Source organism: Olsenella sp. An293, from assembly GCF_002159495.1.
In the GTDB taxonomy this organism is placed as follows: Bacteria; Actinomycetota; Coriobacteriia; order Coriobacteriales; family Atopobiaceae; genus Thermophilibacter.
In genome coordinates this window covers 1-56,743 of sequence record NZ_NFIT01000003.1, presented here as the reverse complement: position 1 = coordinate 56,743, position 56,743 = coordinate 1, and the positions used below count along the sequence as shown (strand labels likewise).

The window sequence follows — 56,743 nt, the reverse complement described above, 5'->3', positions numbered from 1 at the left end:
AGCACATCGACCACGCGCACGCTCTGCACGTTGTGGAAAAACCAGCGGCCGGTGCGGGCGTGGAAGACGTCGTTCAGGAAGCGCTCGCCGGCGTGGCCGAAGGGCGTGTGGCCCAGGTCGTGCGCCAGCGCGATGGCCTCGATGAGGTCGAGGTTGAGCCCCAGAGCGCGGCCGATGTCGCGGGCGACGCGCGCCACGAGCTGCACGTGCAGGCCGCGGCGGCACAGGTCGTCGTTGGCGCGGAACGAGAAGACCTGGGTCTTGCCCGCCAGGCGGTTGTAGGCCGGCAGGTGCATGATCTTCTCGGCATCGCGCACGAAGGCGGGCCGCATGGCGGTGTCGCGGTCGCGCTCGCAGGGGTCGCGGCGGATGGCCGAGGCCGCGCGGCAGGCAAACGGAGAGAGCGTCCCGGAGGCGAGGCGCTCGGCCACGGCCTCCGAGGCCCCCTCGGAGAGGCGCCCGGTGAGCCCGGGCGCCAGCCTGTTCACGACCGCCGACATCGGGGCGCTACTCGTTCACGACCAGGCAGCCCAGGTCGAAGTGCTCGCCCCAGGCGCCCATGACGGACTCGTGCCCGCAGCGCGCGTAGACGCCGCGGAAGGCTCCGCGGCACAGGAACAGGCCGAGCATGTTGCCGACCTCGATGGGCTCGGAGCCGCCCTCGCCGCCCACGACGATCTGGGAGCGGTAGGCGGGGTCGCAGCGCTCGATCACGGCGCCCTCCTCGCAGCCGGCGAGCAGGACGCGCCACCACTCGTCGCGGTCCATGCGGTCGACGCCCGCCACGGCCTCGGAGGCACGGTAGCCGCCGGCCGGGCGGACGATCCAGCCGTCCTGCTCGGCGAGGTAGGGCGTGAGGTCGCACCCACGCTCGAGGAAGTGGGCCTCGGGGACGTGGGCGCGCACGAAGGCGAGCTCGTCGGAGGTGAGGACAGCCTCGGTCTCGGGTGCGTGGAGCACGGCGAAGATGGCGTTGGTGGCCACCGGCGCGGCGCAGAAGCCGCCGATCAGGCAGGCCAAGCCGCGGCGGGCGGCCTCGACGAGCGCCTCGGCGCCCGCGCAGGGCTTCTCGAGCATCTCGCCCAGGGGGGCGCGGCGGTAGACGCAGACGACGGGGCCCTCGGAGTCAACGAGGCGACGCTGGCCGGCGGCCTCCTCGATGCGCAGGTCGCGAATGTCCACGAAGCGCGCGAAGACGCCCTCCTCGGCGAGGCGCTCGATGAGGTCGGCAAACTCCACGGCCGAGGCGCTCTCCGGGTAGTCCACGATGCCCACGACCGGGCGCTCGGGGTGATGGGTGCCGGCGTCGGCGTTGGCCCAGGAGGTGTAGGTCTCGCGCAGGGCCTCGATCACGCCGCCCACCGGGTCGAGGGCGTGGATGCCCTCGTGGCGCTCGGAGAAGCGACGGTAGGCCTCGGTGAGGCACACGGCGCGCGTGACGTCGATGGCCGAGGTCATGCCCGCGCTCGTGGTCGCCACGCCGCAGAAGCGGAAGGCACCCGTCTCTTGGTCGAAGAGGGTGTCGAGGCGCATGAAGGGGATCAGCTGGTCATAGCCGGTGGGGATGAGGGTCTGCTGCTCGAACTCCTCCGGAAGGCGGAAGAGCGCCCGGTAGTCGGCGTCGTCGAGGTAGTGGGCCGTGACCTTCTCGAGGATGCGGCCGAAGGTCTCTGCGCCGTCGCGCAGGATGCCCAGCTCGGCGGGACCAAGGATCTTGGGCGTGACGGCCCAGTCGGGCACCCCGCGGCCGCCCCGCACGGGGTGGGACGCGGCGAGGAAGGCGTCGCCGGCGGCCTTGCCCTCGGCGTCACCCCCCAGCTCGTTCACGATGGCGCAGAACTCGGACTCGAGCGCGCGGCTCTGAAGATTGCTCATGGGTGACTCCCTTGGGGTCAGCTTTGGCGTGTTTGCGCTGGGGTTTTACCGTTGCGCGGCGTGCATTGTAGGTGTTGGCGCCCATGCGCGCGAAAAGCCGACAAAATATATAGATATGTGGACGCTTGGTGTAGACGCGCTGCTCAGAGGCTACGAGATGTACCAGAGGCCCTCGGCGGGCGCCACCTCGAACCCCATCGAGCGCTCGAGCGAAAGCGACGCCTCGTTGTCCGGCCAGACGGCGGCCCAGGGCGTGTCGCCGCGGGCGATCGTCTGGGCGAGCTTGGCGGCAGCGAGCGTGCTCCCCCACCCCTTGCGTCGCGACCCCTCGAAGACCTCGAGCATGCCCATCGAGCCGTCCGGGTGTTCCCCGACAAAGCCCACGATGCGGCCGTCCTCGAAGCCGCCGAGAAACGCCCCCGCCTCGAGCAGCTCCTCGAGCTCGCCGGGGGCGAGGTACTCGGGATGGGCGTAGTGCTCGAGGATGACGCCGGCATAGGCCGTCGTGAGCGGGCGCACGTCACGCGTCGCGTCGATCTTGGGCGCCTCGCCGCGCCACGTCACCAGGTGGCAGGGGCGCGGGGAGCCGCCGACGGCGCGGGCGGCGTCGCGGGCCGTCCGGCGATCGCCGCACAGGCACACCACGCCGCGCGAGCCCAGGCAGGTGAGCGCCCGGCGCAGGGTGGCCCGACCCGTCGCCCACGCGAGGGTCTCGCCCCCCGGAAGCCCGAGCACGACGGCGCCCTTGTCGGCGAGAAGGACCTCGCCCAGGCCGCGGCGCAGCGCCTCGACGACGGGCAGGGCGCCCTCGCCGGCCCGCCGGGCGATGGCCAGGGCGAGCGTCCGGCGCTGCTCGGGGCGCACGGCGGTGGCGTCCACGACAAACGAGAGCCGCTCCGCGAGCATCCGCTGCCCCTCGGGGCCCGGATGGTCGGAGCCGTCCGCGAGCAGCTCCGGCAGCGCCTCGGCGTCGAGCAGCGCCGCGCCGTCGACGAGCCGCATCTGCGGGTGGCGGCGCACGGCCGTCTCGATGAGAGCGTCCACCTCGCCGGCGCAGCTGCGCGGGTGCGTGGGATAGAGCTCCTCGGCGTGCGGCAGCGGCGTGAGCACCCACGTCGGGACCTCGGGCCAGGCTTCGGAGACCTCGTAGAGGTAGGCGAGGATCTCACGCCCCACGCGCGAGGCCTGACAGGGCTCGTAGCGGTAGTTCTCGCCAAGCTCCACGACGATCGCCTCGGGACGCGCGACCTCGGAGAGGCCCGCGAGCGAGCCGGGCTGGAAGACCTGTCCGCCCACGCCCTGGTTGAGGAGGTCGAGGTCGAGATGGGCGGCGAGCCGGGCGGTCCAGGAGCGCCCGGGGTCGCACGAGACGAAGCCCTGCGCGATCGAGTCGCCGAGCACGAGCAGCTGCCCGCGCTCCGGTACGGGCTCGAGGTAGGTGCCGTCGGCGCGGACCTCGCGCACGGCGCAGGAGGAGAGGCAGGGCAGCCAGACGCGCACGCGATGGGGCTCCCCCATGCCGGGAAGCGGGATGCGCACGAGCCCCGGCTCCGGGGCGGCGTCCGGGTCGTCGAGGGCAAACTCGACGAGGTCGTTCTCGTCCGGTGTCATGAGCGGGAGGTGACGGCCGTCGACGTCTGCCGAGACGCCGTCGAAGGGCGGCGTGGGGCCGCCCTCGTGGCGCGCCGCGTCGTCGAGCACAGCCTGCGCGCCCTTGGGGACCGCATCCACGCGCACCTCGACGGCCACGCGCGTGGCGTCGGTCGAGAACTCGAGGCAGACGCCCGAGGTGCAGGCCGCCATGCTCCGATAGAGCCCGGGATGCCACGCGCGGACGCTCCCGAGTGCCCTGAGCTGGTCGACGGTGAATCTGATCGGACGGACCCAGCCGCCCTTCTCGGCGGCGGTGTCGATGGCGCCGTGCAGCAGGTCCGCGGCACGCGCGCTGATGGCGAGGTTCATATGGTCCCTCTGCGTCTAGAGTGCGTTTCTGGCCAGAACATTGTACACATGCCGGCCGCAACGGGTGAGCTCGGCGCTCACTCCCCCTCGCGCACGGGCTCGTAGAACGCCTTGGCGTCGTCGAGGCGCAGCACGAGCACCTGCCCGAGCCCGGCCCCGCCCGCGGCGCAGCAGTCGATGTCCCAGCGGTCGCCCCCCACGCGCACCATGCGCGCCAGGCCGTCCTCGCCGATCGGGTCGCGGTCGAGGTCGTGCGCCATGCGCTCGAGATAGGGCGTCGGCGTGTGGCCCGCCACGATCACCGGTCCGTCGCCGCGCTCGCCGGCGAGGCCGGTGGGCGCCCCCCAGAACTCCTCGCGAATCCAGGTGAGGTCCTCGGGGTCCTGGGCGGAGAGATACTCCGCCGCGCTTCGCTCGTCCCAGAGCTCCGGCACGGGCGCGGAGAGCCGCACCCCCGCGTGGACGAGCAGGTAGCGACGGTCCCTCACGACCGTCTGGGCCCAGCGCGACAGGGAGCGCACCCATGCCACGAGCTCGTCCGCCTCGTCGTCGGTCAGCTCCGCGAGCCCCGACGAGGTCTTGGCGCCCCCGTTGATCCCCCAGTTCATGGTCGCGAGCGGGTCGCCGGGACTGTCCAGGCACGAAATCATGAGGTCCTCGTGGTTGCCCATGAGCGCGCACACGTTGGGGAGCTCCCGGCACACGCGCAGGACGCCCACCGGGTCCGGGCCTCGATCGATCATATCCCCCAGGCAGAAGAAGCGGTCCTCACTCGAGGGCGAGACGCGCATGAGCGCGCGCTCGAGCGTCGCGCGGTGGCCGTGCACGTCCGAGAAGACGTATGTGGACATCTGCGACCCTCCCTCGCTCCTCGCGTCGCGCCCCCTTGCGGGCGCACCGTCCTTCTCAGCCTAGCACCTCGCCGCGAGGCACGCCGCCCCGGCACGGGCGAGCGGCGCCTGCGGGCCACGAGACGGTCTATCCGCGCCGCGCGCGCCGGCCCGCGCGCAGCCGGCGCAGCCGCCAGGCGCCCTGCGAGCCGATCTCGACCACGTGCCCCGGGAGGCGCTCCTCCCCCGCCCGGCGCACCACGTCCACGATCTGGTCCATGGTCTTCTCGAGGCGCGCCTTCTTGAGCCGACACTCCCACACCACGACGACGGTCCAGCCCTCGGCGACGAGCTCGGCGCGCACGCGGGCGTCCCGCGCGCGGTTGCGCTCGAACTTTGCCTCCCAGAACTCCGCGTGCGTCTTGGGCCTCGAGGGGGAGCAGAAGGGGCAGCGGTGCCAGAAGCACCCGTTGATCAGGATGGCCACGCGCCGGCCGGGAAAGCACACGTCCGGGCGGCCGGGGATCTTCCAGTGGAGCCGGTAGCCCGTCAGCCCCGCCTCGCGCAGCGCGGCGCGGACCTTGAGCTCGGGTCCCGTGTTCTTGCTCCTGTTGGCCTGCATGACGTGGCGCGTCGCCTCCGACGAGGCGGCGGGGGTCCCCGGGCGCGGGGACGCTACCACGCGGGGGCCTCGTCCGGCTCGGTCGGCGCGCCCTCGAAGTTGAGGTCGCGCGTGAGCTCGCGGGAGGCGGCCAGGTCAAAGCCGTCCGAGAAGAGCTCGTCGATGGTCGGCAGGACGCGGGCGCGGGCGGCGTCGAAGAGGTCCCAGAAGCCCGCCGTGGAGACCTGGCCCGTGAAGGGGTTGGCCCAGGGCGCGTGCCCCCGGTTGTCGAAGTCCGAGACGTCCTCCGGGCGGGCGCGGTGCGACATGCAGCTCACCAGCGAGTAGGGGCTTCTCGTCACCGCGCGCTCGAGGGTCGCCAGGACGGAGCGCTTGCGACCCGAGGGAGAGTCAAAGACGCGCTGGGCGAGGCGGAACTCGACGACGCCCGTGGAGAAGGTGCGAGGGTCGATCGCCCGCCCGAAGACCCACAGCGCCACGTAGAAGTAGACCTTGTCGACGGCGGCGAGCACGTCGCGCGACGCCTGGAGCACGCGCTCGTGGGGACGCCAGCGCTCGACGGTCTTGTCCGTGAGCGCGTGCAGCGCCATCTCGTCGAAGTCGCGCTCGATCTCCATGTGGACGCTCGACGCGGCATCCTCGTCGAGGCCGGGCACGCCGGCCGAGGTGAGGCCGTTTTGCCAGTAGTAGACGAAGGGGTGCATCGTGGAGTCGAGCAGCCAGTGGCAGGCAAATCCCGCCACGTAGGCGCGTGCGAGCTGGCGCTCGTGGCCCTCCAGGCGCAGCGCCGCCTCGCGCATGGCAACGAGAAGCGCCGCCGAGCTGCACTCGTGCAGGGCGCCGCCCAAAGGCGACCACTTGCGCATCAGCGGGTCGACTCTCAGATAGAAGAGCGGGTCAGGGCCCTGGTTTCCCAGCAGGAACGCGTCGCGCTCGCCCACGGAGCGCAGGCCGAGCAGGTCGGTGACGTCCTCGAGGACGCCTCGTCCAAAGAGGTCGTGCGTGAGAATCGCAGGCATGGCGTTCCCTTCGTCGTTGGCTTCCCCGATTATGCCACTGAGCGTGCCGGTGGGAGCCGGTTGATTGGCCGCGGCCCCCGACGAGGCGCCCTTCTCGCCTCCCGTTGCACGTTTACCCACTTCTTACCGCTGAGCGACCCCGCGCTCGCCTACCATAGACACGTTGCGTCACCGCGGAAAGGAACCACATGGCACATCAGAAGATGACAAAGGCCGAGAAGAGCTGGATCGTCTATGACGTGGGCAACTCCGCGCTCGTCCTTCTCGCCACGAGCGTCATTCCCATCTACTTCTCGTCGCTTGCGCCCGAGGGCGGGGTGGTCGTGGCCTGGAGCTACGCCGAGACCGTCGCCTCGCTGATCATCGCGCTGCTCATGCCCATCCTGGGCTCGATCGCCGACATGCAGGGCATGAAGAAGAAGTTCATCGTGGGCTGCGTGGGCACGGGCGTGGTGGCCACCGTGGCCATGGGCTTTGTCACCGCGGCGATGGCGTTTCTCGTGGTCTACGTGATCTCGTCGGTGGCGCTCAACTCCTCGATGGTCTTCTACGACGCGCTGCTCGTGGACACCACCACCGACGAGCGCATGGACGAGATCTCATCGGCGGGCTACGCCTGGGGCTACATCGGCAGCTGCGTGCCGTTCATCGCGTGCCTGGGCGTAGTCTTGGGCTATGAGAGCCTGGGCATCACGCTGCAGACGGCCATGCAGATCGCGTTTGTCATCACCGCGGCGTGGTGGGCGGTCTTCACCGTGCCGCTGCTCAAGAACGTGCAGCAGCTCCACTTCAAGCCGCGCGAGCCGCACGCCGTCTCCCGCGCCGTGTCCGGCCTGGCCGGTACCCTGCGCGAGATTTGGGCCAACAAGGCCATCCGCTACTACATGATCGCGTACTTCTTCTACATCGACGGCGTGCACACCATCATCAAGCTCTCGACGAGCTACGGCACCGACCTCGGCATCGACTCCACGCAGCTCGTGTTGGCGCTTCTGGTGACGCAGTTCGTGGCCTTCCCGTCCGCGATCATCTACGGGCGCCTCTCCTCCAAGTACGGCACGCGCCGAATGCTTCTGATCGCGATCGCCGCCTACTTTGGCATCACCCTGTTCGCGGCGTTCTTCCTGCGCTCGGCCGTGGAGTTCTGGTTCCTCGCCATCCTGGTGGGCATGTTCCAGGGCGGCATCCAGGCGCTCTCGCGCAGCGAGTTTGGCAAGCTCTGTCCCAAGGAGCGTGCCAACGAGTACTTTGGCTTCTTCGACATCTTTGGCAAGTACGCCGCCATCCTGGGCACCTTCCTCGTGGGCACGTTCACGGCGCTCACCGGAAACTCCAGCATCGGCGTGCTCTCCATCGCGGTGCTGTTTGTCGTGGGCTTCCTCGTGATGACCAAGGTCCCGGAGCGCGCGGCGTAGGCACGTCCGACAATCCGTCCGGAACCCGCACGTTGTCCAAACAGGTGCGGCGTCCGGACGTTTTTCGTGTCCAGACCGTCCGGAACCCGCACGTTCCCAGAATGGGTGCGGCGTCCGGACGGTTCTCACCACCAGACCGTCCGGAACCCGCACGTTCCTGAAACAAGTGTGGCGTCCGGACGTTTTTCGTGTCCAGACCGTCCGGAACCCGCACGTTCTTCTCGACAGATCTAGACGTTGCTCCTGTGCAGCGCGTCCCAGTCGGGAATCATTCTCGTTCCCTCAGGCAGCGCAATCGCCGACCCCCTCTTGGGGACTCCATACTCGTCGAGCAAGGCGGCAAACTCCATCGGGCGCCCCGTCAAACCAAAGCTAAACCTCACCAGGGAAACGTCGTAGAGCGTAAAGCGAGAGCCGCGGATGTTTTCGTCGGAGAGGACCTCGTCGATGTCCCGGCCGCCCATGAGCTCCTCCTCAACGTATTTCCCCCTTCCGTCGAGCTCGCCAAGGATGACGCGGCCGTCAGCACGCACCCAGCAGAAATCGGCGCGATAGGGCTCCCCCGCCTCGACGACGCGCGGAACCTCGACCTGCAGCTCCGGGCGCACGTATCCGAGCAGGAGCATCCGCCCGCGCGCAATGGACTCTCCCCCGTTCTCGCTGCGCGGGTCCGCCCAGGCGAGGTCCGAGAGAGCGCGCTCCACGTTGCGCCGACGAGCCATCATCGACTGCGCATAGTCCTCGAACGCGTCCTTACCGACCAATCCCGTCCTAAGCGCGGAATCGATGATGCCCAGGCCACGAGGAAAGTCGGTCCACCTCAGACAGTCGAGGACCGTCTGTTGCGGAGAGGTCACCCTCAGCCCGCCCACCTCCTCGACGCCCTCGCGCGGATCGAGCACCGGATGGCGCGCCACCGCCCCGCCGTCCGACCCGCACTGCTTTGGAAGTGTCGCCACATGGGTGCGCCCCACCAGCGTGTCGGAGACGTCCACGCCATAGGCGAGCGCGGCGGGCGGCCCGCAAAAGGTCCACGTTGGGTGCGCGACCTGCAGCCCCCGTGCAATCCACAGAGCCCGCTCGGAAGACGCGAGGCTCGACCATTCCCGCGCATCGGCAAAGAGCCCGCGGACGGGAGACACCGCCGCACCGGAGGACACCCTACGCGAGAGGGCCCGTCGGACGGCGTCGACGTCATCGCCCCGCGGCACGTAGCAGACGCCCTTATCCGCCGCCCCCTCCAGCAGGTCGGTAATCCTCGCGTCCACGGCACGACTCATGAGATTCCCTTCGACGTAACGTTTGTGGGAACGCATTGTCGCGGAAAGCCAGTGGCGATGTTGTATCACATATATAACTGTTTTATAAGTGATGAATATTATTGCGGAGAGAGTTAATTTCCCAAGCTTGCCGCCCCATGGGGCTTGCCGTCAGCGAACGGTATGTCCTGCGTAACCTTCGCAAACGGTAGTTTGACCCGGTGAGCGGCAGGCGGGCGAGAAGAACCTGTGGGAGCCGCGGCCCCCGCGGAAAGGTGCGGCGTCCGGACGGTTTTGGTTCCCAGAACGTCCGAAACCCGCACGTTGTTTGAGTGGGTGCGGCGTCCGGACGGTTCTCGTGTCCAGACCGTCCGGAACCCGCACGTTGTTTGAGTGGGTGCGGCGTCCGGACGGTTTTGGTTCCCAGAACGTCCGGACGCCGCACGCAAGAACAAAGGACCAGCCGAGAAGAACGGCAGCCCCGCGACCTACGCCAGGCGGTCGAGGATCTTCTCGAGGCGGTCGCAGGCCTCGTCGACCTCCTCGCGGGTGATCACGAGCGGCGGCAGGAAGCGCAGGATGGAGTCGCCGATGTGGTTCATGACCAGGCCCTCGGCCAGGCCCTCCTCGACGGCTCGCTCCGCGACGGGCGCGTCGAGCTGGGCGCCGCGCATGAGGCCGTGGCCGCGGCACTCCTCGACATGGTGCATCGCGGTGAGGCGGTGGCGCAGGTGGCGCCCGACGGAGAGCACGTGCTCGCCGATCTCGCGGTCGACGAGCTCCTTGACCGTGGCGAGGCCCGCGGCGCACGCGAGGTTGTTCCCGCCGAACGTGGAACCGTGGTCGCCGGGGGCAAACAGGTCAGCCACCTCGGAGCGGGCGGCGAAGGCGCCCATGGGGAAGCCGTCGGCGATGCCCTTTGCCATGGTCACGATGTCCGGCTCGATCTCGGAGCGCTGGTAGCAGAAGGGCGAGCCGCAGCGATAGAAGCCCGTCTGGACCTCGTCGCAGATCATGAGAATGCCCTTCTCGCGGCAGAGATCACGAACGTCGCGCAGGTAGTCGTAGTTGGCGTTCCAGACGCCGCCCTCGCCCTGCACGCACTCGAGCATGACCGCGCAGACGCTGCCGCGCTCGACGCGCTCGCGCAGCGCGTAGATGTCGTTCAGGGGCAGCGCGACAAAGCCCTCCGGCAGCGGTCGGAAGCTGCGGTGGAACTTGTCCTGCCCGGTGGCCGCGAGCGTCGCGAGCGTGCGGCCGTGGAAGCTCTGTCGGGCAGTCACGATGACCGCGGCGCCGTCGAGGTTGACCTCGCCCCAGCGGCGCGCGAGCTTGATCGCGCCCTCGTTGGCCTCGGCGCCGGAGTTGGCGAAGAAGGTCTTCCAGCGGGTGCCCGTGGAGCCCACGACGTGCCCGCCCTCGTCGGTCGTGGTGGAGAGCATGGTGGAGAGGGCGGCCGCCAGGTGCACGCGGTTCTCGTCGTAGAAGTAGTTGCTCGTCTGCCAGACGCGGTCGAGCTGCTCGGCGATCGCCTGCCTCACGGCGGGGTTGGCGTGGCCCACGCTCGCGCAGCCGATGCCGCCGAGAAGGTCGATGTACTCCTTGCCCGTGGAGTCCACGAGCGTCGCGTCGTGCCCGGAGACGAACTCCACGGGGTAGCGGGAGTACGTCGGCATGACGTAGGTGGCGTCAGCCTTGGCGACCCGGTCCTCAACGGTGGAAAAGACGGACGTGCTGTCGTTCTTCTCGTCGGTCATGAGGCATCCTCTCCTAGGACTCGTCCTGTGTGAACATGGTACCGCAGCCTGCGTCGGTGAAGATCTCAAGAAGCAGGGAGTGCGGGAAGGTTCCGTTGAGAATGACCACCTCGGAGACGCCGGCGTCGAGCGCCTCGGAGATGGAGCGGATCTTGGGCAGCATGCCTCCGTCGAGCCGCCCGGAGGCGAGAAGCTCGTGGGTCTCGGTGCGCGAGAGGCTCTGGATGAGGGAGTCCTCGTCGGAGACGTCGGCGAGCAGGCCGTCGACGTCGGTGAGGTAGATGAGCTTGTCGGCACCCATCGCCTCGGCGATCTTGCCGGCGGCGACGTCGGCGTTGATGTTGTAGAACCCGTCCGGGGCGCAGCCCACGGTGGCGACCACGGGGATGTAGCCGTCCTCGAGGATGGTCTCGATGAGGCTCGTGTCCACCTCGCGGATGCGGCCCACGCGCCCGAGCTCCGGGTCGATGACCTCGGCCTTGAGGGTCTTGCCGTCCGCGCCCGAGATGCCCACGGCGTTGTGGCCGTACTCGTTGAGCGCCCAGACGAGGTCCTGGTTGACCTTGCCCACGAGCACCTCGCGCACGGCCTCCATCGTGGCGTCGTCGGTCACGCGCAGACCGTCCTTGAACTGCACGGGCAGGCCGAGCGCCTTGACGTGCGCGTTGATGGCCTTGCCGCCGCCGTGCACGAGCACGATGCGGATGCCCAGGAGCTTGAGCATCTCGATGTCGGCCACCACCTGACGACAGAGCTCGGGGTCCTCCATGGCCGAGCCGCCGTACTTGATGACGAAGGTCTTGCCGGTCATCCGGTGAATCCAGGGCAGCGCCTCGTTCAGCACGTCGACCTTCGAGGCCGCTGCGTCGCGCTGCTGCTTGTCGCGCTGTAGCATGTCAACTCCAATCTGGCGAGAAGAACACGAACCTGTCCGAGGCGGGATGGGGCCCGGGCGAGAAGATCCGGCGCTCAAACAGTCCTCGGCGCAAAGGGCGCGCCTGCGGAACTCGCGGCGGACCTTCTCGCCCGGGCCCTCCGCACGCGAATCGGTCCTCAGGAGGGCGGGATGGGGAGGTCCCGCCGCGAGTTCTTGCCGAGCGTCCTTCTCGGCAAGCTGTTTGAGCGCCGGGGCCTCCCCATCCCGCCCGGTCGGGTCAAACTAGGTGCGGTAGTCGCCGTTGATCGTGACGTAGTCGTGGGTGAGGTCGCAGGTCCAGACGCGCGTCGCGGCCTCGCCCATTCCCAGGTCAATCGTGATGTCGATCTCGGGAGCCTCGAAGCGGCGCAGCATGTCGTCCTCGTCCATCGGCACGGTGAGGCCCGCGCGACACACGGGGACGCCCATGAAGTCGATGTCGACGCGCTCCTGGTCGAAGGGCACGCCGCACTTGCCGGCGGCGGCAGCCACGCGGCCCCAGTTGGCGTCGTGGCCAAAGATGGCGGTCTTGACCAGCGGCGAGTTGGCGATCGAGCGCGCCACGACGTCCGCTTCCGCGTCGTCGGCGGCGCCCGTAACGTAGACGGTGACGAGCTTGCTCGCGCCCTCGCCGTCGGCCGCGATCTTGCGGGCCAGGTCCACGGCTGCCACTCGCACGGCAGCTGCGACCTGCGCAAACGCCGGATGGTCGCAATCGATTTGCTCGCCGCCCGCACCTCCGGTGGCGAGCAGGAAGGCGGAGTCGTTGGTCGAGGTGTCGGAGTCCACGGTCACCTTGTTGAACGAGACGCGCACGGCGCCGAGAAGGGCCTCGCGCGCCGCCTCGGCCGTGAGCGGGGCGTCGGTGGTGAGCACCGCGAGCATCGTGGCCATGTTGGGCTGGATCATGCCCGAGCCCTTGACGAAGCCGCCCACGTGGAAGGGGCGCGGCGCGCCCGCGCGCTGCGGGAGCTCGCCCGCCACCGAGACCTCCTTGGACACGGTGTCGGTGGTCATGACCGCGCAGGCGGCGTCGTGCGCGGCGGCCGGCATCGAGGCGAGCGAGGCCACGGCAGCCGGGACACCGGCCTCGTAGGGAGCAAAGGGCAGCGGCACGCCGATGACGCCCGTGGAGGCCACGAGCACGTCCTCGGGCGCGCAGGCGAGCTCGCCCGCCACGTAGGCGCAGGCGCGCTCGGCGCAGGCGAGGCCGGGCTCGCCCGTCGCGGCGTTGGCGTTGCCGGAGTTGAGGACGATCGCGCGGGCGCGACCGTCCGCGACGTGCGCGCGGCTCACCGTGACGGGAGCCGCGCAGAAGCGGTTGGTGGTGAAGGTCGCGGCGGCCACGCAGGGCTCGTCGGCGACGACGAGCGCGAGGTCGAGGCGCGCGGGGTTGCGGCGAAATCCCGCCGAGACGCCCGCGGCGCGGATGCCGGCGGCGGCGCAGACGCCGCCCTCGCAGGGAACGAGCCCGCAGGCCTCGGGCGTGTCGGGCACGACCGGGACCGCGAGCGGCGCAAAGTCAGACATGGGGCTCTTCTCCGTTTCAGGCCCGCCCGCAGGCGGGCTCCGAGGCTAGACGAGGGGCGCCGGGGCGAGGAGCCCGGCGGTCTCGGGAAGGCCCAGCACCACGTTGGCGCACTGGACGGCCTGGGCGGCCGCCCCCTTCCCGAGGTTGTCGATCGCGCACGAGGCGACGATCGTGCGTCGTCGTCGCGCGTCGAGGGCAACGCCCACCTGGGCTCGCGCGGTGCCAAAGACCGAGGAGGTCGCGGGCATGGAGCCGGCCGGCAAGGTCGTGACCAGTGGCTCGTTTGCATAGGCGCGCTCGTAGGCAGCCTGGACGTCCCCTGCGGTCACGCCGTCGGCCGCCTCGAGGTAGACCGTGGAGAGCAGCCCCCGCGTGAGCGGCGCGAGGTGCGGCGTGAAGACCACGGACATCTCACGGCCGGCAACGTCGGTGAGGGTCTGCTCGATCTCGGGCGTGTGACGGTGTCTGGCCACGCCGTAGGCCTCCACGGACTCGTTGGCGTGGCAGTAATGGGTGCGCGGGGTGCATCCGCGGCCCGCGCCGGAGACGCCGGAGATGGCGTCTGCGATCACGAGGTCGCCGGTCGCGAGCCCCGCGGCGAGCGCGGGCGCGGCGGCGAGGGCTGTGGCCGTGGGATAGCAGCCCGGAACGGCCACGAGCACGGCCTGGCCCGCGGCGCGGCGCGCGGCGAGGCCGGCGAGCCCGTCGCGGAAGAGCTCCGGCAGGCCGTAGACGGTACGTCCGAGCAGCTCGGGGCTCGTGTGCGGGGTGGCGTACCAGTCCTGGTAGACCGCGGCGTCGCGCAGGCGGTAGTCGGCCGAGAGGTCGAGCACGGTCACGCCGCGCGCGAGCAGCTCGGGCGTGAGCGCGAGGCTCGCGGTGTGGGGGACGGCGAGAAACGCGACGTCGGCCGCCGCAGCGATGGCGTCGGGCTCCGGCAGCGACAGCACGAGGTCGCAGGCGCCCGCAAAGGCCGGATAGACCGCGTCGAGGTGCGTGCCAGCCTCCTTGCGGTCCGTGGCCATGGTCAGCTCGAGGTCGGGGTGACCCAGGATGAGGCGACAGGCCTCGATGCCCGCGTAGCCCGTTGCCCCCACGACGCACGCCCTGATGCTTCCCATGCTCCCACGTCCTTCTCGACGGCCTTTTTTCACGCACTCTACGGAGCGCCCCCGCGGCTGTCAACGAGGTGACATGTGCCGGACACACTTAGCGAGGCCGCAACGAGAGCCCCCGGGAGGGTATGTACACTGCGCATAGTGGTTGTGTACACCATCCGAGTTCGGACTAATCATGTTTTAGCAGGTCAGAGGCTTGCCGAGAAGAACGTGAAGACCGGGAAGTGTACACACCCTAGCAGGGGGGCGCACCTGCCCCTCACGGGACGCGAAGCGCAGCTACGCCCGAGAGAGCCCGCGCAAGAAGTGCGCGACCGCGACGGCCCCGGGATCGGCGGTCCCCCGGCTCGCCTCGCCGAGCTCCCGGGCGGGGCCGAACTTCGCAACCTGGCCCTTGGTCGCCTCGGCGCCCGCCTCCGCGGCGTCCGCCACGTCATCGAGCAGGTCGAGCTCGTCGCCCCCGCAGGCCGCCGCGGCGTCCCCGGCGGCGGCGAAGGCGTCCACCAGCGTCTTGTCGCCCGCACGGGCCTCGGTGGCCGCCATGAGTCGGCTCGTGGCGCAGGAGAACATTTCCTTGAGCTCGTCGACGGAGGCCTCGTCGCCCACCGGGGCGGCCTCCTGAAGGCCGTCGAGCCAGGCGTGCCAGAGCGGCGCGGCGGCTCCATCCAGCCGCATGACCGCCATGGCGACGTCGTCAAAGAGCTCCTGCACGCCGCCCTCGGAGGACACCACGGCCTGGCTCACCACGGAGGCCACCGTGACCATCGTCTCGCCGAGGTCGCCGTCGCCGAGGCGCGCGTCCAGGGCGGCGAGCTCCTCCTCCGCCATGATCACGTCCGTGCAGGCATGGATCATCCGCAGCGCAAGCTCTTCTCGCCTCATGGTCCCTCCCCCTCGAGCAGGAACTACCTGCACCGATTGTAGGAGGGAGCGGGCGCGCGGGAGGGGTGCGGGCGCGCGGGCGGCGCGGCCCCTCGGCCAGCGGCGCCCCTGCCGGGGAAGTGCGCCCTACGCGGCGTCGTCGACGCCCAGGCGCTCGGCGGTCTCCCCCTTGATCCAGAGGGTGTCCACGTCGCGCGAGACGAACTCGCGCCCGCTGTCCTCGAGCACGTGGACCTCGGTGCTGTCGACCGGCAGCTCGAAGAGGTTGTTCTCGTAGTCCACGACCTCGTAGTTGCCACCGTTTAGAGAGACGCTGCGCACCTCGCGAGCGTCGGCCTCCACGCCCTCGGGATGGTTGCCGTCGCACGAGTTCAGACCCAGCGCCCCGCCCGCGACGAGCACGCCCGCGATCACGACGCCCGCGACGATGCGCCCGACTTTTCCGGCCATAGGGAGCCCCCTTCCCCGTCTCTTTACGAGAGGATCCTCATCTTGGCGAGCGCGCGGCTGAGCTCGAGGTAGCTCACGCCCGCGCCGGCAAGCGACGACAGGCAGATCGGCACCGGCATCCGGTCGCGCGCGGCGATAGGCCGCAGCACGCAGCCCTCAAACGGCGCCAGAAACTCCCCGCCCACGACAAGGCTCAGCCCGCCGCGCTCGTGCAGGAACTCGCCATAGGACTCCCCGTCGACGATCTCCACGAGCTCCGAGGTCATTCCGCGCGCGGCGTAGGCGCGGCACACCGCGTCGTTGTAGTGGTCAAAGCCCGGGTAGAGCAGCACCGGGCAGGTATTGATGTCATCGAGCGTGAGCTCGGACTTTGCGGCGAGCGGGTTCTCCGCGGACATGACGACCATGGGGCTCATGACGCCCAGGCTCCCGCACACGATGCCCTCGCCCTGCTGCGGTCCGAGGGTAATGAGGGCCCAGAAGCGCCCGGAGCGCAGCTCGTCCACGCACGACTCGGCGGAGGTGAGCAGGACGTCCGTGGCGCAGCCCAGCGCCCGCGCGGTCACGGTCTTGATCAGCGAGCAGAACCGCTCGACCCCCGTGAACGCCGGGACGCAGAAGCCAATGACGAAGTGGCCCGCGGGCTCGCCCGCGCTGCGGGCTCGAACGTGCACGAAGCGCTCGAGCGCGTCGAACTCGGCGAGCACCTTGTCCGCCCGCGCACCGAAGGCCTCCCCCAGCGGGGTGGGGTTCACCCCGGAGCTCGTGCGGATGAAGAGCGGCGCGCCGACCTCGCCCTCGAGCTCGGACATCGCCTTGGAGACCGCCTGGACCGACACCCCCTCGCATGCCGCCGCGGATGAGAAGCTGCCGGTGGAGAGTATGGCCGTGACATACCTGAGCTGCTTGATGTTCACGGACGATTCTCCTTTTTTTCGGCGCGACGACACACGGACGGTTGTAAGTTTCTCACACGCGTCCCGCGGTCACACCCCGGTGGCCCCATCCTCAAGAGGTAGTTAAGGATGTGTTTCGACGCCGGGCACGGGGCGCGGCCGCAGAGAAGGGCATAACCATACCCCTCCCCCCGACAGCAGCCGCACGGTCGTGCGCTACACTCTCTAGGCAAGGGGGAGGACAAGAACATGGACATCAACCAGATCGCACAGATGGCAGGGGTCTCGCGCGCCACGGTGTCGCGCTACCTCAACGACGGCTACGTCAGCCAGGAGAAGCGCGCCGCCATCCGCCGCGTCATCGAGAAGACCGGCTACGTGCCGTCGCGCCAGGCCAAGACCCTGCGCACCGGCAAGACCAACGTCGTGGGCGTCATCATCCCCAAGATCAACTCCGCCTCGGTGAGCCGCATGGTCGCGGGCATCACGCTCGTGCTCAACGAGGCCGGGTACCAGGTCCTTCTCGCCAACACGGACAACGACGAGGCGCGCGAGGTCGAGTTCTTGCGCCTCTTTTCCGAGAAGAACCAGGTGGACGGCGTCATCCTCATCGCCACCGTCATCACCGACGAGCACCGCGAGGCCATCGCCGCCCTGCCCGTGCCGATCGTGGTGCTCGGCCAGAACGTCGACCTCTGCTCCTGCGTCTACCAGGACGACTACGAGGCCATGCGCGGGGTTGCCGCCGTCGCGCTGCGCGGCGCGGCGCGGCCCGCCTACATCGGCGTCTTCGAGGAGGACGTCGCCGTCGGCCACGAGCGTCGGCGCGGCTTTCTCGACGCGTGCACCGAGGCCGGGATCGAGGTCCCCGAGCGCGCGATGCGCGTGGCGGAGTTCACGGTGGACTCCGGCTACGAGCAGGCCGAGGCGCTGCTCGAGGCGTATCCCGAGCTCGACGCCATCGTCTGCGCCACCGACGCCATCGCCTACGGCACGCTCGCCTGCCTGCGCGAGCACGGCCGCGCCGTCCCGGGCGACGTCATCGTGACGGGCATCGATGACGCCGAGATCTCCCAGATCGTCACGCCCACGCTGACCACGGCCCACCTCCACTACAAGACCTCCGGCGTCGAGACCGCCCGGATGCTCGTGGGCATCATGACCGGCGACGACTCCATCGGCCGCGAGCTCAAGATGGGCTTTGAGGTCGTGACGAGAAACTCCACGCGCTAGCGGCGGGCAACGGGCCCGCGCCCTTCTCGGCCATCCTCCCCTGGCTGCGTAACATGCATAGTTCCGTTAGCTTTTATATATCCGCAGATCGGAAATTGGCATTTCCGGAACTGTGCATGTTAACGCGCGTCCCCACTTCCCAGCGCGGCGAGAAGGACCGCGCGCCAGCGCTCCGTGAGGCGCGGCAGCGACCACGCCGCGTTGGCCGGGCTCGTCGAGGGCAGGACCTCGGCCGGCATGCCCGTGACCGGCTCGAGCCAGCGGCGGTAGAGGCGCCCCGCGGTGGCGCCGTTGCACAGGACCGCCCCGATCGGCGCCGCGCCCGTGATGCGCGCGACGTCGGCGGGCACCACGTTGCGGATGGAGGCGTCGCTCGAGCCGCGCACGTCGCAGGACTCGATCACGTCCCAGAGCGCGACGCCGTGGCGCAGCAGCAGCGCGCGCTTGGCCGCAATGTCACCGTCCGCCGGCGCGCCCTCCCCCAGCACCGCCGCCATGACCTGCCAGAAACGGTTGCGCGGGTTGCCGTAGTAGAAGCTGTTCTCGCGCGAGAGCACCGAGGGAAACGAGCCCAGCACGAGCACGCGGCTGCGCTCGTCGAAGACCGGGTCGAACCCGTGGGATATGCGCTGGTAGTCTGCCATGGGGCCATGGTAGCGCGCTCGGCACCGGTTTGCTACCATCCGCCGAGACGTCCCTGCGCGCTCGGCGAGTTTTCCCTGCCGCACGCCCGTCCGCGCGCCTAAGGTTTATCGTGTCGGGAACTCGCCTCGCCCCCGAGAGGAACCCCCATGCACGAGCTACCTTGCGACATCACGGACCCCTTGGGGCTGCACGTGCAGCTCGCAGTGCTGCTTGCCAGCGAGGCGGGACGGTGGCGCAGCCGCGTGACGCTGGAGCACGCGGGACGCACCGTGGATGCCAAGCAGGTGCTCGAGCTCATGATGCTCGGCGTGCGCCCGGGCGAGCACGTCGTCGTGCGCGTGGACGGCGCCGACGAGTCCACCGCCTCGCGCGCGATCGGCGACATCCTCAAGACGTTCTAGGGCATCCCGCGAACGCCGCGGGCCCACCCGCCGAAGAGCCGCGCCCTAGCCCCTGACCCGGGCCTCGAAGCGCTTGTAGATCGCCCCGCCCGCAGCCGCGAGGGCCACCGCCACGACGACCGACGCCGCCGCCACCCCGTAGTCGCCGCTCCCGAAGGCGGAGGCCGCGACCGTCGAGGTCACGATCGAGGGGATGCGCCCGAGCGTGGTGATGGCGAGCACGGCCGGGAAGCGCATGCTCGTGAGGCCGGCGAAGTACGTGAGGAAGTCCTTGGGCGTGCCGGGGATGAGAAACACGACGAGCATCACGAGCTCGAGCTTGCGCGTGTCGTGCAGCCAGGCAAAGCGGTCGAGGTGGCTGCGGTCGAAGAAGAGTCCCACGAGCGACCAGCCCCAGCGCCGCACCGCCCAGTAGATGACGCTCGATGCCGCGGCGCTCGCCGCCATGCACACGAGCGTCCCCTCGACAAAGCCAAAGGCATAGCCGGCGGCGAGCTCCACGGGCTCCCCCGGGAGAAACGCGAGGGCGATCTGCAGGGCGTTGACGCCGCCGACCGCAAGACGCGACAGCACGGCGTGGTCCGCCACGAAGGCGCGCACGGCGGCCGGGTCGGACGCCCATGCGTAGACCTCGGGCATCCACCGCGCACAGCACACGGCGAGCACCGCGGCCACCGCCACGAGCGCCGCGATCACGCGGGCGCGACGGCGCGCGAGGCTTGTCTCGTCGTGGTTCTTCTCGCCCATGTGCCTCCCTTCGTCACAGCCATTGTGCCATGGCCCCCGGACAAAAACCCACGCGGCCGCGCGCGCTTGCCGGATGCTTACATCCTGGCGACGTGCGCCAGCAGCGCCAGCTCGAGGCCGCCCAGCACAAGCGAGAACGCAAGGCAGCACAGAAGGATCGTCCGCTCGGATACCGTCTTTGACATGCCCGCCTCCCGTCGCCCCGTCCGTCCGGTGGCGCCGCGCTGCCGAGTCATGAGCGCGGCCGCCCCGGGATGGTGACATTGTCCCAGGGGCGGCCGGGCGGGGCCATCGATTGCGCTTACTGCCAGGTGACGGTTTGGTAAGGTGGCTGGCCGCGGCGAGCGGGCGCGGGACAGGAGCTAGCCGCGGATGACGGAGAGCGCGGCGCGGACGGCCTCGTCCTCGTCGTCGGTGACCATAACGAGGTCGGGGTCGAGCGGCGAGATGTTGCCCGCCGCCGTCACGGTGCCCTCGAGCCACTCCATGAGGCCGTGCCAGTACTCGGAGCCGAAGAGCACCACGGGCACGCGCGTGACCTTGTGGGTCTGCACGAGCGTCAGCAGCTCGAAGGCCTCGTCGAGCGTGCCGAAGCCGCCCGGGAAGATGATGGCGCCGCTCGAGTACTTGACGAACATCGTCTTGCGCACGAAGAAGTACCGGAAGGTCATGCCCAGGTTGACCCACTTGTTGATGCCCTGCTCGTGCGGCAGCTCGATCCCCAGGCCCACGGACTTGCCGCCCGCCTTGGCCGCGCCGCTGTTGGCCGCCTCCATGATGCCGGGGCCGCCGCCGGTGATCACGGCGACGCCCGCCTCGGCGAGCTTGCGGCCCACGTGACGCGCGGCGCGATACATCGGGTCGGTGCGCGACGTGCGGGCCGACCCAAAGACGGTCACGGCCGGCCCCAGCTCCGCGAGCGCGCCAAAGCCGTCGACGAACTCCGCCTGAATACGCAGGACGCGCCACGGGTCCATGTGCAGCCAGTCGGTGGAGTCCTCCGGGGCGAGGAGGTTGCCGGTCGTGGTGTTGTCCGGGATCATCGGCCCGCGCAGGATGACGGGACCGCGGTGGTAGGTCGTGCCGAGGGGCTCGTCGTGCGGGGCGGTGGGGTCGGGGCGCTTCTCGGGACGCTTCTCGTCTGCCATGGTGTCTCCTTCTGTCGGGCGCCCTACGTTACGCGCCCGACGTCAGCTGCGGGTAAGCCGCGCCATAGCCATTGTGTACCCATTTGCGCACGCGCCTGTCGTGCGAGGGCCCGGCGGAGCCGCCCGCGGGAGTCCGCCTCTCGCAAGCGCCTACCCCAGGCCGAGCGCCATCCCCACGAGACGCACGACAAGCGCCACCACCCACGCCACGCCGCACTGCATGGCGACGACCGCCCACATCATGCGCGTGCCCAGCTCGCCCTTCACGGCGGAGACCGCCGCCACGCACGGGGTGTACAGCAGCGTGAACGTCAGGAACGCAAAGGCCGTGAGCGGCGAGAAGAGCGTCGCCAGCCCCGCCGTGGAGCCGCCCATGAGCACCGTGAGCGTGGCCACGACGTTCTCCTTGGCGCCAAAGCCCGCGACGAGCGCGGCGGCAGCCATCCAGTTGCCAAAGCCGAGCGGGGCAAACAGCGGCGCCAGCAGCGTCCCCAGCGCGGCGAGCATGCTCTGGGACTGGTCGGCGACCACGTTGAGCCGCACGTCAAAGGTCTGGAGGAACCAGATCACCACGCTCGCCACGAAGATGATCGTGAACGCCTTGGTGGCAAAGCCCTTGGCCTTGTCCCAGGCGAGGCGCGCCACGGTGCGGGGCGCGGGCATGCGGTAGTTGGGGAGCTCCATCACAAACGGCACCGGATCGCCCTTGAAGGCCGTGCCCTTGAGCACGAGCGCCACGAGGATGCCCACCACGATGCCCATGACGTAGAGCCCGATCATCACGAGCGGGGCCGCCTCCGGGAAGAACGCCGCCGAGAAGAGCGCGTAGACCGGCACCTTGGCCGAGCAGCTCATGAACGGCGTGAGCATGACCGTCATCTTGCGGTCGTGCTCGGAGGGCAGGGTGCGCGTGGCCATGATGGCCGGCACCGAGCAGCCAAAGCCGATGAGCATGGGCACGAAGCTTCGGCCGGAGAGACCCAGGCGCCGCAGCAACTTGTCCATCACAAAGGCCACGCGCGCCATGTAGCCGGAGTCCTCGAGAATCGAGAGCAAGATGAAGAGCACCACGATGATCGGCAGGAAGGAGAGCACCGAGCCCACGCCGGCAAAGACGCCATCAATCACGAGGGAGTGCACCACGGGGTTGAGCCCAAAGGCCGTGAGCGCGGCGTCGACCTGTGCCGTCACCCATTCGATGCCCAGGGCGAGGAGGTCGGAGAGCCGCTGGCCGATGACGTCAAACGTGAGCCAGAAGACGAGCGCCATGATGCCGACGAACACCGGGATGGCGGTGTACTTGCCCGTGAGCACGCGGTCCGCCGCGACCGAGCGCGCGTGCTCGCGGCTCTCGTGCGGCTTGACCACGCACTCGGCGCAGACGCCCTCGATGAACGAAAAGCGCATGTCCGCCAGCGCCGCCATGCGGTCGCGGCCGCTCTCCCCCTCCATCTGGCTGATGATGTGCTCCACGGCGTCGAGCTCGTTTTGGTCCAGCCCGAGCGCGCCCATGACGAGGGAGTCGCCCTCGATGAGCTTGGTCGCGGCAAAGCGCACCGGGAGGCCGGCCGCGGCGGCGTGGTCCTCGATGATGTGGCAGATGCCGTGGATGCAGCGGTGCAGGGCGCCATGGTCTGGCCCGTCCGCCGCGCAGAAGTCGACGCGCCCCGGGTGCTCGCGGAAGCGCGCCACGTGCAGCACGTGCTCCACGAGCTCGGAGATGCCCTCCTCGCGCGCGGCGGAGATGGGCACCACGGGGATGCCGAGCGCCGCCTCGAGGCGGTTCACGCTCACCGTGCCGCCGTTGGCCGTGAGCTCGTCCATCATGTTGAGGGCGAGCACCATCGGACGGTCGAGCTCCATGAGCTGCAGCGTCAGGTAGAGGTTGCGCTCGATGTTGGTGGCATCCACGATGTCGATGATCGCGTCCGGCCCCTCCTCGAGGATGAAGCGGCGCGAGACCACCTCCTCGCTCGTGTACGGCGAGAGCGAGTAGATGCCGGGCAGGTCCGTGACCGTGACCTCGGGATGTCCCTTGACCTGGCCGTCCTTACGGTCGACAGTGACGCCCGGGAAGTTGCCCACGTGCTGGTTCGCTCCCGTGAGCGCGTTGAAGAGGGTGGTCTTGCCGCAGTTCTGGTTGCCCGCGAGGGCAAGGCTCAGCGGGCGTCCCTCGGGGATGGCCTTGCCCGCCGCGCGCGGCGCGTACCTCTCGCCGATGGCGGGGTGCGGGGAGGCCTCCAGGCGCTCGCGGGTTCGCGGGGCGTCGTGCATGTCGTGCACGCCCACGAGCGCGATGTGCGCCGCGTCGTCGCGACGAAGCGTGAGCTCGTAGCCGCGCAGGCGAATCTCGAGCGGGTCGCCCATGGGGGCCCGCTTCATCAGCGTGACCTCCACGCCCGGCGTGAGGCCCATGTCCAGGATGTGCTGACGAAGCGACGCCTCGTCGCAGTCCACCGACGCGACGATCGCGTCCTTGCCAATCTCCAGCTCGTCAAGGTTCATGCGAAAGGCCCCTCCCGAAGATTCTTCCGGAGGTCATTGTACCCGAGGCGCGTCGAGCGAGGCGCAATCCCACGGCGCCTTTGGGAGGCTCGTCTGATGCAAAAACGGCCTTCAATCCATATCGAGGCGGCGCGCCGGACAAAATCGCCCTTCGATCCATGGAAAAAGGCGGCCTTATCTTCGCGCAAGGTGAGAGAACTTTAATTCTGTTAGCTCTTGACTTATGCGTCAGAGCCGCGTCGCCTCAAAACGCCCCAAATCACATGGATCGAAGACAACTTTTGCTTTCGCGGGCAGCAAAAAATGGACTGAAGGTCGATTTTGCAGACGTGCGCGAGGCTCGAGCTACCCCCGGACCGCAAACGCGACGCCGAGCGCGCCCGGCCCGCAGTGCGAGGTGATGACGTTGCCCGTCTCGTACCACTCGATCTCCTCAAAGCCCAGGTCGTGCGCATGGTCGGTCGCGAGCGTCTGCACCTGGTCGGGCAGGCCGGGGCTCTTCACGAAGACGATGCGCGCCGGGTCGAAGTCCTCGCGCAGGACGAGATAGTCGATCAGCGCCACGGCGGCCGAGGACATGGAGCCGCGCAGCTTCTTGGTGGCGACGAGCTTGCCCTCGATGAGCTCCACGACGGGCTTGATCTTGAGCAGCGTCGCGCCGAGGAAGGCGGCGTTGGACAGACGCCCGCCGGCACGCAGGTAGCCGAGGTCGCCGGGAAGAAACGCCATGCGCACGCGCGACGCGAGACCCTGCGCGAAGGCGCGCGCCTCGTCGACGGAGGCCTCCGGGCGCTTCCCCACCCAGCGGCTCGTCTCACGCACCACGAGGCCCTGCCCGATGGTCACGTGACGGGTGTCGATGGCCGTCACGTAGTCGCGCCCGGCGGACGCCGCGAGCGCGGACTCCAGCGAGCAGGTGGTGGCGGCGGAGTACGCGAGATGCAGGATCTGCGCCGCAGGGTCCTGCTCGTGAATCCGATCAAAGGCGACCTGGAAGTCATGCGGGGTGCACCCGCTCGTCTTGGGCAGCACGCCGAGCTGACGGCATTGCTCGAGCATCTCGGCGGGCGAGATGGCGCCGTCGTCGATGGTCCGCTCGCCCAGGGAGACGTGCATCGGCACGAGCTCGATGCCCCGCTCGGCCGCCTCGGCGGCGGGGATGTCGCAGCCGGTCTCGGCGGTGATGACGATGTTGGCCATGTCGTTGGCTCCTCTCGGATCGTGCGCTCAGATATGCAAAGTGTAGCCGCGCCCGTCCCGGGCGCGCCCGAGCGGATCGCGCCTTTCGGCGAGCAGTCGTCCTCGCCCCGCTTTCCGCAGACACGACACAACTTGCCGTCCCAAATGTGCGAAGCTATATGGTCGCAGCGGAACAATCAGAGGGAAGGAGGTCCCGTGTATCTCGAGCGCATCAACGGTCCCGAGGACGTCAAGGCCCTCCCCTCCTCCGCGCTTCAGACGCTGTGCGACGAGATTCGCACGGCCATCATCGAGCGCTCCGCGCACGTCGGCGGGCACATGGGGCCCAACCTCGCCGTGGTCGAGCTCACGGTGGCGCTGCACCGCGTCTTCTCGACCCCGCGCGACAAGATCGTCTTCGACGTCTCGCACCAGACCTACGCGCACAAGATGCTCACGGGCCGCGCGCAGGCGTTTCTCGATCCCGCGCGCTACGAGGACGTCTCGGGCTTTTCCAACCCCGGGGAGTCCGAGCACGACCTCTTTGCCATGGGCCACACCTCGACCTCGGTGAGCCTGGCGTGCGGTCTGGCCAGCGCGCGTGACCTCGCGAGCGAGAGGTACGACGTGGTCGCCGTGATCGGCGACGGCTCGCTCTCGGGCGGGCTCGCCTTCGAGGGGCTCGACAACGCGGCCGCCCTCGGCAGCGGCATCATCGTCGTGGTCAACGACAACGAGTGGTCCATCGCGCCCAACCACGGCGGCATCTACCGCAACCTCGCGGAGCTGCGCGCCACGGGCGGGCGGGCGGAGCGCAACGTCTTCCGCTCGCTCGGCTTTGACTACCGCTACCTCGAGAACGGGCACGACGTCGCCGCGCTCGAGGCCGCCCTCGCGGAGCTGCGCGGGTGCGACCATCCCGTGGTCCTGCACGTGCACACCGAGAAGGGCCGCGGCTACGCCCCCGCGCTGGCCGACCCCGAGACCTGGCACCATGCGGCGCCCTTCGACGTGCAGACCGGCCTGCCCGCCGTCCCCGGCGCGAGCGTCGACTACGCGCGCATCACCGGCGAGTTCCTCGTGGGGCACATGGAGGCGGACCAGCGACTCGTGGCCGTGAGCGCGGCGACCCCCTACATCATGGGCTTCACGCCCGAGATGCGCGAGCGCGCCGGAAGGCGCTTCGTCGACGTGGGCATCGCCGAGGAGCACGCCGTCACCTACGTGACGGGCCTCGCCCGCGCGGGCGCCCATCCCGTCCTCGGCGTCTACGCCACCTTCCTCCAGCGCGCCTACGACGAGCTCTGGCACGACCTGTGCCTCAACGCCGGTCTCGCCCCCGCGACCATCCTGGTCTTCGGGGCGTCCGCGTACGGCACGACCGACGCCACGCACCTCGGCTTCTTTGACATCCCCATGCTCGGCGCCATGCCGGGCCTGACCTACCTCGCCCCCACCTGTCGCGAGGAGTACCTCGACATGCTCTCCTGGGCGCTCGCCTACGAGGACGGCCCCGTCGCCATCCGCGTCCCGGTGGCGGACGTCACGTCGCGTCCCGACTTCGAGCGCCCCGAGGGCGGCTATGCACGCGGCTGGGAGGTCGCGCGTCGCGGCTGCGACGTGGCGCTGCTCGCCCTGGGCGACCTCTTCCCGCTGGGCGAGAAGATCGCGGACGCCCTGGCCGCGCGCGGGGTGCGGGCGACGCTCGTGAACCCGCGCCTGGCGACGACCGCCGACGAGGACCTGCTCGGACGGCTTGCCGCGGGGCACCGAGTCATCGTCACGCTCGAGGACGGCATCCTCGAGGGCGGCTTCGGGGAGCGCGTGGCGCGCGCCCTCGCCTGCGATGACGTGCGTGTGCGCTGCTACGGCCTGCCGCACGCCTTCGTGGACCGCTATCAGCCCGACGAGCTCCTCGCCCGCTGCGGCATGACCGTCGAGGGCGTCGTATCAGACGTCCTCGCGCTGCTCGAGGCCTGAGGCGCCCCCTACTCCACCGCATCGGGCTCGACGCCCTCGTCCTTCTCGCTGGCCGCCTGGGCCTCCTCCGCAGCCGCGCGGGCCTCCGCGAACTTGTCCCGCATGGTGGGGTTTTTCCACGTGAGCTTGCGAATGGTAAGCTCGTCGGCCTTCTTGTTGGCCAGACGCAGCTGGTTCTCCGACGAGGTGAGGTTGTCCTTGACCTTCTGGAGGTGCTGGATGGTCTTGTCGATCTCGTCGATCGCGGACTGGAACTTGCGGCTCGCGGCCTCGTAGTTTCTGCCGAACTTGTCCTTGAAGTCCTCGAGCGCGTCCTCGAAGCGCGTGATGTCGATGTTTTGCTGCCGGATGTCCGCGAGCTCTCGCCGATAGTCATGGGCGTTCTCCGCGGCGTTGCGCAGCAGCGTGATCATGGGGATGAAGAACTGCGGACGGATCACGTACATCTTCTCGTACTCGTAGGAGACGTCGACGATGCCGGCGTTGTAGAGCTCGCTCTCGGGCTCGAGCGTCGAGACGAGCACCGCGTACTCGCAGCCCTTGTTGCGACGGTCCTGGTCGAGCTTCTTGAAGAAGTCCGCGTTTCTGTGGCGGCTGCGGGCGGCCGAGGCGTCCTCCTCGCTCTTCATCTCGAACATGATCGAGACGATCTCCACGCCCTCAGGATCTGCCTCCCGGAAGACGTAATCGCCCTTGGAGCCGCCGACGACCTCGTTGTCCTTGTGGAACTCCGCGCCCCGAAACCCCGTGGCGCGCCAGCGGTTGAACTCCATCTCGCAGTGCTGCTCGAGGGTCTCGCCGATGAGCTTGGTCGTGAGGCGCGAGCGCTGGTTGCGCAGGCGCTCGATCTCGTCCTCGCGGTCGCGGATGGTCTGGTCCTTGTAGGCGGCCTGCTCGACGAGCTGCTGGCGCAGCGACGCCTCGACCTGCTCGCGCTCGAGCCTCGCCGCGCTCACCTGCCCCTCGAGCTCGACGATCTTGCGGTCCTGCTCGCCGGTGGCCTCGCTGACCGCAAGCGCCTTCTCGGTCGCGAACGCGGACTCGCGGGCCGCGAGCTGCGCCTCGAGCGCCGAGATGCGCTGCTGGGAGGCGGCGAGGCGCTCGGAGAGGTCCTTCTCCGCCGTGGCGCGGGCCAGGGCGAGGGCGTCCTGGCCGCGATCGAGCTCGGCGCGCAGCCGGGCGAGCTCGGCGTCCTTTTTCGCCATGTGGCGCTCGGCATCCTGGCGCTCGCGGGCGACCGCGGCGTCCACGGCGCTCGCGCGCTCGCGCTCGGCGAGCTGCTCGCGGGCCTCGAGCTCCTTTTGGAACTCGGCGTCGCGCACCTGGCGCACGATCTGCGCGTACTCCGTCTCGTCGACCCGGAAGACCTCGCCGCAGTGCGGGCACTTGATCTCTGCCATCGCTTCCCCCCGTTCTTCTCGTCTCCCCTAGGGTACCCGTACGAGCGGACAAGAATTGCCGAGAAGTTCCGCGCACCTTCCCGTCACGCGCGAAGAAAGGGCCCGCGGCGCAGCTTTCGCTTCGTCGCGGGCCCCGAGTCGCCTCTGGCAAACGGATGGCGTCGGCTCCGAGCTAGCGGCCGCCGAAGGGGTTCATCTGCTGATACTGCTCATAGAGGTTGATGAGGTCCTCGAGCGAGACGTCCTGCCCGTTGACGTTGACGGTCTGGTTCTGCTGCTCCTGCTGCTCCTGGAGCGCCTCGTCGGAGCCCAGCGTCACGTCGAAGGTCATCTCCTCGCTGCCGCGCATGACGGTCACCGACACGGTCTCGCCCTCGCTGTGGGAGCGCACGGCCAGGATCGCGGTGTCCGCGGAGGTGACGTCAGTGTCGCCGATCTTGGTGATGACGTCGCCCGCCTCGATGCCCGCCGCGGCGGCAGGGCCGCCCTCGGCGACCTCGACGACGTAGGCGCCCTGATCGACGGCGAGGTTGTTGCGGAAGGCGTTCTGCGCGTTCACGGTCTGCATCGTGAGGCCGATGTAGGCGTGGGTGACGTCCTCGCCGGCGATAATCTTGTCGGCGATCTCGGTGGCGTAGTCGCTCGGGATGGCGTAGCCGATACCCGCGAAGCTCTCGGTGTCAGAGGAGTAGAGCGTGCAGATGCCCACGAGCTGGCCCTCGTCGTTCACGAGCGCGCCGCCGGAGTTGCCCGGGTTGATCGTGGCATCGGTCTGGATGAGGTTGGTGTAGAGGGTGTTGCCCGACGAGCCCTCGAGCAGCGTGTTGCGCGAGAGCGCCGAGACGATGCCCTGGGAGACCGAGTTCTCGAGGCCGAAGGGGCTGCCCACGCTCATGACCCAGTCACCCACCTGAAGATCTGCGGAGCTGCCCACCTCGATAGGGGTGACCTCGGCGTCGCCGAAGTCGGCGTGGATCACCGCGACGTCGCTCGAGGCATCGGTGCCCACGAGCGTGGCCTCGTAGCTCTTGCCGTCGAGGGTGACCGAGATCGACTCCGCGCCCTCGATGACGTGGTTGTTGGTGATGATGTTGCCGTTGGTGTCGTAGATGACGCCCGACCCCATGCCCTCGCCCTGCGCCGTGGTGCTGTAGACGGTGACCACGGAGGGCAGCGCCTTGGCGGCCACGGCGTTGGCGACGGTGAGGTCCTCGTCGGCCGGGTCGATGGTGACCTGCTGTCCGGAGCTGCCGCCGGTGACGACGGTCGTGTTGCCGACCACGCCGCCTGCATAGAGCGCCCCGGTGAGCGCGCCCGCGCCGATCACGCCGCCGAGCAGGCCGGCCACGACGGCCCGCAGCAGCGGGCGGGGCTTCTTGGGGGTCTCGGGCTGCGGGTCCTGCGGGGCGACCCCGGGCTCGTCGTCCTTCTCGGCGTGCGCGGCGCGTGGCGCGTCATCGGCGAGGTCGGCGCCGGGGATGGGAGGGCGTCGGGTGGTGCGCTGCTCGTCCGCGTCCTGCGGACCCTGACCGAAGCTGTTGTTCTCGCCGTACGGATAGTCGCTCATGATCTTTCCCTCTCTCGTGCAGAAGCGTCCTGCAAGGGACGGGCTCATCTTGGGGCCACGAGGAATGTACCCGCTTCAGGACGTCAAAAACGGACGTGCCGGAGAAGACCACCTCCCCGGCACGATGCTTTCCGTTTCCTTAAAACGACGCGAGAAGAACAGGCGCGCGGCCCTTCTCACTAGACGCGGAAGAGGTACCCCACGCCGCGGATGGTGACGATGTGGCTCGCCACCTGCGGGCCGACCTTGGAGCGGACGCGGCGGATGTGGACGTCCACGGTGCGCGTGCCGCCGCAGTACTCGAAGCCCCAGACGCGGTGCAGCAGCGTCTCGCGCGAGTAGGCGCGCGAGGGGTGCGTGGCCAGGAAGGACAGCAGCGAGTACTCCATGAGCGTGAGGTCCACGGGCTTGTCATCGATGTAGACCTGGTAGGTGGCCAGGTTGATCGTCATGTTGTCCACGGTCACGAGGTCGGCCGGCGCGCTCTCCTCGCCCGGCCACAGAAGCAGCGTGCAGCGCAGCTCAAACTCGGCGGAGCCGGCGTTGGAGAGGATGAAGTCGTTCTTGCCCTGGGTGGGCATGTGCAGGGTGGCGAGCTTGTCCGGGTCCTGGACGAGCAGCATCGGGATGAAGCCGTTCTCCTGGACGAAGGAGTCGACGGCGTTCAGGATGTCCTGGCTCATGCCCTCGCCGTCCAGAATCACGAGGTCGAACTCGTGACCGGAGGAGACGGCCTGCGAGAAGGTCTCCTCGCTCGCGAGGGCGATGGAGACGTCGATCGCGTGCGAGAGCTCCCGCATGCGATCGTGCAGCCGCGTGGTGGCAGAAACGAGCAGGATGTTCTTGTGGTGCATCCTATGTCCTCCCGGATGATGCGCACATGTATTGAAAAAGATTAGCACAACGCCCCCGCACGAAACGGGGGCGTTGTCAGAACTCCGTAAACGAGCCGCAGCTCGGAAACGGTCCCGAGACGGCGGTTAACACGTCGGAAACGATATGTTTCAAACCAACCGCAGGTGAGAGGCACCGCCGGGAGCGCGCCGCTAGTCGATGCTGCCGAGGAACTCCGCGGTGCGCGGGTTCTCGGGATGGTCGAAGACGCGCTCGGGCAGGCCCTGCTCCACGACCACGCCGTCCTCCATGAAGACCACGCGGTCCGCGACGTCGCGGGCGAAGCCCATCTCGTGGGTGACCACGATCATGGTCATGCCGGAGTTCTCCGCGAGGTCGCGCATGACGTCGAGGACGCCGCGCACCAGCTCGGGGTCGAGGGCGGAGGTGGGCTCGTCGAAGAGCAGCACGCCCGGGTGCATGGCCACGGCGCGCGCGATGGCGACGCGCTGCTGCTGGCCGCCGGAGAGCTGGGCGGGCTTGAAGTCGGCGCGGTCGGCAAGGCCCACGGCGGCGAGCTGCTTGAGGGCCTCGGCCTCGGCCTCGGCGCGGTCCTTCTTGAGCACCTTTGTCTGGCCGATCATGACGTTTTCCTTGGCCGTGAGGTGCGGGAAGAGGTTGAACTGCTGGAAGACCATGCCCACGTCGCGGCGGAGCTTGTTGACCTCGGCCGCGCTCTTGTTGGTGATCTCGTCGTCCTCGATGAGGATGTGGCCGGCGCTCGGCGTCTCGAGCAGGTTGATGCAGCGCAGCATCGTGGACTTGCCCGAGCCCGAGGGGCCGAGAACCACGACGACCTCGCCGGGCCAGACGTTGAGGTTCACGTCCTTGAGCACGAGCGTGTCGTCGAAGCTCTTGTTGAGGTGCTCGATGCGCACGATCGGGTGCTCGCCGGGCGTGAAGTGGTGCTTCGTGAGGCCCTGGTCAGCCTCGTAGGCGATGGCCGCGGCCTCGTCGGCGGGAAGTGCGGGCGGGACCTCGATGGCCGGGGCGCGGTGACGCAGCTTAGCAGACATCGGCGGCCTCCTTCATCTGAGCGGCGGCATTGTCGGCCACGTCGGCGCGACGCTTGGGGCGCGGGCCGCCTCCGCGCTCGGAGCGGGCGATGTTCTCCTCGACGATACCCACGACCTTGATCAGCGGCAGCGTGACGATGAGATAGAAGATGCCGGCGGCCACGTAGGGCGTGATGTTGCCCGTGACGGTAGTGAGGTTCTTGGAGAACATCATGAGCTCCATGACGCCCACCGAGGAGAGCAGCGACGTGTCCTTGAAGGCGGTGATGAAGTCGCTCGTCACCGTGGGGATCACGCGGCGCACGGTCTGCGGCAGGATGATGGTGAACATCGTCTGCACGTAGTTCATGCCGAGCGAGCTCGCGGCCTCGTACTGGCCCTGCGGGATCGACTGGATGCCCGCGCGGAAGATCTCGGCGAGGTAGGCCGAGGAGTTGATGGCCATGACGATGATGCCCAGGAGGTTGTTGTCGATGTTGATGTTGAGCATCGGCAGGCCGAAGAACATGATGTAGATCTGCAGGAAGAGCGGCGTCCCGCGCAGCACGTTGATGTAGACCACCGCGATGGCGCGCAGGATGCGCCACTTGGAGATCTTGAGCATCGCGAAGAGCAGGCCCAGCGCGATGGCAAACGGGTAGGCCGCCACCACGATGCCCAGGCATAGGACCCAGCCCGGCGCAAGCGACGAGAAGGACGTCACGAGCAGCTGGGGCTTGAGGAACATGCCGAGGAACTGGTTGGAGTTCCAGACCTCCACCCACGGCTGCTCGTCGAGCCAGTTGACGACCGACTGCAGCGGCGTGTTGGCGATGGTCTCGATGGGCTTGGAGTCCGCGAGCTTCTGCTCGGCGCCGCCGCTCACGTAGGTGCCGGAGACGACGCACTCCCCGCCCTCGGAGGGGAACTGCATGTTGGTGATCTCGAGGCGCAGCAGCGACCCCTCGGGAATTGCCTGGTCAAAGCTCACCGTGATGGAGCTGCCGGCGGGCGTCGCCTCGCCAGTGACGTCCATGCGCTTGAGGCCCTCGAGGGCGGTGATGCGCGTGGTGGAGCCGTCAAAGGTGGACCCCTCGGGCAGGCTCAGCGTGACCGAGGTGACCTCCTCGCCGGGCTCGACCGTTCCCTCCCAAGTGAGGCGCGTGTCCATGCCGCCGATGACGCCGTCGCCGCCGTCCTCGTTGGGGCGAGCGGTGGCCTTCTCGGTGGTGAGCGCCTGGGCGGTCAGCGGCGTCGCGAGCGTCGTCGCAAAGACGCCCGTCAGCGCCAGGGCGAGGGCAACGAGGAGCGCCCCCCGTCTGTGCTGCATGCTTCCTCCGTTTCGTGCGGGCGGCGTGGCAATTTGACAATCTCGTCAGGTTAAATTGTCACATCCATGCGATGTGACAATTTAACCTGACGAGATTGTCAAATTGCCACGCCGCACCCCGCTCGTTCTTCTCGCCTAGACCTCGGTGGTGCCGAACCACTTCTGCTTGAGCTCGTCCATCGTGCCGTCCTCCTCGATCTGGGCGAGGGCGTCGTTGATGGCGTCCTTGAGGCCCGGGTTGTCGTAGGAGACGGCGATGCCGTACTGCTCGCCGGTGGGAATCTCCTCGACGACCTCGAGGTCGGAGAAGGACTCGGCGATCATGTTCTGGGCGACGGGCAGGTCGATGACCATGGCCTTGTAGAGGCCCGTGGAGACGCCCATCATGCCGGCCGTGACGTCGGCCAGCGGCACGCAGGTGGCGTTGGGCAGGTTCTCCTCGATCCAGGAGTTGCCGGTGGTGCCGGTCTGGCAGGCGACCTGCACACCCTCGACGTCGAGGGTCTCGGAGGTCTCGCCGGAGCCGGCGAGCGCGACGATGCCCTGGTTGGAGTTGAGGTAGGGGTCTGAGAAGTCGACCTCCTCGAGGCGGGTGTCGTCGATGGTCATGCCGGCGATGGAGATGTCTGCCTTGCCGCCCTGGGCGATGGTGGGAACCAGGGTGTCGAAGGCCTGGTTGGGCAGCCACTCGCAGGTGAGGCCGAGCTTCTCGGCGATGGCGTTGGAGAGGTCCACGTCAAAGCCCACGGTCACGCCGTCCTCGTCGATGTACTCGAACGGGGCGAAGCCGAGCTCGGCCACGTTGGTGAGCACGCCCTCCTTCACGAGGGTGTAGGAGGCCTCCTCGGTGGTCTCGTCGGTCGTCTGGGCGTCGTCGGCGGGCTGCTCGGAGCCGTTGCAGCCGGCGAGCAGCACGGTGCCGGCGAGGCCGAGGGTGGCGACGAAGTTGCGCCTGTTCATGTTGGTCATTTCAGTTCCTCCCGATTGGTGTCAAAGGTGCAATGAGACAAAGGGGCTGCCCCCTCGTATCGCCTAGAGCTCGGCGCCGAGCCACTTGACCTCGAGCTCGGAGATGTAGCCCTCCTCCTCGAGCTCGGCCAGGGCGCCGTTGATGGCCTCGGTGAGGCCGGGGTTGTCCTTGTTGACGGCGATGCCGTACTGCTCGCCCGTGGGGATCTCGATGGCCACCGCGCAGTCGGTGAACGAGTTGGAGCAGAGGTAGGTCATCACGGGCAGGTCCGCCACCGCGGCAGCGTAGAGGCCGGTCTGCACGCCGGTCACCGCCACGACGGGGTCGTCGAGCGCCACGATCTCGGCATCTGCCAGGTTCTCCTCGGCCCAGGACGCGCCGGTCGTGCCCGCCTGGACGGCGATCTTGGTGCCCTCGACGTTGAGGTCGTCCTCGGTCACGTCGGCGTTCGCCGCGAGCGTCACGAGGCCCTGGTTGGAGTCCATGTAGGAGTCGGTGAAGTCCACCTGCTCCATGCGGGCGTCGGTGATTGTGATGTTGGAGACGCCCACGTCGGCCTTGCCGCCCTGCTCGATGAGCGGGACGATGGTGTCGAACTTCATCGCAGGCAGGACCTCGCACTCCAGGCCCAGCTTGTCGGCGATGGCGTTGATGAGGTCGATCTCAAAGCCCTGGGCCTCGCCGGTCTTCTCGTCCACGAAGTCGAGCGGGGCGTTGGCCAGGTCGGAGGCAACGGTGATCGTGCCGTCCTCGACGAGGGTGTAGGCGGCCTCGGAGGCGTCACCGGTGGTGGGGGCGTCCGTCTGCCCTCCCCCGCTGCATCCCGAAATCGACAGGGCCAGCGCGCAGGCGACCGCGAGGCCGCCCGCAAAACGGCAGGAGAGCTTCATGTCAGGGTTCCTTCCCCCATAGCTTCGGCGCGTGGTCACGCCCTTTCCCGACGGTGGCACGGGTCTTCCCGTGTCAGGGCGCATGCCCCGTCCGTCGCCGAGTGTTCAGTTTCGCCCTTGGCGGGGGCGTTTTTCAGGCACAGGACGTTTCTTAACAGGATTGACACGTATCTGCCGAGAAGAACGGTGGGGCCAGGACGCCGGCTTGCCGAGAAGAGCAAGCCGCCCGAGGCCGTGAGGCCCCGGGCGGCGCGTCCTTCTCGTCTGGCCTGATCGGCTAGAAGCCGCCGTAGTAGTGCTCGCGCTCCCAGTCGGTGACGGCGGTGCAGTACTCGTACCACTCCGCGCGCTTCTCACGCACGAGGTAGTCGAAGATGTGGTCGCCGAGGACCTCGCGCATGAGCTCGGAGGACTCGAAGCGGTCGACGGCCTCGCCGAGGGTGTGCGGCAGGCGCTCGCCGCCCGCGGCCTCCTCCGGCAGGGGCAGGCCCTCTTCGATGCCCTTGAGGCCGGCGGCGATCGTCGCGGCGAGGGCGAGGTAGGGGTTGGCCGTGGGGTCGGGGCTGCGCAGCTCGATGCGGGTGGCGATGTGCTTGCCGGGCTTGTGCGCGGGGATGCGCACGAGCGCGGAGCGGTTCTTGCGGCCCCAGGTGGCGTGCGTGGGGACCTCGCCGGTGGAGATGAAGCGCTTGTAGGAGTTCACGGTGGGGTTGGTGACGAGCGTGAACTCGGGCGCGTACTTGAGGATGCCGGCGATGTAGTGCTGCGCGAGCTCGGAGAGATGCGCCTCATGCTCCTCCTTGGGCGCCCAGAAGAGGTTCTCGCCGTCGTGGTCGAGCAGGGACTGGTAGAGGAACATCGCGGAACCCGGCGCCGTGGTGATGGGCTTGGGCATGAACGAGGCGTACATGCCCTGGGTGGAGGCCTCCTGCTTGATGACCAGGCGCGCCGTCATGATGTTGTCGGCGCAGCTCACGGCCTCGGTGAAGCGCAGCTCGACGCCGTTTTGGGAGGGGCCTGCGGCGTGATAGGAGTACTGCACCGGAATCGACATCTTCTCGAGGGTGAGCGTGGTCTGGCGGCGCAGGTCGTTGGCCGTGTCCATGGGCGTGAGGTCAAAGTAGCCGGCGTTGTCCAGCGGCACGGGGTCGAGGTCGTTGTCGAAGTAGAAGTACTCCATCTTGGGACCCACGTTGGGGACAAAGCCCTGCTCCTCGGCGCGGGTGAACACGTTCTTGAGGCAGCGGCGCGGGTCGCCCTCGAAGGGCTCGCGGGCGGGCGTGTAGATGTCGCAGAAGACGCGCGCCACGCCGGACTCGCTGGGACGCCACGGCAGCAGCGCAAAGGTGCTGGGGTCCGGGAAGGCGAGCATGTCCGACTCCTCGAGCGAGGCAAAGCCGTCGACGGCCGAGCCGTCGAAGCCGATGCCCTCCTCGAACGCCTCCTCGAGCTCCTCGGGCGAAATCGCAAACGACTTCAGGTTTCCAAGAACGTCCGAGAACCAGAGCCTCACGAAGCGGATGTCGCGCTTCTCGACGGTCCTCAGGACGAAGTCGATGTCCTTCTCGCTGCTCATCTGTGGCGTACCTCCCCGGTCAACCGGCTAGGGGTTACATACGGCATATGACAGCGTCTCATATGAGTGTTTCGCCGTTGTTTCACGAGGGGCGGGTTGACGATCGCGCCGGGTTGACAATCGCGTCAGGTTATATTGTCAACCCTCTGGGAGGGTTGACAATATAACCTGACGCGATTGTCAACCCGGCGCGATCGTCAACCCTCGGGCGGGCGCGGGCCGAGGCTCTTCTCGACGTTTCTGAGCATGTCGCGCGCGGCGGGGCAGGGAGCTCCCGTCTCATGCGCCGAGCACGACCCCCTGCTGCCGCAGGAGGAGCACTCGCCGGCCTTGCCGCGGACGACGGAGCGCACCGCGAGGGCGAGAAGAACGGCGACCACCGCGATGACTATGACGTCCGTCAGGCCCATGGCATTCCTCCGGTTGGCGGGAAACTTCGATGTTAACCGTTGGTAACTATACCCATTGCGTCATACTATACATGTTGGGCGGCACCGGCCGCACAAACTCCGCATCGAGAAGGGACGTGTCTCCAATGAACGACGATCAGACCATGCAGCTTGTCATCGTCCGCCACGGCGAGTCCGAGTGGAACAAGCTCAACCTCTTCACCGGCTGGACCGACGTTGACCTCACCGACACCGGTCGCGAAGAGGCCCACGCGGGCGGCAAGGCCCTCAAGGAGGCCGGATACGACTTCGACGTCTGCTACACCTCGCTTCTCAAGCGCGCCATCCACACGCTCAACTGCGTGCTCGACGAGCTCGACCGCAACTGGCTGCCCGTCCACAAGGCCTGGCAGCTCAACGAGCGTCACTACGGCGCCCTCCAGGGCCTGAACAAGGCCGACGCCGCCGCCGAGCACGGCGAGGACCAGGTCAAGATCTGGCGCCGCTCCTTCGACGTCTGCCCGCCCGCCCTCGAGCCCGGCGACGAGCGCGACCCGCACGTCCTCGAGATGTTCCGCGACGTTCCCAAGGAGGACCTCCCCTACACCGAGTGCCTCAAGGACACCATCGCCCGCGCCTGGCCGTACTTTGAGCAGGAGATCAAGCCGCAGATGGAGGCCGGCAAGCGCGTGCTGATCGCCGCCCACGGCAACTCCCTGCGCGCCCTCGTCATGCAGTTCGAGAAGCTGACCCCCGAGCAGATCCTCGAGGTCAACATCCCGACCGGCGTGCCGTGCGCCTACACCTTCGACAAGGACTGGAACGTCGTCGACAAGCACTACATCGGCGACCCCGCCACCATCGAGGCCAAGATCAACGCCGTCGCCAACCAGGGCAAGGCAAAGAAGTAAGAAGCGTTCGTCTCTGAACGCGAAGGGGAAGGCCCCGGGTTTCCTACAAGAAGTGCGCTGCGCGGAACTTCTCTCCGGAAACCCGGGGCCTTCCGCGTCTCAAGCCGCAAATCGCCAACAACCAGGAAAACCAAAGTATAAGAGTTGCGCCACCTGCCGTGAGGGGGTGGCAGGTGGCGCTGGGGTCGCCGTGCGCGACGGGGAGAGGGGCCGTCGCTCGGGCAGGGTTAAACGATGCGGTGCCGGAATCGAGTCGCGTTCTTCTCGGCACGTTGTTAGAATAAGTTAACTTTGGTTAATTCCGCACGAGGTTGAGCATCGTCACAGGTTCTCCATAAGTTAGCCAGGTCTTACTATTGTCACCCCAGCGCGACGTCGAGAACCATCATCACGACGAAGCCGACGATGAAGCCGAGCGTGCCGACGTTGGAGTGCTCGCCGAGGTGAGCCTCGGGGATGAGCTCCTCCACCACCACGTAGATCATCGCGCCGGCGGCGAACGCCAGGAGCCACGGCATGTACGGGGAGATCCAGCCGCTCGCAAGCACCACGGCGACCCCGAAGATCGGCTCGACGATGCCGGAGAGGCTGCCCGCGAGAAACGCGCGGCGACGGCTCATGCCCTCGCGCGCAAGCGGCAGCGAGATCGCCGCGCCCTCCGGGAAGTTCTGAAGCCCGATGCCCGCGGCAAGCGCGAACGCCATGCCGAGGTAGGTCTCCCCCGCCGCCCCGGCCGATTGCGCGGCCATCGCAAAGAGCAGACCGACGGACATGCCCTCGGGGATGTTGTGCAGCGTCACGGCCGAGACGAGCAGCGTCGTGCGCTTCCAGCCCGAGGGCACGCCCTCCGGCTCCTCGGAGCCCGCGTGCAGGTGCGGGAGGAGCGTGTCGAGGGCCATCAAAAAGGCGACGCCAAGAAGAAAGCCGCCCGCAGCCGGCAGCCAGCCCGGCACGCCCTGGCCCTCGGCCTGCTCGATCGCCGGGTTGAGCAGCGACCACACGCTTGCCGCCACCATGACGCCCGCGGCGAAGCCAAGAAAGATGTGGTGCATGAGCTTGCGCTCGGAGCGAAAGAAGAACACGACGGCGGAGCCGGCCGTGGTCATGAGCCACGTGAAGCCGCAGCCGAGCGCGGCCCACGTCAGCGCCTGGGGTACGTTTTCGAACATGGGGCGTCCCTCCCTCCTCTGGGCTCTTCCCGGAGTATACCCACGTCTCGCCCGCCCCTGATGCGGCAGAAAAAGGGGGCGGACCTCCCGGTCCGCCCCCCGAGGAAAACCGCTTGCGAAGGCGCTACGCCACGTAGGTCTTGAGGCGCAGAACGCCGTCCCACGGATAGTCGTAGTAGCTGCGGACGCAGATCTCTCGACCGGTCTGGTCGCCGGGCTGGCCGCCCGTGGCGGTGCCGAACTCGTTGCCGGAGGCGTGCGCCATCATGCCGTCGCCGAGATAGATCGCCGTGTGATAGGTCTCGTTGAGGAGGATGTCGCCGCGAACGAGCTCGGAGGGGTCGGAGATCCACACAAACTCGTAGGTCGTGAGCGAGTAGCGCATGTCGCCGGTGTAGGTGGCCCAGCCGGTCTCGAGGCCCGCCTCGCGCAGGCAAGTGATGACGAGCGAGGAGCAGTCGTAGTCGCCCTTCTCGCCCCAGCGCCAGACCTGGTCGTAGCCGTGGGAGTCGTCCTCGGCGTAGGCGATGATGCTCTTGATGTAGCTGTTGACCGTGTCGGCGTACGCGGACTGGTCGGGCGTAAGGACGCCGTCGTTGTTGGCCATGCACCACTCGCCCGTGTAGTGGTCGTGCTCGATGACCCAGGCGTGGCCGTTGCGGCGGACGTAGCCCTGCTCGCTCTCGCCGTAGTAGTTGTTGCCGTCAACGTTGAAGACGCCCGTGAGCGCGGCGAAGAAGCCGTCCCAGTAGTCGAGCTCGTCGATCCAGTAGCGCTGGAGGACGCCGCCGTCGTACTCGCCGGTCACGACCCAGCCGGGGGTCGAGAGGAGCACGCCGTCGTTGTTGCCGAGAAGCACGTGCGTGCTGTCCCAGACGTCCTTGCCGCGCAGGACGTAGCCGTCGCCGAAGAGGCCGTAGTAGTTGTTGCCGTCGACGGTGAACAGGCCGGTCTTGGCGGTGTGGGTCTCGGGGTCGACGTAGTAGCGCTGCATGACGCCGCCGTCGTAGGCGCCGGTCACGAGCCAGCCGCCGCTCTCGACGACGCCGTCGTTGTTGGCGAGCACCACGTCACCGTCGGTCTGCGCCTTGCCGCGCGCGACGTAGCCCTGGTCGGTGACGTAGTGGCCGTAGCCGCCGCTCTCCGAGTAGCCGCGGTGGATGGCGTGGTCGGCCTCCACGTAGTAGCGCTGCAGCTCGCCGCCCGTGAACTCGCCCGTGACGGTCCAGCCGGGATCGAGCAGGCGGCCGTCGTTGTTGGCGATGTAGATGAGGTCGCCGGCGTAGTAGATGCCGCGCAGGACCCAGCCGTAGTCGTCGCGGACGTAGCCCCAGCCGTCGGCGCCGGCGTCGAACAGGCCGCTCTGCAGCTTCTCGCCGTTGACCACCCAGTAGCGCTGGAGGCCCTGGCCGTCGTGGTCGTCGACGACCCAGCCGGTGTAGGGGCGCGGGGTGCCGTCGGGGTTGGTCACGCCGTCCCAGTAGGAGTTGCCGGTCCAGCCGACCGCAGGGAGCACGGGGGCGTTCAGCGAGACGGAGTCGTCGGCCGTGGCTCCGTCGTCGGTGACGGCCTCGTCGGCGTCGGTGACGGCATCGGCGGCGGCGGTCTCGTCGGCTGCGACCTCGTCGACGACAACGGCGAGCCCGTCATCGGTGACGGTCTCGCCGGTGACCGGAGCGTCGGTCGTGGGCTCGGCCTTGTCGGCAACCGGGATCTCGACCGGGGCGTCGCCGTCGGGAAGACCCTGCTCGGGAAGGGCGTCGTCGGACGTCACGCCCTCGTCGGCGCCAGGCTCGATGACGGGCATCTCGATCTCGGTCTCCGTGGCGGGCGCCTCCGGGGCGTCACTCACGTCGGTCTGTGCCTCGGTCACGACCGCCGGCGGCAGGTCCTTCTCGCCTGCCGGAACGGAAGCCTCGGGGCCGTCCGTCGCGTCCTGCGCCGCGATGACAGAGACTTCCGGGGTCTCCGTCACGGTCAGGGACGCGAGGTCGTCCGCCAGAGCCGCGCCGGGCGCAACCGCAAGCGCCAGCCCCAGCCCGGCGGCGACAGCCACCGCACGCATCTTGAAGCTCATGGGTCCTCCTGCCATCAGATTATTCACACAAATCTGAAGTGTACTCCTTTGCGCCGACATGGACGAAAGGTTCAAAGGGCGCGCCGCCGGCACATTCGGCCGACGGCGCGCCGTCTGCAAATTGGGGACAGTCCCCAATTCGCATATGTTAGTTGGGGACTGTCCCCAATTTGCAGACACTTATGCGAGCTGCGCGAGGACCTTCTCGTCTGTCCGCTCGGTCTTGGGCATCGGACGGACGATCTGGAAGACCATGCCCGCGAGCAGCGCAAACGCGACCACCGTCCACACGCCGAAGTTCCCCAGCGCGAAGAGCTCCCAGAGCTGGTTGATGATCAGGCCCACGCACCAGGCAAAGACGCACTGGTAGCCGATCGCGAACCAGAACCACTTGGGGCTGTCCATCTGGCGACGGATGGTACCGATGGCGGCGAAGCACGGCGCGTCGAGCATGTTGAACGCCACGAACGCGCACATCGCACCCGCGTGCATGACGCCCGCGCCGTCGGTGAACATGGCAGCGAAAGCCTGCCACATGACCGGGTCGCCCTCGGTGGCCTCGCCCAGGCCGAAGATCGTGCCAAAGGTGGAGACCAGGTTCTCCTTGGCGATGAGAGCGTTGATGGAAGCGGCGGTCGCCTGCCAGCTGTCGGCGCCGAGCGGCGCGAAGATCCATGCGATGGCGCCGGCCACGATGGCGAGCAGCGAGTAGTCGGCGCTGTACTCGGGAGCGCCCGGCAGCGAGGCGAGGAAGCCGAAGGAGCCGTCGCCGCCCTCCCACGAGGCAAAGCCAAAGCTGGAGAGGAACCACACGACCACGCACGCGGCAAAGATGATCGTCGCCGCCTTCTTGAGGTACGCGGAGATACGCTCCCACACGTGCAGCCACCAGCTCTTGAGCGCGGGCAGGTGGTAGTCGGGCAGCTCCATCACAAAGGGGGCGGGCTCGCCGGCGAACATCTTGGTCTTCTTGAGCATGAGCGCGGAGACGACGATGGCGGCAAGGCCGAGGAAGTAGAACATCGGGGCCACCCACCAGGCGTCAGCGCCGCCCACGAGCACGCCCATCACGAGGGCGATGATCGGGGTCTTGGCGCCGCACGGGATCATGGTGGTGAGCATGGCCGTCATGCGACGGTCCTTCTCGTTCTCGATGGTCTTGGTGGCCATGACGCCGGGGACGCCGCAGCCGGACGAGATGAGAAACGGGATGAAGCTCTTGCCCGAGAGGCCAAAGCGGCGGAACAGCCGGTCCATGACAAAGGCCACGCGGCTCATGTAGCCGCAGTCCTCGAGGAACGCGAGCATCATGAACAGCACGAGCATCTGCGGGATGAAGCCCAGGACCGAGCCCACGCCGCCCACGATGCCGTCGAGCACGAGCGAGCTCACCATGTCAGAGGCGCCCGCCGCGGTGAGCCAGCCCTCGACCACCGCGGGAATCGACGGGATCGCCATGCCAAAGAGCTCCCAGCCCTCGCCGAAGACCTCGTCGTTTGCCCAGACGGTTCCCCAGTCGCCCACCGTCGAGACCGCGATGTAGTACACGACGAACATGACCGCCACAAAGATGGGCAGGCCCAGCACGCGGCTGGTCACGACCTTGTCGATCCTCTCGGACAGGCTGAGCTTCTTGGGCGCCTTCTTGACGCAGGAGGCCATGACCTCGCCGATCCAGTCGTAGCGGTCTGAGGTGATGATGGACTCGGCGTCGTCGCCGCGGCTCTTCTCGACGGCCTGCACGATCTTCTCGGCCTGGTTGAGCTGCGCGGAGCTGAGATGCAGGGCCTTCACGGCCTCGGCGTCACGCTCGAAGACCTTGACCGAGTACCAGCGCACGAGGTTGGCGTCGCAGCTTCCGGAGACGATGGCCGCGATCTTGCCGAGCGCGTCCTCCACCTCGGGCGAAAAGCAGGGCGCGCCCGGCTGGACCGCGCCTGCCCGGCCTGCCGCCACGGCCTTGTTGACCAGCGCGTCGAGGTTGGTCTTGCGCAGCGCGGAGACCTCGATCACGGGCACGCCGAGGCGATCGGACAGGGCGGCGGTGTCGATGACGTCGCCTTTCTCCTTGAGCAGGTCGCACATGTTGAGGCCCACGACCACGGGACGACCGGCCTCGAGAAGCTGGGTGGTGAGGTAGAGGTTGCGCTCGAGGTTGGTGACGTCAACGAGGTCGATCACTGCGTCGGGACGCTCCCCCACGAGATAGTCGCGCGAGACGACCTCCTCGGGCGTGTAGGGCGAGAGCGAGTAGATGCCGGGCAGGTCGACGAAGGTCACGTCACGATTGGCGCGCCAGGCTGCCTGCTTCTTCTCGACGGTGACGCCGGGCCAGTTGCCCACATACCCGTTGGAGCCCGTGAGCTCGTTGAACAGCGTGGTCTTGCCGCAGTTTGGGTTTCCTGCGAGACCGATGGTGGTTTCAGCCATACCTTCCCTTTCCAAGTTAACCAATTGCTACTCGTCTGGTGCCAATTGTTAGATTAGACTAACTTATGCGCGCGAGAAAACGGCCGTCGCCGGCCGAGCTTGTCAACTTGACAATGTCGTCAGGTTACTTTGTCAACTTTGTCAACGTGTCACGCCACATCCGTCACCTCAACGAGCGCGGCCTCGTCCTTGCGAATCGAGAGCTCGTACCCACGCACCGTTATCTCGATTGGGTCGCCCAGCGGCGCGACCTTGCGCACGTGGACGGCAGTCCCCTTGGTGAGTCCCATGTCCATGATGCGACGCTTGAGGGCACCGGCCCCCAAAAGCTTGGACACAACGGCACTCTCCCCCACCTTCACGTCCTTAAGAGTTGGCATGCGCCTTCCTTTCTTCCCTGCTCAAAAGCGACGGTTACTTTTGAGCGCTAGAGCGACACGGTGATACGGCTGGCCATGGATCGGTTGAGTGCGAGGCGGGCACCCTTCACGCTCACGATGACGTCGCCCGCGGCACGCGAGATGACCTTGACCTCAGAGCCTTCGACAAAGCCCAGCTCGGCGAGATGCTGTCTCAGCTCCGCGTCCCCGCGGATGCCGGCGACGTGAGCCTTCTCGTCGGGGCCGACCATCGCCAACGGCAACTGGGCGGATGATGCCATGAGGCCTCCTTCGGTGTTAGCTTTAGTTGACTTGCCCATGAGTACTATAGGACTTACTTCTATGAAGGCAAGTGCCGTTCGCCGATTGAGTTACATGCGGGAAACTTTACTCCGATGGGGCCACCCTCTTGCCGCGCATGCAAAACCAGAGGCGCTTGCGGCGTCACCGGTAACGCCCGCCGAGTCGAGCGTTCCCCCGCCGACGCCGAGGGGAAGATCTTGCCCAAGGACGTAGGAGGGAGCGGCATGGGCAAAGACCTGGACGACTTCACGGTGACCGGAGAGAAGGGCTTCAAGCTGGAAGACTTCCCGACCACCCTGAGGGTGGACCCGGAGAAGAGGCCCGAATACGAGCTTCGGCTCGCCGAGAACAAGGCTCGCATCGAGGAACTGCAGGACCGGCTCTACGCGGAGGCGCGCGAGAGCGTCATCGTGATCTTGCAGGCAATGGACGCTGCGGGCAAGGACTCGACCATTCGCCACGTCTTGGGTGGCGTCAACCCCACGGGCATCGACGTGCGAAGCTTCAAGCAGCCCACGAGCGTGGACCGCGCGCACGGCTTTCTCTGGCGGAGCTTTGGAGCGCTGCCGGAACGCGGCAAGATCGCGGTCTTCAACCGCTCCTACTACGAGGAGTGCCTGGTCGTGCGCGTCCACGGACTCTGGCGCGACTATCAGCTGCCCCGTCGCTGCACGGAGATGAGCGAGAGGCGCTACTTCGAGGAGCGCTTCGAGGACATCCGCGGCTTCGAGCGCTATCTGTGGCGCACCGGCAACCGCATCGTGAAGATCTTCCTCAACGTGAGCGCGGACAAGCAGCGCGAGCGCTTCCTCGAGCGCATCGACGACGAGGCCAAGAACTGGAAGTTCTCCGAGAGCGACCTCTCGGAGCGCATGGAATGGGACGAGTATCAGAGCGCCTACGAGGACATGATCGCCGGAACCGCCACCGGGAAGGCCCCCTGGTACGTGATCCCGGCTGATCAGAAGTGGGTCGCGCGCGTCCTGGTCTCGGAGGCGATCCTGGATGTGCTCGAGAAGATAGACCCGTGCTATCCCGAGCTCCCCCGCAGGGCGCGCGAGCGACTCGCCGACTGCCGACGCGCGCTCACGGACGGCCCCGCGGCGGACGTGGACCACGACGACTAGCTGCTCGGGCCCAGGCGCAGGCTCGGGCACAGACTCAGGCTCGGGCTCGGGCGCAGACGCGCGCCGGAGCCCGATCACCCCGTGTTCTGCAGGCCGGCCGCCACGCCGGAGACGGTGCAGAGGATGAGATAGGTGAGCCGCTCGCGCTCCTCCGGTGTGAGGTCGCCCGAGCGCAGGCGGCGCAGGGCGAGCGCCTGGGTCACGGAGAGGACGTTCACGAAGGGCAGGCGCATGCGGATCACCGGGCCGAGCACGCGACGGTGCTGCAGCGGCCACTCGTCCCCCACGATGGCGAGCACCCAGCGGCGCGTGAGCTCCATCTCCTCGAGCACCTTCGTCGCAAGGTCGTCGCGGTCGCCGAGCGCGAGGTAGAGCCGCGCGATGCGCTCGTCGACCTTTGAGAGCGACATCTCGACGTTGTCGACGAAGGTGGTGAACAGCGGCCACTCCGCGTAGGCGGCGCGCAGGCGCTCGAGATCCCCCACCCGCTCGCACGCGCTGCCCAGGCCGTACCATGCGGCCAGGTTCACGCGCGCCTGGCTCCACGAGAAGATCCACGGGATGGTGCGCAGGTCGTCAAGGGACTTTGCGCCGAGCCCGCGCTTGGCGGGGCGACTGCCGATGGGCATGAGGCCCACCTCGGTGAGCGGCGTCACCGTGGAGAACCACTCGGCGAAGCCCTCGGTGTGCAGCAGGTCGAGATAGCGCTCGCGCGAGGCGGCGTCGAGCTCGGCCGCGAGCGCGGCGTACTTCTCGGTGGTCTCTGTGTTGACCCACTCGATCGAGGGAGCGGACTGAAGCAGCGTGGCGCCCACGACCGACTCCACGTGGCGCCGCGCCAGCGTAGGGTCGCCGTAGCGGGCGAAGATGACCTCTCCCTGCTCGGTGAGCTTGAAGCAGCAGTTGACCGACCCCTTTGGCTGGGAGAGCACCGCGCGGTTTGCCGGGCCTCCCCCGCGCCCGACCGCGCCGCCGCGGCCGTGCATGAGCACGAGGTCGATGCCGTTCTCGTCCGCCCAGCGCGCGATCGCCTCCTGCGTGGCGTGCAGCACGAGCGTGGCCGAGGTGGGGCCGGCGTCCTTGGAGGAGTCCGAGTAGCCGAGCATGACCTCGAGGCGCCGGCCGGTCTGGTCGAGGCGGCGCTGGACCTCGGGCAGGGCGATCATCGCATCGAGGGTGGACACGGCGTTCTCAAGGTCCTCGACCTGCTCGAAGAGCGGGATGACGTCGAGCACCGGGACGTCCACCTCGTGCGCGAAGGCGAGGTGGGCCAGGCGGTAGACGTTGGCCACGTCCTCGGCGGACTTGGTGAACGAGATGATGTAGCGGCGCGCCGCGTCCACGCCGCTCTTGCGCTGGATCTGCGCGATGGCGCGGAAGGTGTCGAGCACCTCGCGGGTCATGGGCTCGAGCTCGCCGCGCTCGCCCCAGCGGCCGTGCTCCTCGATGTCGGCGAGTGCACGGCGGTGCACGAGCGAGTGCTGGCGGAACTCCATCTCCACGAGGTGGAAGCCGAAGGTCTGCGCCTGCCAGATGAGGCGCTGCACGGGGCCGTAGGCAGTGCGGACCGCCCCGGAGCGCGCGAGGGAGGACTGGACGACGCGCAGGTCGGCGATGTAGTCGTCGGCGCACGCGTACATCACGTCCGCAGTGCGCTCGATCGTGGCGCGCAGGCGCTCGGCGATGACGAGCATGGCCGCGCGGTGCAGCTCGCTCGCGGAGATGCCCAGCGCGCGGGCCGTGAGCGCCTCGCTCATCTCGACCTGGTGGCTCCAGAGGTTCACGAGCGCGTCCGAGGGCGGCGTGGAGATCGCGTCGAGCGTGAGGTTGCGGCCGCAGGTCTCCGTTGCCTCGGCGAGCCGCTCGAGCACGTGGCGGCGGAACTTCTCGGCCACCTGGCGGCTCACCTTGGCGGTGACGTTGGGGTTGCCGTCGCGGTCCGAGCCGATCCAGCTGCCCGGGTGGAAGAAGGCCGGGCACACGGGCGGAACGGTGCCCGCCTTCTCGCCGAGCTCCCAGTCATCGAAGCGCCGGTAGACGTCCGGCACCATGTCAAAGAGGGTGCTGTCGAAGATGTCGACGATGGTGTCGGCCTCCTCGACGGGAGTGGGCTTCTTGTGAGCGATCGGCGAGGTGCGGAAGAGCGCATCGATCTCCTGCAGAAGCCTGCGCTCGTTCTCGGCCAGGGCCACGCCCGAGAGGCCGTCGCGCGCGGCGAGCAGCTCGGCGATGCGGCGGATCTTGCCCTCGACCGCGCGGCGGCGCGCCTCGGTGGGGTGCGCGGTGAAGACCGGGCGGAACTCCAGGCGCTGCAGCAGGGCGATGGCCCGGCCGCGCCCGCACTCGTCCACGAGCTGGCGATACGCTACGGTGATGTCGTTGATGGGGTCGGCGGGCTCGGCGGTGTCCACCGCCGCCTCGCGGGCCCGCAGCGACCCGACGCGATAGTTCTCCTCGCAGATGTTGGCGAGGTGGAAGTAGGCCACGAAGGCGCGCATCAGCAGCGTGGTCGAGCGCTCGTCGAGCCCGTCGATGATGCGCTCGAGCTCGGAGAAGGCCGCGCGCTCGTCGTCGGTCTCGGAGGCCTCGTCGGCGCTCGCGCGAACGGCGTCGGCGAGAAGGACGTCGAAGGTGGCGCGCAGCGACGGGTCGAACTCCTCGAGTACCTTGCGCACGAGGCGCAAGAACAGCGCCATGTTGTCGGCGATGCTCTCGGGGACGTTGAGGGCGGGGATAATAGCCGATTCACGATCGGCGGTCAGGTTCTTCTCGGCCAACGTTGCTCCTTGTACGGGTGTGCGGTCGACTTCTAGAAGATACCCCGCGAGCCTGCCTTCGACCAAGACCCCACGGACAAGAAACGCATAGTTCACGTACGTCGGCGGGACGCGTCCGGCGAGACGGCTGGACTACAATGCTTGGGTGCACCTTTGGAGGGAGACTGCCCCTATGCCCGAGAACCCGCTCAAGCGCCTCATGAACCGTCGCGTGGTCGCCGCTGTCCGGCCTGCAAGCCGCTCCGCCAAGACGCCGCGCTACGGCGTGGAGACCCGCAGGCGCCGCGAGCGAAAGCCGCGGGCAGACCGACAGCCCGGCCCGCTCGCGCGCGTGGTGAACGACTGGTGGAACCGCCTGATCGGCGCCGTCTTTGGCGGCAAGTTCTCCGAGCAGACCGAGCAGTACCTCGCCCACCAGACCACGCGCGACTACGTGTGCAACACCGCCGGCCAGGCCGCCTGGGGCATGCTCTTCCCGGTGCTCACGATGGTCGCCACCTGGCTCGTGGGCGCCGAGCAGGCCGGCCTTTTCTCCATGGCCTTCACCGTGGGAACGCTCCTTTTGTTCCTGGCCAACTACGGCGTGCGCACCTACCAGGTCTCCGACCTCGACGAGATGCGCTCCTTCCTGGACTACCAGATCCAGCGCTTTCTCACCTGCGCCGCCATGCTGCTCGTGGGGTGGCTGTGGTGCCGCTTCCGCGGCTATGACGCGCAGATGTTTGCCGTCTGCATGGGCGTGCTCGCCTTTCGCGCGGTGGACGGCCTGGCCGACGTCTACGAGGGGCGCCTGCAGCAGAAGGACAAGCTCTATCTGGCGGGACTCTCGCAGGCCGCGCGCTGCGTGCTCGGCCTCGTGGCGTTCTCGGTGATCTTGTTCCTCACGCGGAGCCTGCCCGTGGCGAGCTTTGCCATGGCGGTGGGCGGCGTGGCGTCGCTTCTGCTGCTCACGGTGCCGCTCGCCTTCTTTGAGACCGAGAAGAGCCTCCCGGCCACGGCCCGCGGCATCCGTGACCTCTTCGTGGAGTGCTTCCCGCTGTTTTTGGCGCTGTTCCTCTACAACCTCATCGACTCGGTGCCCAAGTTCGCGATGGAGGGCGCCCTCTCCTATGACAACCAGCTCTACTACAACGCGCTCTACTTCCCCGCGCACTCGATCCTCATGGTGGCGGGCTTCATCTACAAGCCTCAGCTCGTGCGCCTGGCGCGCATCTGGGACGACCCCGAGAAGCACCGTCGCTTCGACCTCGTGGTACTCGCGATGGTGGGTGTGATCGCGCTGATCACCGGGGCGATGGCGCTGTTCATGGCCTGGCTCGGCATACCCCTGATGAGCCTCATGTACGGGCTGGACTTCGAGCAGTTCCGCGGGCTCGCGCTCGTGATGGTGGGCACGGGCGGCGTCTGCGCGTGCATCGACTTTCTCTACCAGATCGTCACCGTGCTGCGCGCGCAGGGCGAGGTGTCGAGGCTCTACCTGATCGCGTTTGCCTTTGCGGTGCCGGTGTCGATGCTGCTCGTGAACTTCGCGGGGCTGGCGGGCGCCGTGGTGGGCTCGCTCGTCTCGATGGCGATCCTGCTCGTGCTGCTGGTCATGGAGTACTGCGCCATTCGCCGGCGCATGAGCCGGGGCTACTAGCGCCGCGCGCCCTTCGCGGGGCGCTTGCGCACGGAGTAGCCAAACGTCCCGATGCGCCGCCCCAGCTCGAAGTACTCGCCGTGGCTGTACGCGGTGAGACCGGCGCGGGCCAGGTCGAGTCGGCCGCGGTCGTCGAGCAGCGCGTCCTCGACCTGCACGGCCGTGACGTCGGCCAGGAACAGGTGGTGGCTCCCCAGCTCCAGCACGTCACGCACGCGGCACTCGATGCTCACCGGCGACTCCTCGATGGCGGGCGCCAGCTCGAGCGTCGTTGCCGGAGCGGGCGTGAGGCAGCACTCCGCCCACTTGTCAAAGTCGCGCCCGGAGCGCACGCCGCACCAGTCGCAGGCGCGCTGCAGCCGCGCGGTCACGAGGTTCACCACGAACTCACCGGACTCGCGCACGATGTGGTAGCTGTGGCGCTCCGGCCGCAGCGAGATGGAGAGCATCGGCGGGTTGGTGCAGACGGTCCCCGCCCACGCCACCGTGACGATGTCCTTCTCGCCCGCCGCGTTTGCGCAGCTCACCATCACCGCGGGCAGCGGGTAGAGCATGTTGCCGCCCGCCCAGGTCTGCTTTGCCATGTGTCCTCCAATCGGGGCCGTCATGGCAAAGTGTATCTGAGCCGACCCCGCACGTCGCGCAATCTGATGGGGAATTCCCCACTGGAATGCGCGACGTGTGGGGTCGGCCAAAGTACCTCACGACAGCGAAGCCAGCTGCCCGCCCAGACGTGTCCCCAGCCAGACCGCGGCGAGGCACGTGCTAACGTTGAGCAGAACGTTTGCCGCCGCGCCGGGGAGGTTTCCCGCCTCGGCCATCTGCAGCGTCTCGTTGGAGAAGGTCGAGAACGTGGAGAGGCCGCCGCAGAGCCCCACCGTGAGGGCGAGCCGCGCGGGCTCGGGCAGCGGCGAGACCGCGTGCGCCCCGCTGATCAGGCCAATGACCAGGCCCGCGGCCACGTTGGCCACGAAGGTCCCCGCCGGGAGCCCCGGCAGCCACGCCGAGAGCATGCGGCCCAGGCCCCAGCGTGCGACGCTGCCGACGGCGCCTCCCGTTGCGACGGCAATCAGCTCAAGCATGGAAGGTTTCCTCCCTTGGTGGCCCCGGCAGTGAGGGTATGTACACCCCACCGCTCCAGGGCATTTGCATTTCCGCAGGTCAAAGGCTTGGCGAGAAGAACGGGCGGGTCGGAGAAGCGTACATACCCTCCGGGGTGAGCCGGAGGCGGGGCCGGGCCAACCGAAGCCGAAGCCCCGGCCCCACCCCACCCTAGTCCAGCTCCTTCGCGCCGGTCCAGAGCTGCCAGTACTCGCCGCGCTGCGCGAGCAGCTCCTCGTGCGTGCCGCGCTCTACGATCCGCCCGCGCTCGAGCACCATGATGGCATCGGCGTTGCGCACCGTCGAGAGCCGGTGCGCGATCACAAAGACCGTGCGCCCCGCCATGAGCGAGTCCATGCCGCGCTGGATGAGCGCCTCGGTGCGCGTGTCGATGCTCGAGGTGGCCTCGTCGAGGATGAGCACCGGCGGGTCCGCCACCGCGGCGCGCGCGATGGCGAGCAGCTGCCGCTGCCCCTGGGAGAGGTTGGCGCCGTCGGCCACCACCGGCGTGTCGTAGCCGCGCGGCAGGCGGCTGATGAAGCCGTCGGCGTTGGCCACGCGCGCCGCCGCGCGGACCTCCTCGTCGGTGGCGTCGAGCTTGCCGAAGCGGATGTTGTCCGCGATGGTCCCCGCAAAGAGGTGGGTGTCCTGCAGCACGATGCCCAGAGAGCGCCGCAGGGAAGCCTTCTCGATGTCCCGCACGTCGATGCCGTCGTAGGTGATCACGCCGGAGCGCGTCTCGTAGAAGCGGTTGATGAGGTTGGTGATGGTGGTCTTGCCCGCGCCCGTGGACCCCACGAAGGCGATCTTCTGCCCCGGCTTGGCGTAGAGCGTGAGCCCCGCCAGCACGGTCTGCCCCTCCTCGTAGCCAAAGTCCACGTCGTAGAAGCGCACGTCGCCCTGGAGCGGCACGTGCTCGCCGCAGATCTTCCAGGCCCAGCCGGCCGCGCCCGCCGCCATGCGCGCGGCCTCGACGTCGTCCGCGTGCTCGAGGACCACCTCGCCCTCGTCCACCTCGGGCTCGAGCTCCATCACGGCGAAGATGCGCTCCGCGCCAGCAAGGGCGGTGAGCAGGAAGTTGCCCTGCTGGGTGAACTGGTTGATCGGCGCCACCGCCTGCCGCACGAAGACGAGGTAGCTCGCGAGCGAGCCCACGTCCATCGTCCCCGCAAGCGCCAGCAGCGCGCCCACGATGGTCACAATGGCGTAGTTGACGTAGCCCACGCACACCGTCACGGGCACCATCGTGGAGGCGTAGGCCTGCGCGGAGGTGCCCGCCTCGCGCAGCCGCTCGTTGAGCTCGCGGAATCGCGCGAGGTTCGCCGCCTCGTGGTTGAAGACCTTGACGACCTTCTGGCCCGAGATCATCTCCTCCACGTAGCCGTCGAGCCCGCCGAGCTCCGCCTGCTGGCGCGAGAAGAACCTGCTGCTGCGCCCGCCCGAGAACCGCACGTAGAGCGCAATCGCGAGGTCGCACGCCACGGTGATGAGCGTGAGGCGCCAGTCCAGCACGAAGAGCAGCGTGAGCGTGCCCACGATCTGCACCGCGGCCTGCACGAGGTTGGCAAAGCTGTTGTTGAGCGCCTCGGAGACGGTGTCCACGTCGTTGGTGAAGTAGCTCATCACGTCGCCGTGGCGCGTGCGGTCGAAGAAGGAGAGCGGGAGCCGCTCGATGTGGGCGAAGAGGTCACGCCGGATGTCAAAGACCACCTTCTGCGCGGCGCGCACCATCGTCTGGGTGTATCCCGCCGCCGAGGCCACACCGGCCACGTAGATGACCGCCGTGAGGGCCACCAGGCGCGTGAAGCCCTCCACGTCCCCGGCGCCCACGGCGTTGACCACGGGCTTGATCATGAACGTCCCCACGAGGTTGGCGAGGCCCGCCACGCAGACAAGCACCGCCACCACGAGCAGGCGCCAGCTGGCATGGCGCATGTAGCCGAGCAGGCGACGCAGGGTGGAGAGCAGGTTCTTGGGCCGCGCGGGCGCGGCGGTCTGGCGCGCGGGCATCTTAGGCCACCTCCCCGCTGATCCCAGAGCCTATCTGGGACTCGTAGATCTCCTGGTAGATGTTGTCGCGGGCGAGAAGCTCGTCGTGCGTGCCCACCGCGTGGACGCGCCCGTCGTCGAGCACCACGATGAGGTCGGAGTCCATGACCGAGGCCACGCGCTGCGCGATCACGATCTTGGTCACGCCCGTGAGCCGCGCGAGATTGGCGCGGATCTGGGCGTCCGTGGCCATGTCCACCGCGCTCGTCGAGTCGTCAAAGATGAGCACCCGCGGGTGCTTGAGCAGGGCGCGTGCGATGCACAGGCGCTGGCGCTGCCCGCCCGAGACGCCCGCCCCGCCCTGACCGAGGTCGCCGTCGAGCCCGCCGATCCGGTCCAGGAACTCGTCGGCGCAGGCGAGCCGGCACGCCTCGAGCATCTGCCCGTCGGTGGCCGCCGGATCGCCCCAGGCGAGGTTCTCGCGCACCGTGCCCGAGAAGAGCACGTTCTTCTGCAGCACAACGCCCACCGCGTCGCGCAGGGCGGCGAGGTCGTAGGCGCGCACGTCATGGCCGCCCACGCTCACGGAGCCTGAGGTCGCGTCGTAGAGACGCGCGATGAGCTGCACGAGCGTGGTCTTGCCCGAGCCCGTCCCGCCGAGGACCCCCACGGTCGAGCCGGCCGGCAGGTCGAGGCAGATGTCCTCGAGCACGTCCTTCTCGGCATCGCTCGCGTACTTGAAGCTCACGTGGTCAAACCGGACCGAGCCGTCCGGCACCTCCGCGAGCGCGCCCTGCAGGGAGGCGATGGTGGGTCGCTCGTCCAGGACCTCGCCCACGCGCTCGATGCTCGTCACGGCGCGCGCGAGCAGCAAAAACACGTTGGAGATCATCATGAGCGAGTTGACGATCTGCAGGACGTAGCTCATGAAGCCGGTGAAGGTGCCCACCTGCAGCGTCCCGGCCAGGATCATCTGTCCGCCAAACCAGAGGATGCCCACGCAGGTGGTGTACATCGTGCCCTGGAAGATGGGCGTGTTGAGCACGGCGGTGCGGAAGGTGTGCGTGGCGGTGGAGGCGAGCTTGCCGTTGACGGCCTCGAAGCGCTCGGCCACGTGGCCCTCGCGCACGTACGCCTTGATCACGCGGATGGCGGCCAGGTCCTCCTGGAGGGCGTCGTTCAACTGGTCCATCGTGCCCTGGAGCACCCGGTAGAGCGGCCCCACGCGCCGCACCACGAGAAACATCGCCACGGCGAGCACCGGCATGACCACGAAGAAGACCACCGCGAGCTCGGCGGACATGACCGCCGCAAAGAGGAGGCCCATCACCAGGATCACGGGACCGCGCACGAGCGGCCGGGTGCCCGAGACCAGGGCGTTCTGGATCACGGTGACGTCCGTGGTGAGGCGCGTCACGAGCGAGGAGCTCTCGAAGTCGTCCAGGTTGGCAAAGGAGAACTCCTGCACGTGGGCGTACTCAGCCTCGCGCAGCCGCGCCCCCAGCCCCATGGCGGCACGGGCCGAGAAGCGCGCGTAGAGAAAGCCCAGCGCGAGCGAGAAGAACGCGAGGACCAGCATGAGGCCGCCGTTGACGACGACGGCGTCGAGGTCGCCCGTGAGGATGCCGTCATCGACCACGTTTGCCATGAGCATGGGGATGACGAGCTCGAGCGAGGTCTCCACGGCCACGCAGAGCACGGCCACGAGGAAGTCCTTCCGGTACGGACCCAGGTAGCGGGCGATGAGGCGCACCCCGTCCATCAGCGCACCTCCCGTCCGTCGACCGCACACCAGAGGTTGGCCCGGGCGCGGGCGAGCAGGTCGGCGAAGGCGGCACGCTCCTCCGGCGCAAAGCCCGCGAGCATGACCTCCTGCTCGGCGGCGCAAACCTCGTCCCAGGCGGCCGCCGCGGCGCGGCCGGCCTCCGTGAGCTCGGCCACCTTGGTGCGACGGTCGCGCCCGGGCGCAGAGGTCACGAAGCCCGCGCGCTCGAGCGCGTCGAGCATGCGGGAGACCGCGCCGGGGTCGCACTCGAAGAACGCCGCGAGCTCGCGCTGGCTCGAGGGCCCGTGGACAGCCAGGTAGACGAGCAGCTTGGGCTGGCCGGGGCCGAGGCCCAGCTCGTCGACCTTGGGGCGCAGGTAGGTGCGCTGCGCGTGGAAGGCGCGCATGAGGCGCATGTGGAAGTCCTCGAGCGAGGCCCCCGGACTCACGGGATCTGCCATCACGACTCCTTGACGTGTCAACTGTTGCCGTCACAAGGATACGCCGATTGGTTGACAAGTCAAGGTTCTTCTCGCTTGTGGCTCCGCGGGGCCCCGCGCGCCCCCTTTCGAGGGTGTGTACACCATCCGATTTCGGACGGTCAACGTTTCCGCAGGTCACCGGCTTGCCGAGAAGAACGGCACAGCCGCAACCGTGTACATACCCTCGGGGGCCACGAAAACGGCCCGCCCCCGCACGCGGCGAGGACGGGCCCGGCACTCTGTTAATTGGGGACTGTCCCCAATTTACAGAAGACGCAGGGAGACCTCCTTGAGCTGCTTGCCGGAGACCTCGCTCGGGGCGTCGGACATGAGGTCGGAGCCCGAGGACGTCTTGGGGAAGGCCATGACGTCGCGGATGGAGTCCTCGCCGGCCAGCAGCATGCACACGCGGTCGAGGCCGAGCGCAAAGCCGCCCATGGGGGGCGCGCCGTACTCGAGGGCGTCCATGAGGAAGCCAAACTGCGCACGGGCGCTCTCGATCGAGAAGCCCATGAGCTCGAGCATGTCAAGCTGCATCTGCGAGTTGTGGATGCGCATGCCGCCGCCGCCCGCCTCGCAGCCGTCCATGACGAAGTCGTAGGTGGCCGAGCCGATGGACAGCGGGTCCGCCTTGATCTTCTCCACGTCGGGCTCGGTGGGCAGGGTGAAGGGCTGGTGCTCGGCCTCGTAGCGCTTGGCCTCGTCGTCCCAGTGGAAGAGCGGGAAGTTGACCACCCAGAGGAAGTCGTGGCCCTCGCGCTTCACGCCGAGCGCGTTGGCCATGTGCAGGCGCATGCCGCCGAGGATCTCGTCGGCGCCCTTGCGGTCGGCCACGGCAAACATCACGAGGTCGCCGAGCTCCACGCCCATCTCCTCGCGCAGCGCCGCCATCTCCTCGTCAGAGAAGAACTTGACGATCGGGCTGTTCACGGAGCCGTCCTCGCGGAAGGCGATCCAGGCGAGGCCCTTGGCGCCAAACTCGGCGGCGACGTTGGCCAGCTTGTCGATCTGCGCGCGCGGCCAGGCGCCGGCGCCCTTGGCGTTGATGGCCTTGACGTACTGGCCCTCCGTGGCCGCCGCGCTCGCGAAGAGCTTGAACTTGGAGGCCGAGAAGATCGACGTCACGTCGTGGAGCTCCATGCCAAAGCGGGTGTCGGGCTTGTCGGAGCCGTAGGTGTCCATCGCGTCCCAGTAGTCCAGGCGGCGCAGGGGCGTGGGCATCTCGACGCCCATGCGACCGAAGGCGTCGGCCAGCACGTCCTCGAGCTCGCCCATGACGTCGTCCTGCGTGACAAAGCTCATCTCGATGTCCACCTGCGTGAACTCGGGCTGGCGGTCGGCGCGCAGGTCCTCGTCGCGGAAGCACTTGGCGACCTGGTAGTAGCGCTCCACGCCGCCAACCATGAGCAGCTGCTTCAGGAGCTGCGGGGACTGCGGCAGGGCGTAGAAGTGGCCGGGCTGGGTGCGGGACGGCACGAGGAAGTCACGGGCGCCCTCGGGCGTGGACTTGAAGAGCGCGGGGGTCTCGACCTCCATGAAGTCGCGGCCGTGCAGCGCCTCGCGCAGGGCGAAGGTGAAGTCGGAGCGGAGCTTCAGGTTGGCCATCATGCGCGGGCGGCGCAGGTCGAGGTAGCGGTAGCGCAGGCGCACGTCCTCGGAGGTGTCCACGTGGTCCTCGATCTGGAAGGGCGGCGTCTTGGAGGAGTTGAGCACCTCGATGCTGTCAATGAGAACCTCGACGTCGCCGGTGGAGAGCTTGGGGTTCTCCATGCCCTCGGGGCGCTCGCGCACCACGCCGGTGACCTTGATCGGCCACTCGGAGCGGATGGTCTCTGCCGCGTGGAACGCCTCGCCGCCGGAGTGCTCGGGGTCAAAGGAGACCTGCGTCACGCCGTCGCGGTCGCGCAGGTCCACGAAGATGAGGCCGCCGTGGTCGCGGCGGTGCCAGACCCAGCCGGTCAGCGTGACCGTCTGGCCGATGTGGTCGCGGCGCAGCTCGCCGCAGGTGTGGGTGTGCATGGTGTGGTTGTCCATGGGCAACGTGCCTTTCTTCCCTGCCGCCCCGTGTCGTACGGGCGGCGACCGACGGAGGGCGGCGACGTGGCGTAGACAGCGCAGCGTCGCGCGCGTGGCGATTGTACTACGGGGACGTGCGCGGCGCGCGTACGGAAAGCATTCGGAAACCTCGGGGGTGGTGGGGCAAGAGGGGCGG

The 56,743-nt window shown here is 68.3% G+C and carries 47 protein-coding genes (1 of these 47 cut by a window edge); 7 read left to right on the top strand and 40 right to left on the bottom strand.

All coding sequences use genetic code 11. The features are described from left to right. The 6 genes from B5F85_RS02415 to B5F85_RS02390 form a co-directional block, all read right to left on the bottom strand. Positions 1-500 carry the 5' portion of an HD domain-containing protein gene (locus B5F85_RS02415; protein WP_087314054.1) on the bottom strand. 748 nt of this gene lie to the left of the window's left edge, so only the first 500 of its 1,248 coding nucleotides appear in the window; its start codon is at positions 498-500; its stop codon lies off the left edge, out of view. Positions 501-507: 7 nt separating this feature from the next. Beyond that, positions 508-1,875, bottom strand: coding sequence for a hypothetical protein (locus B5F85_RS02410; RefSeq protein WP_087314052.1), 1,368 nt, complete (start codon positions 1,873-1,875; stop codon positions 508-510). A 150-nt stretch (positions 1,876-2,025) separates the two neighbouring features. Further along, positions 2,026-3,837 carry a GNAT family N-acetyltransferase gene (locus B5F85_RS02405; protein WP_087314050.1) on the bottom strand — a complete coding sequence of 604 codons (1,812 nt, stop codon included), beginning with the start codon at positions 3,835-3,837 and terminating at the stop codon, positions 2,026-2,028. Positions 3,838-3,914: 77 nt separating this feature from the next. Continuing rightward, entirely contained in the window at positions 3,915-4,688 is a 774-nt protein-coding gene (locus tag B5F85_RS02400) for a metallophosphoesterase family protein (protein ID WP_087314048.1), read from the bottom strand. 127 nt (positions 4,689-4,815) lie between these two features. Next, positions 4,816-5,349: a very short patch repair endonuclease gene (locus B5F85_RS02395; protein WP_239386606.1), complete on the bottom strand. Its 534-nt coding sequence runs from the start codon at positions 5,347-5,349 to the stop codon at positions 4,816-4,818. Next, complete coding sequence (locus B5F85_RS02390) at positions 5,343-6,308, bottom strand: hypothetical protein (protein WP_087314046.1); 966 nt, start codon at positions 6,306-6,308, stop codon at positions 5,343-5,345. Before B5F85_RS02390 ends, B5F85_RS02395 begins: the two co-directional genes overlap by 7 nt. Before the next feature lie 188 nt (positions 6,309-6,496). Between B5F85_RS02390 and B5F85_RS02385 the strand changes: the two genes are divergently transcribed. Further along, positions 6,497-7,723: an MFS transporter gene (locus tag B5F85_RS02385; RefSeq protein ID WP_087314044.1), complete on the top strand. Its 1,227-nt coding sequence runs from the start codon at positions 6,497-6,499 to the stop codon at positions 7,721-7,723. A 230-nt stretch (positions 7,724-7,953) separates the two neighbouring features. Here B5F85_RS02385 and B5F85_RS02380 read toward each other — a convergent pair whose 3' ends face one another. The 8 genes from B5F85_RS02380 to B5F85_RS02345 all read right to left on the bottom strand — a co-directional run bounded on the left by B5F85_RS02380 (position 7,954) and on the right by B5F85_RS02345 (position 16,553). Continuing rightward, positions 7,954-9,003 (bottom strand): hypothetical protein, encoded by a 1,050-nt coding sequence (locus tag B5F85_RS02380; RefSeq protein WP_087314042.1) that lies wholly within the window; start codon positions 9,001-9,003, stop codon positions 7,954-7,956. A 467-nt stretch (positions 9,004-9,470) separates the two neighbouring features. Then, positions 9,471-10,739 (bottom strand): acetylornithine/succinylornithine family transaminase, encoded by a 1,269-nt coding sequence (locus B5F85_RS02375; RefSeq protein WP_239386604.1) that lies wholly within the window; start codon positions 10,737-10,739, stop codon positions 9,471-9,473. 13 nt (positions 10,740-10,752) lie between these two features. After that, positions 10,753-11,634 carry an acetylglutamate kinase gene (gene argB, locus B5F85_RS02370; RefSeq protein WP_087314040.1) on the bottom strand — a complete coding sequence of 294 codons (882 nt, stop codon included), beginning with the start codon at positions 11,632-11,634 and terminating at the stop codon, positions 10,753-10,755. Positions 11,635-11,898: 264 nt separating this feature from the next. Beyond that, positions 11,899-13,185, bottom strand: coding sequence for a bifunctional glutamate N-acetyltransferase/amino-acid acetyltransferase ArgJ (gene argJ / locus B5F85_RS02365; RefSeq protein WP_087314038.1), 1,287 nt, complete (start codon positions 13,183-13,185; stop codon positions 11,899-11,901). A gap of 45 nt (positions 13,186-13,230) precedes the next feature. After that, a complete protein-coding gene (gene argC / locus B5F85_RS02360) occupies positions 13,231-14,307 on the bottom strand; it encodes an N-acetyl-gamma-glutamyl-phosphate reductase (RefSeq protein WP_087314036.1) in 1,077 nt (358 codons plus the stop codon). Between the two features lie 276 nt (positions 14,308-14,583). Then, positions 14,584-15,186 (bottom strand): DAK2 domain-containing protein, encoded by a 603-nt coding sequence (locus B5F85_RS02355; RefSeq protein WP_087314034.1) that lies wholly within the window; start codon positions 15,184-15,186, stop codon positions 14,584-14,586. Positions 15,187-15,312: 126 nt separating this feature from the next. Further along, complete coding sequence (locus tag B5F85_RS02350) at positions 15,313-15,636, bottom strand: hypothetical protein (RefSeq protein WP_087314032.1); 324 nt, start codon at positions 15,634-15,636, stop codon at positions 15,313-15,315. 23 nt (positions 15,637-15,659) lie between these two features. After that, positions 15,660-16,553, bottom strand: coding sequence for a LysR family transcriptional regulator (locus B5F85_RS02345; RefSeq protein ID WP_158094542.1), 894 nt, complete (start codon positions 16,551-16,553; stop codon positions 15,660-15,662). A 228-nt stretch (positions 16,554-16,781) separates the two neighbouring features. Between B5F85_RS02345 and B5F85_RS02340 the strand changes: the two genes are divergently transcribed. Continuing rightward, entirely contained in the window at positions 16,782-17,765 is a 984-nt protein-coding gene (locus B5F85_RS02340) for a LacI family DNA-binding transcriptional regulator (RefSeq protein WP_087314028.1), read from the top strand. A 119-nt stretch (positions 17,766-17,884) separates the two neighbouring features. Here the strand turns inward: B5F85_RS02340 and B5F85_RS02335 are convergent, their stop codons facing one another. Continuing rightward, complete coding sequence (locus B5F85_RS02335) at positions 17,885-18,409, bottom strand: DNA-deoxyinosine glycosylase (protein ID WP_087314026.1); 525 nt, start codon at positions 18,407-18,409, stop codon at positions 17,885-17,887. Positions 18,410-18,556: 147 nt separating this feature from the next. On the opposite strand from B5F85_RS02335, the gene B5F85_RS02330 reads away from it, so the two are divergent. Beyond that, positions 18,557-18,811: an HPr family phosphocarrier protein gene (locus tag B5F85_RS02330; protein WP_087314024.1), complete on the top strand. Its 255-nt coding sequence runs from the start codon at positions 18,557-18,559 to the stop codon at positions 18,809-18,811. A 45-nt stretch (positions 18,812-18,856) separates the two neighbouring features. On the opposite strand, the gene B5F85_RS02325 is transcribed toward B5F85_RS02330, so the two are convergent. The 4 genes from B5F85_RS02325 to B5F85_RS02310 all read right to left on the bottom strand — a co-directional run bounded on the left by B5F85_RS02325 (position 18,857) and on the right by B5F85_RS02310 (position 24,411). Then, positions 18,857-19,558 carry a VTT domain-containing protein gene (locus tag B5F85_RS02325; RefSeq protein ID WP_087314022.1) on the bottom strand — a complete coding sequence of 234 codons (702 nt, stop codon included), beginning with the start codon at positions 19,556-19,558 and terminating at the stop codon, positions 18,857-18,859. Between the two features lie 362 nt (positions 19,559-19,920). Continuing rightward, positions 19,921-20,706: a TIGR00730 family Rossman fold protein gene (locus B5F85_RS02320; protein ID WP_087314020.1), complete on the bottom strand. Its 786-nt coding sequence runs from the start codon at positions 20,704-20,706 to the stop codon at positions 19,921-19,923. Positions 20,707-20,856: 150 nt separating this feature from the next. Continuing rightward, positions 20,857-23,211, bottom strand: a complete 2,355-nt coding sequence (feoB, locus tag B5F85_RS02315; RefSeq protein WP_087314018.1) for a ferrous iron transport protein B — start codon at positions 23,209-23,211, stop codon at positions 20,857-20,859. A 345-nt stretch (positions 23,212-23,556) separates the two neighbouring features. Beyond that, positions 23,557-24,411 carry a DegV family protein gene (locus tag B5F85_RS02310; protein WP_087314016.1) on the bottom strand — a complete coding sequence of 285 codons (855 nt, stop codon included), beginning with the start codon at positions 24,409-24,411 and terminating at the stop codon, positions 23,557-23,559. 195 nt (positions 24,412-24,606) lie between these two features. Here B5F85_RS02310 and B5F85_RS02305 point away from each other — a divergent pair, with 195 nt between their 5' ends. Further along, the gene (locus B5F85_RS02305) at positions 24,607-26,370 is read left to right on the top strand and encodes a 1-deoxy-D-xylulose-5-phosphate synthase (RefSeq protein WP_239386602.1); all 1,764 of its coding nucleotides are present in this window, start codon (positions 24,607-24,609) and stop codon (positions 26,368-26,370) included. An 8-nt stretch (positions 26,371-26,378) separates the two neighbouring features. On the opposite strand, the gene B5F85_RS02300 is transcribed toward B5F85_RS02305, so the two are convergent. The 9 genes from B5F85_RS02300 to B5F85_RS02260 form a co-directional block, all read right to left on the bottom strand. Next, a complete protein-coding gene (locus B5F85_RS02300; protein WP_087314012.1) occupies positions 26,379-27,770 on the bottom strand; it encodes a DUF2130 domain-containing protein in 1,392 nt (463 codons plus the stop codon). A gap of 172 nt (positions 27,771-27,942) precedes the next feature. Continuing rightward, a complete protein-coding gene (locus B5F85_RS02295) occupies positions 27,943-29,337 on the bottom strand; it encodes a trypsin-like peptidase domain-containing protein (RefSeq protein ID WP_239386600.1) in 1,395 nt (464 codons plus the stop codon). A gap of 179 nt (positions 29,338-29,516) precedes the next feature. Further along, positions 29,517-30,191, bottom strand: coding sequence for a response regulator transcription factor (locus B5F85_RS02290; RefSeq protein ID WP_087314007.1), 675 nt, complete (start codon positions 30,189-30,191; stop codon positions 29,517-29,519). 192 nt (positions 30,192-30,383) lie between these two features. Continuing rightward, positions 30,384-31,247: an amino acid ABC transporter ATP-binding protein gene (locus B5F85_RS02285; RefSeq protein ID WP_087314005.1), complete on the bottom strand. Its 864-nt coding sequence runs from the start codon at positions 31,245-31,247 to the stop codon at positions 30,384-30,386. Further along, positions 31,237-32,556, bottom strand: coding sequence for an amino acid ABC transporter permease (locus B5F85_RS02280; protein ID WP_087314003.1), 1,320 nt, complete (start codon positions 32,554-32,556; stop codon positions 31,237-31,239). Before B5F85_RS02280 ends, B5F85_RS02285 begins: the two co-directional genes overlap by 11 nt. Before the next feature lie 135 nt (positions 32,557-32,691). Next, positions 32,692-33,525, bottom strand: coding sequence for an ABC transporter substrate-binding protein (locus B5F85_RS02275; protein ID WP_087314001.1), 834 nt, complete (start codon positions 33,523-33,525; stop codon positions 32,692-32,694). Between the two features lie 63 nt (positions 33,526-33,588). Continuing rightward, entirely contained in the window at positions 33,589-34,416 is an 828-nt protein-coding gene (locus tag B5F85_RS02270; protein ID WP_087313999.1) for an ABC transporter substrate-binding protein, read from the bottom strand. Between the two features lie 277 nt (positions 34,417-34,693). After that, complete coding sequence (locus tag B5F85_RS02265) at positions 34,694-35,992, bottom strand: glutamine synthetase family protein (protein WP_087313997.1); 1,299 nt, start codon at positions 35,990-35,992, stop codon at positions 34,694-34,696. 197 nt (positions 35,993-36,189) lie between these two features. Then, positions 36,190-36,402 carry a FeoB-associated Cys-rich membrane protein gene (locus B5F85_RS02260; protein WP_087313995.1) on the bottom strand — a complete coding sequence of 71 codons (213 nt, stop codon included), beginning with the start codon at positions 36,400-36,402 and terminating at the stop codon, positions 36,190-36,192. Positions 36,403-36,527: 125 nt separating this feature from the next. On the opposite strand from B5F85_RS02260, the gene gpmA reads away from it, so the two are divergent. Beyond that, positions 36,528-37,292 (top strand): 2,3-diphosphoglycerate-dependent phosphoglycerate mutase, encoded by a 765-nt coding sequence (gpmA, locus tag B5F85_RS02255; RefSeq protein WP_087313993.1) that lies wholly within the window; start codon positions 36,528-36,530, stop codon positions 37,290-37,292. Positions 37,293-37,651: 359 nt separating this feature from the next. Here gpmA and B5F85_RS02250 read toward each other — a convergent pair whose 3' ends face one another. The 5 genes from B5F85_RS02250 to B5F85_RS02230 all read right to left on the bottom strand — a co-directional run bounded on the left by B5F85_RS02250 (position 37,652) and on the right by B5F85_RS02230 (position 43,629). Further along, positions 37,652-38,461, bottom strand: a complete 810-nt coding sequence (locus tag B5F85_RS02250) for a ZIP family metal transporter (RefSeq protein WP_087313991.1) — start codon at positions 38,459-38,461, stop codon at positions 37,652-37,654. A gap of 124 nt (positions 38,462-38,585) precedes the next feature. After that, entirely contained in the window at positions 38,586-40,538 is a 1,953-nt protein-coding gene (locus B5F85_RS02245; RefSeq protein WP_143786117.1) for an NlpC/P60 family protein, read from the bottom strand. 180 nt (positions 40,539-40,718) lie between these two features. Next, positions 40,719-42,968, bottom strand: coding sequence for a ferrous iron transport protein B (feoB, locus tag B5F85_RS02240; protein WP_087313987.1), 2,250 nt, complete (start codon positions 42,966-42,968; stop codon positions 40,719-40,721). 149 nt (positions 42,969-43,117) lie between these two features. Beyond that, on the bottom strand, positions 43,118-43,348 hold the full coding sequence (locus tag B5F85_RS02235; protein WP_087313985.1) for a ferrous iron transport protein A: 231 nt from the start codon (positions 43,346-43,348) through the stop codon (positions 43,118-43,120). A 47-nt stretch (positions 43,349-43,395) separates the two neighbouring features. Beyond that, positions 43,396-43,629 carry a FeoA family protein gene (locus B5F85_RS02230; protein WP_087313983.1) on the bottom strand — a complete coding sequence of 78 codons (234 nt, stop codon included), beginning with the start codon at positions 43,627-43,629 and terminating at the stop codon, positions 43,396-43,398. 246 nt (positions 43,630-43,875) lie between these two features. Between B5F85_RS02230 and B5F85_RS02225 the strand changes: the two genes are divergently transcribed. Further along, entirely contained in the window at positions 43,876-44,778 is a 903-nt protein-coding gene (locus B5F85_RS02225; protein WP_087313981.1) for a PPK2 family polyphosphate kinase, read from the top strand. Between the two features lie 74 nt (positions 44,779-44,852). Here the strand turns inward: B5F85_RS02225 and B5F85_RS02220 are convergent, their stop codons facing one another. Continuing rightward, complete coding sequence (locus B5F85_RS02220) at positions 44,853-47,555, bottom strand: phosphoenolpyruvate carboxylase (RefSeq protein ID WP_239386598.1); 2,703 nt, start codon at positions 47,553-47,555, stop codon at positions 44,853-44,855. 172 nt (positions 47,556-47,727) lie between these two features. Here B5F85_RS02220 and B5F85_RS02215 point away from each other — a divergent pair, with 172 nt between their 5' ends. Next, positions 47,728-49,194 (top strand): lipopolysaccharide biosynthesis protein, encoded by a 1,467-nt coding sequence (locus B5F85_RS02215; protein ID WP_239386596.1) that lies wholly within the window; start codon positions 47,728-47,730, stop codon positions 49,192-49,194. Here B5F85_RS02215 and B5F85_RS02210 read toward each other — a convergent pair. From B5F85_RS02210 to aspS, 6 genes are all read right to left on the bottom strand, one after another. Then, positions 49,191-49,778 (bottom strand): flavin reductase family protein, encoded by a 588-nt coding sequence (locus B5F85_RS02210; RefSeq protein WP_087313977.1) that lies wholly within the window; start codon positions 49,776-49,778, stop codon positions 49,191-49,193. The two genes, B5F85_RS02215 and B5F85_RS02210, sit on opposite strands and share 4 nt — an antisense overlap. Positions 49,779-49,895: 117 nt before the next feature. Beyond that, complete coding sequence (crcB, locus tag B5F85_RS02205; RefSeq protein ID WP_087313975.1) at positions 49,896-50,276, bottom strand: fluoride efflux transporter CrcB; 381 nt, start codon at positions 50,274-50,276, stop codon at positions 49,896-49,898. 190 nt (positions 50,277-50,466) lie between these two features. Next, the gene (locus B5F85_RS02200) at positions 50,467-52,305 is read right to left on the bottom strand and encodes an ABC transporter ATP-binding protein (protein ID WP_087313973.1); all 1,839 of its coding nucleotides are present in this window, start codon (positions 52,303-52,305) and stop codon (positions 50,467-50,469) included. 1 nt (position 52,306) lies between these two features. After that, positions 52,307-54,046: an ABC transporter ATP-binding protein gene (locus B5F85_RS02195; RefSeq protein ID WP_087313971.1), complete on the bottom strand. Its 1,740-nt coding sequence runs from the start codon at positions 54,044-54,046 to the stop codon at positions 52,307-52,309. Continuing rightward, positions 54,046-54,510 (bottom strand): MarR family transcriptional regulator, encoded by a 465-nt coding sequence (locus B5F85_RS02190; protein WP_204204607.1) that lies wholly within the window; start codon positions 54,508-54,510, stop codon positions 54,046-54,048. The genes B5F85_RS02195 and B5F85_RS02190 overlap by 1 nt, the downstream gene beginning before the upstream one ends. 285 nt (positions 54,511-54,795) lie before the next feature. Next, a complete protein-coding gene (gene aspS / locus B5F85_RS02185) occupies positions 54,796-56,565 on the bottom strand; it encodes an aspartate--tRNA ligase (RefSeq protein WP_087313969.1) in 1,770 nt (589 codons plus the stop codon). Positions 56,566-56,743: the final 178 nt, after the last annotated feature.

What these genes read in the sequence shown, in the direction of transcription:
- B5F85_RS02410 (WP_087314052.1), bottom strand. Translation starts at nt 1,875, where the DNA reads ATGAGCAATCTTCAGAGCCGCGCGCTCGAGTCCGAGTTCTGCGCCATC.
- B5F85_RS02405 (WP_087314050.1), bottom strand. Translation starts at nt 3,837, where the DNA reads ATGAACCTCGCCATCAGCGCGCGTGCCGCGGACCTGCTGCACGGCGCC.
- B5F85_RS02400 (WP_087314048.1), bottom strand. Translation starts at nt 4,688, where the DNA reads ATGTCCACATACGTCTTCTCGGACGTGCACGGCCACCGCGCGACGCTC.
- B5F85_RS02390 (WP_087314046.1), bottom strand. Translation starts at nt 6,308, where the DNA reads ATGCCTGCGATTCTCACGCACGACCTCTTTGGACGAGGCGTCCTCGAG.
- B5F85_RS02385 (WP_087314044.1), top strand. Translation starts at nt 6,497, where the DNA reads ATGGCACATCAGAAGATGACAAAGGCCGAGAAGAGCTGGATCGTCTAT.
- B5F85_RS02380 (WP_087314042.1), bottom strand. Translation starts at nt 9,003, where the DNA reads ATGAGTCGTGCCGTGGACGCGAGGATTACCGACCTGCTGGAGGGGGCG.
- B5F85_RS02375 (WP_239386604.1), bottom strand. Translation starts at nt 10,739, where the DNA reads ATGACCGACGAGAAGAACGACAGCACGTCCGTCTTTTCCACCGTTGAG.
- argB (WP_087314040.1), bottom strand. Translation starts at nt 11,634, where the DNA reads ATGCTACAGCGCGACAAGCAGCAGCGCGACGCAGCGGCCTCGAAGGTC.
- argJ (WP_087314038.1), bottom strand. Translation starts at nt 13,185, where the DNA reads ATGTCTGACTTTGCGCCGCTCGCGGTCCCGGTCGTGCCCGACACGCCC.
- argC (WP_087314036.1), bottom strand. Translation starts at nt 14,307, where the DNA reads ATGGGAAGCATCAGGGCGTGCGTCGTGGGGGCAACGGGCTACGCGGGC.
- B5F85_RS02355 (WP_087314034.1), bottom strand. Translation starts at nt 15,186, where the DNA reads ATGAGGCGAGAAGAGCTTGCGCTGCGGATGATCCATGCCTGCACGGAC.
- B5F85_RS02350 (WP_087314032.1), bottom strand. Translation starts at nt 15,636, where the DNA reads ATGGCCGGAAAAGTCGGGCGCATCGTCGCGGGCGTCGTGATCGCGGGC.
- B5F85_RS02340 (WP_087314028.1), top strand. Translation starts at nt 16,782, where the DNA reads ATGGACATCAACCAGATCGCACAGATGGCAGGGGTCTCGCGCGCCACG.
- B5F85_RS02335 (WP_087314026.1), bottom strand. Translation starts at nt 18,409, where the DNA reads ATGGCAGACTACCAGCGCATATCCCACGGGTTCGACCCGGTCTTCGAC.
- B5F85_RS02330 (WP_087314024.1), top strand. Translation starts at nt 18,557, where the DNA reads ATGCACGAGCTACCTTGCGACATCACGGACCCCTTGGGGCTGCACGTG.
- B5F85_RS02325 (WP_087314022.1), bottom strand. Translation starts at nt 19,558, where the DNA reads ATGGGCGAGAAGAACCACGACGAGACAAGCCTCGCGCGCCGTCGCGCC.
- B5F85_RS02320 (WP_087314020.1), bottom strand. Translation starts at nt 20,706, where the DNA reads ATGGCAGACGAGAAGCGTCCCGAGAAGCGCCCCGACCCCACCGCCCCG.
- feoB (WP_087314018.1), bottom strand. Translation starts at nt 23,211, where the DNA reads ATGAACCTTGACGAGCTGGAGATTGGCAAGGACGCGATCGTCGCGTCG.
- B5F85_RS02310 (WP_087314016.1), bottom strand. Translation starts at nt 24,411, where the DNA reads ATGGCCAACATCGTCATCACCGCCGAGACCGGCTGCGACATCCCCGCC.
- B5F85_RS02300 (WP_087314012.1), bottom strand. Translation starts at nt 27,770, where the DNA reads ATGGCAGAGATCAAGTGCCCGCACTGCGGCGAGGTCTTCCGGGTCGAC.
- B5F85_RS02295 (WP_239386600.1), bottom strand. Translation starts at nt 29,337, where the DNA reads ATGAGCGACTATCCGTACGGCGAGAACAACAGCTTCGGTCAGGGTCCG.
- B5F85_RS02290 (WP_087314007.1), bottom strand. Translation starts at nt 30,191, where the DNA reads ATGCACCACAAGAACATCCTGCTCGTTTCTGCCACCACGCGGCTGCAC.
- B5F85_RS02285 (WP_087314005.1), bottom strand. Translation starts at nt 31,247, where the DNA reads ATGTCTGCTAAGCTGCGTCACCGCGCCCCGGCCATCGAGGTCCCGCCC.
- B5F85_RS02280 (WP_087314003.1), bottom strand. Translation starts at nt 32,556, where the DNA reads ATGCAGCACAGACGGGGGGCGCTCCTCGTTGCCCTCGCCCTGGCGCTG.
- B5F85_RS02275 (WP_087314001.1), bottom strand. Translation starts at nt 33,525, where the DNA reads ATGACCAACATGAACAGGCGCAACTTCGTCGCCACCCTCGGCCTCGCC.
- B5F85_RS02270 (WP_087313999.1), bottom strand. Translation starts at nt 34,416, where the DNA reads ATGAAGCTCTCCTGCCGTTTTGCGGGCGGCCTCGCGGTCGCCTGCGCG.
- B5F85_RS02265 (WP_087313997.1), bottom strand. Translation starts at nt 35,992, where the DNA reads ATGAGCAGCGAGAAGGACATCGACTTCGTCCTGAGGACCGTCGAGAAG.
- B5F85_RS02260 (WP_087313995.1), bottom strand. Translation starts at nt 36,402, where the DNA reads ATGGGCCTGACGGACGTCATAGTCATCGCGGTGGTCGCCGTTCTTCTC.
- gpmA (WP_087313993.1), top strand. Translation starts at nt 36,528, where the DNA reads ATGAACGACGATCAGACCATGCAGCTTGTCATCGTCCGCCACGGCGAG.
- B5F85_RS02250 (WP_087313991.1), bottom strand. Translation starts at nt 38,461, where the DNA reads ATGTTCGAAAACGTACCCCAGGCGCTGACGTGGGCCGCGCTCGGCTGC.
- B5F85_RS02245 (WP_143786117.1), bottom strand. Translation starts at nt 40,538, where the DNA reads ATGAGCTTCAAGATGCGTGCGGTGGCTGTCGCCGCCGGGCTGGGGCTG.
- feoB (WP_087313987.1), bottom strand. Translation starts at nt 42,968, where the DNA reads ATGGCTGAAACCACCATCGGTCTCGCAGGAAACCCAAACTGCGGCAAG.
- B5F85_RS02235 (WP_087313985.1), bottom strand. Translation starts at nt 43,348, where the DNA reads ATGCCAACTCTTAAGGACGTGAAGGTGGGGGAGAGTGCCGTTGTGTCC.
- B5F85_RS02230 (WP_087313983.1), bottom strand. Translation starts at nt 43,629, where the DNA reads ATGGCATCATCCGCCCAGTTGCCGTTGGCGATGGTCGGCCCCGACGAG.
- B5F85_RS02225 (WP_087313981.1), top strand. Translation starts at nt 43,876, where the DNA reads ATGGGCAAAGACCTGGACGACTTCACGGTGACCGGAGAGAAGGGCTTC.
- B5F85_RS02215 (WP_239386596.1), top strand. Translation starts at nt 47,728, where the DNA reads ATGCCCGAGAACCCGCTCAAGCGCCTCATGAACCGTCGCGTGGTCGCC.
- B5F85_RS02210 (WP_087313977.1), bottom strand. Translation starts at nt 49,778, where the DNA reads ATGGCAAAGCAGACCTGGGCGGGCGGCAACATGCTCTACCCGCTGCCC.
- crcB (WP_087313975.1), bottom strand. Translation starts at nt 50,276, where the DNA reads ATGCTTGAGCTGATTGCCGTCGCAACGGGAGGCGCCGTCGGCAGCGTC.
- B5F85_RS02200 (WP_087313973.1), bottom strand. Translation starts at nt 52,305, where the DNA reads ATGCCCGCGCGCCAGACCGCCGCGCCCGCGCGGCCCAAGAACCTGCTC.
- B5F85_RS02195 (WP_087313971.1), bottom strand. Translation starts at nt 54,046, where the DNA reads ATGGACGGGGTGCGCCTCATCGCCCGCTACCTGGGTCCGTACCGGAAG.
- B5F85_RS02190 (WP_204204607.1), bottom strand. Translation starts at nt 54,510, where the DNA reads ATGGCAGATCCCGTGAGTCCGGGGGCCTCGCTCGAGGACTTCCACATG.
- aspS (WP_087313969.1), bottom strand. Translation starts at nt 56,565, where the DNA reads ATGGACAACCACACCATGCACACCCACACCTGCGGCGAGCTGCGCCGC.